This is a genomic window from Paenibacillus sp. Root444D2, assembly GCF_001426375.1.
In the GTDB taxonomy this organism is placed as follows: Bacteria; Bacillota; Bacilli; order Paenibacillales; family NBRC-103111; genus Paenibacillus_E.
Genome location: NZ_LMEO01000034.1, coordinates 378,059 through 435,729, shown reverse-complemented (window position 1 = coordinate 435,729; position 57,671 = coordinate 378,059). Strand labels below are relative to the sequence as shown.

The window sequence follows — 57,671 nt, the reverse complement described above, 5'->3', positions numbered from 1 at the left end:
GCTCTGCTCCTTCATAGCACCGCCAAGTGCCATTGCTTCTAAGCTGGACACACCAATAAGATCCAGACCTAACGACCATGCGAATGTTTTGGCAACAGACACGGCAATACGAACCCCTGTATAGGAACCGGGGCCTTGGCCCACAGCGACCGATTGAAGGTCCTTGGGTTTGAGATGTAAACTCGCAAGCAAATCTTGAATATGGGGAAGAAGCCCGATCGAGTGATTCCGTTCAGCGTGGGAGCTGACCTCGCCCAGCATGGCGCCATTTTCCAAAATAGCAACTGTCATTGCAGATGTTGAGGTATCGATGGCTAAGCATCGTCCTAAATTCATTGTCCGTTCTGTCATTGTAAATGTCCGTTCTCCTTCATTTGTACACACCAGCTCTGATACGTGTCTCCGTACGGAGTCAGGTGAAATACTCTGGTTTGATCATCTTTTTGGACAATCGTGATAGCTAGTCGCTCTGTCGGTAGAAGGTCTTCAATTAAGCTTGACCATTCGATCAGCGTAACGCCCGCTCCATAAAAGTAATCGTCGAGCCCTAATTCATCCGCTTCCTCTTGGGAAATGCGGTACATATCCATATGGTAGAAAGGAAGCTCAGCTCCCTCATATTCTTTGATAATGGTAAATGTAGGCGAGTTGACGGTTTCGGTAATTCCCATCGCTCTGGCAAAGCCTTGCGAAAACCTCGTTTTTCCCGCACCCAGATCGCCATCTAGTGTAAAGACCGTTCCAGGCTGCAAATTAGCGGCCAGCAATCTCCCCAGTTTATCGGTATCTTCCTCATGCCGGGAGTTATACGTAAATGTGGATTGAGGCAAGTAAATCTCATCCCTTTCTTTCCGTTTGCGCGTGCTGCTCTTATTATAGTCCTCGCTAGTAGGCAACATCAACTCTGTAATTGAAAAAGCCCGCCCCGAAATGACTCGGAGCAGGCTTTGCTGTTCTTTCACATCCACTAATGGACCTCTTCTAACTCTTGAACCGCAACGACCCGAGTATCTGCAGGGTTTTCTTCTGCATGAACTTTGGCAACTGCTTTGCCAGAATCCACACTGTCGATCCAGACAGGGAGGCCGTTTAACTCGACGTGAATCTTCTCATCTGCGGCTAAAATTTCTTGAGCGCGATGAATGTTCATGGCTCATCCAATACGGATTCCGGATGATCCATCGTATCCGTTGTCGTGGATTCGATTAATCCATTGTGCATGGTGACGTTACCGCCTCCCAAGCCTTCATTAATCATGCGATCAATGTCCATGAAATGATCATCTTTGCCTTCATTGATCGTATCTTGGAATGCATTTGAATCTTGTGCCATCCGTAATCCCTCCTTAGCTTAGATTAGCTCATGTTGATCAACTTTCGCTTTTAAAGTACCCACTATCGAGGTAATCCATTCTCTTAAATCCCTACCGTATAAAGGAATTAAATCAAGAGAATACTAGTACAATCACGATTATTGGGGAGGAATCATAAGATGCATACGGTTTGGAAAGGCGCGATTAGCTTCGGACTTGTTCATGTGCCTGTGAAAATGTTTTCGGCTACGGAAGATAAAGATATCTCAATGCGTTATATACATAAAACTTGTATTACACCACTCTCCTATGTACGTAAATGCCAGACTTGTGAGAAGGAAGTAGAGTGGGAGGAAATTTCCAAGGGATATGAGTATGAACCTGGACGTTTCGTTATTTTTGAGAAGGATGAATTGGAAAATATCTCAGGCGAAGCGAATAAAGAGATCAAAATTCTGGATTTCGTCAACTTGACAGATATTGATCCGGTTTATTTTCAAAAGACTTACTATCTTGGGCCTGGAGATACAGGGTCTGGCGCCTATCATTTGCTGCTGGATTCCATGCGTCAAACCGGCAAAATCGGCATCGCCAAAGTCTCGATCCGCTCCAAGAGCTCACTAGCCGCCATTCGAGTTATCGAGAACTGCCTCGCTATGGAAACTATCTTTTACCCGGATGAGATTCGTCCGATTTCTCAAGTCCCCAACCTTCCCGAGAAAGTCACCGTGAACGAGCGTGAAATGGAAATGGCGAAGATGCTCATCAGCCAGCTATCGACACCTTTTGAACCTGAGAAGTATAAAGATGAATACCGCGGCCGCTTGCTCGAAGCAATCGAACATAAGGTGGCTGGGGAAGAAGTCCAATCGGCGCCTGCGCTTCAGAAAACGAGCGTTATTGATCTCATGGCCGCGCTGCAAGCTAGCCTTGACGCCACGAAATCGACGGACGAAAAAGTAACTTTAGGTGAGGACGCCAGTGTCACTGAGGTCAAGAAGCCGAAAGCGAAACCGAGAGCCAAAAAAGTCAAAGAACCGGTAACGTGAAGGTGAATAGGACGCAAATAAAGCGCTGATTCTTGAGATTCAAGGATTAGCGCTTTTGCTTTATTCTGTTTTTTATCATCTACATATTCTGTGCAAAGGTGCAATCCGCTTTATCCATTTGAACAAAGGCTTGAATGCTGGGATGCCTCATCGTCCCGTGGGGAGTCCATTCAAGAAATTGGATTTTCGCCGTTAACTTGGGTTCAATCCAAATGGCTTCTTTGCTCCGTTCAGGCTCGTTAATAAATGGCTTTTGTGACCTCGTCATCGGTTCAACGATCTTCGTCAATTGACGCCAATCTTCTCTGCTTAATTTCCCAGTGCCGGCGTGACCTATATAAATAAAATGGCCATCTTTGTCGTATAACCCAAGCATTATCGCATTGACAACACCCGCCCTAACCGTTACCCCGCCAATCACAGCAAATAGGTCTCGGAAAATCTTCTTCTTCACCCAACGGCTGTCTTTTCCCCCAATAGCATAAGTACTGTTGAGGTCCTTACATACAACCCCCTCCATGCCGTGCTCCTTCATAACATCAAAGAGTTTGTTTCCATCCGCAATATTTTGCGTAATTTGAAATTGAGGCAAAGGTGTAATCACTTCGTGAAGTATCTTCTGTCGCTCGGATAATGGCTTATCCACGACCCACTTGCCATTGTACATGAGGATATCAAAAATCATATATGTAATAGGCGTCTGTGTGATGGCTCTATCTATGCTTTGGCTTTTCCGTAAAGATTCCCTCTTCATAATCTCGTGAAAGGCAGGCTTTTTTTGATCAAATGCTATGATTTCCCCGTCTAAGATGACAGAAGAAGCCGAACAATATGTTTTTATTTCTAGCAGCTCGGGGTACTGTTTGGTTCGGTCATTACATCTGCGATTCACTAAACGAACATCATTTCCATCAAAATAGGTTAGCATTCTGACGCCGTCCCACTTGATTTGTGCCACCCAATTATCGGATGTTGGAATCGTTTCCGTGCTGATCGGCTCGAAAGGAAATACGGGCTTAAGTTCCATGTGGTTCTCCCATGTTTGATATGTTCTCTTCATTGTTGCCATTATTAAAAAAGAACAAACCAAGCTAAGACTACGTCCGCCTTTAGATTAAAATCATAAAATGATCAACCTTACGCCCGTTATCTACTAGTTGCTATCAGCTAATAGTGTCTACCCCTAGACATGTTGTACTTTGTACAACAAAAGCAAGCAAATCCGCGCTATTTTCAAAATTGTTGCAGAAAATACACCATTTACTCCAAGAAATAGCTCCATAGCATGAAATATGGCTAAATTGTTGTACAAACTGCAACATCTACAGCATATTGAGAAGAAAGTAGAGAGATTGTTGTACACTGTACAACTTCCGTGCATAAAGCCGATAAAAACTAGCCTCACAAGAAACCAATTCATCCTCCTTCCTTAAAATAGAATAAACACTCACTTCCACTATATAATTAAATAATTATATAAGCATTGACAAATGAAACCGAAATTGAGAAAATGACAAAGAATTTTTTTGTACTTTACACCTTACGAAGGGGGTGCAGCTTTGGTTGAAATAGATAAAGTCGCGGACGTTTGCAAGCTGTTGGGGGATAAAATGCGGCTCACGATTCTTTCGCTTCTTAAGGAACGTGAGCTTTGTGTGTACGAAATCGTGGAAATCATGAATACCAGCCAGCCTAATGTGAGCCAACATATGCGGAAATTGAAGGACGGCGGCTTGGTTAAGGAAGCCAAGAAGGGGCAATGGGTATATTACTCATTAAACATTGACGATAAGCCCTATTTGCATGTATTATTTCAATATTTGCCTTCTCAAAAAGAAAAGGTAGATATCATATCTTGTGAACAATTGGATTGCTGCGACTAGCAGATACTTACAACTTAGGAGGTTTAAGAGTAATACATGGTTTACTTAGCACTTATCATCTTTTTACTTACACTGACCTTCGTTATTTGGCAGCCTAGAGGGCTGAATATTGGATGGTCCGCATCAGCAGGTGCCATTCTGGCACTCCTCTTTCAGGTTGTTTCTCTAAATGACGTCGTTACTGTGACAGGCATTGTATGGAATGCGACTTTGACTTTTGTCGCTATTATTCTAATCTCCCTCATCTTAGACAACATTGGATTCTTTGAATGGTCTGCCCTTCATATGGCACGAATTGCCAAAGGGAACGGGAAGGTCATGTTCGTCTATGTTATCCTGCTCGGGTCAGCTGTTGCTGCACTATTCTCTAATGATGGCGCCGCGCTAATTCTAACGCCAATTGTTCTAGCTATGGTTCGTGCCTTGAAATTCCCGGATAAAATGATTCTGCCGTTCATTATGGCCAGTGGTTTTATAGCGGATACGACATCCCTTCCTTTTGTTGTGAGCAACTTGGTGAACATCGTATCGGCTGACTTTTTCGGTATTGATTTTGTCACTTATGCTAGCCGAATGTTTATTACAAGTCTAATCTCATTAGCTGCCAGTTTGCTTGTGCTGTTCCTGTATTTTAGAAAAGACATTCCTCAAAACTACGATATCACTCAGCTTAAGCGTCCTTCTGAAGCGATTAAGGATATTCAGCTATTTCGATTATCTTGGGTCATTCTTGGGATCCTAGTAGCTGCTTACCTAATCAGTGGTTTTATTAAAATTCCTGTTTCCATTATAGCCGGGGTCGCTGCACTTAACTTCATTCTGATTGCCCGATCGAGCAAGGTGATCCAAACCAAAAAAATCATCAAAGATGCGCCATGGGCTGTCGTGATTTTTTCAATCGGCATGTACGTAGTTGTTTATGGATTAAAGAACGCTGGCTTAACCAATGCTCTTGGAGAACTAATTGAAATCATTTCAGGTCAAGGATTGTTCCTTGCCACCATAGGGATGGGTTTCCTAGCCGCTATACTTTCCTCTGTTATGAATAACATGCCGACGGTAATGATTGATGCGCTAGCAATCAAGGGCACTCAAACAGTGGGAATCATTCGTGAAGCTCTCATCTATGCCAATGTCATAGGCTCCAATTTAGGGCCTAAAATCACTCCAATCGGCTCGCTCGCGACTTTATTATGGCTCCATGTCCTATCCAAAAAAGGTGTGAAAATCACCTGGGGGTACTATTTTAAAATAGGCGTCATCCTTACGATCCCAACATTGTTAATCACGTTAATTGGTCTGTACCTATGGTTAAACGTAGTTTCATAATCGACCTATAAGGAGATGTTCCGTATGGACAAAAAAATCGTATATTTTCTATGCACGGGAAATTCTTGCCGCAGTCAAATCGCAGATGGGTATTTGAAAGCTTTGGGAAGTGACAAATATGAAGTGAAGAGTGCCGGTCTGGAGGCTCACGGATTAAACCCAAGAGCAGTTGCCACGATGAAGGAAGATGGCATTGATATCTCTACTCATACCTCTGATGTGATTGACCCTGAAATTTTGAGTCAAGCGGATTACATCATTACATTGTGTGGTCACGCCAATGACAACTGCCCAGTTGTGCGTAATGATAAAGCAGAAAGATGGCACTGGGGCTTCGATGACCCGGCCAAAGCAACAGGAACTGAAGAAGAAATTACTGCCAAATTCCGCGAGGTTCGCGATGCCATTAAAGCCCGTATTGGGCAGTTCGTAAAAGAAGGTAACTAAGATGATCAAAAGAATGCACGTCGCGGTGAATTGTTCCGATCTTCACAAGGAGGATTCCGAGTTTGAATCCGCGGGAGAGCCTTTGGATGCCTCATTATGCTGTGCGCCACCGTCCGCACCTGTAAAGGCAACTATAGAATTCATGCCATTTAAGAAAAAATAAGGAGGGCATATCCATGCCAAAAAATTACCAAGCCTTAATCGAAGATAAAATCTTCTTTGGCGGTGCCTCTGACGTTGAGGACATGATCAAGAACGAGAACGTTGAAGTGATTGTTGATCTACGCGGAGAAGCCACGGAGTGTGCTTTCCCAGCCGGTAACGTCGAATGGATTCAAGTCCCCCTTGGAGACAACGCCGAAGTACCACAGGATCAGCTCTTTCAGCAAGCAATCGATCACGTTATAGAGGCTTATAACAGTGGTAAAAAGGTTGGCTTTCACTGTGGCGGAGGCAAAGGCCGTACCGGAGCTGTAGCTATCGGGACTTTGATCTCATTGGGCAAAAGCCAGACCATCGAAGAAGCGGAGAAAATAGCTCAAAGCATTCGTCCAGTCGTGAATGTTAGAGCCCCTCAACGTGAGGCTCTTGAGAAACTATTTAATAAATAAACCATAAAAACTAGACCCCTGAGCAAATTTGCTTAGAGGCCTATTTTTTTGCTATTTTTTAACGCTGCTTATCTAAGATCATCGATTTATTCATCCAATCTAGTTCTACATCGAGGGTCTTAAATCGGAAACCAACGTCAAATTTGCTTATTTGAGGTTGCAATGACTCCATATTCTCAGTCGAATGATGTTATAAAAAGTGCAACAATTTCAGCCTAAATCTCGCCTTTTCCCCTTCGTTGTTGCATTATGTACAACAATTTGGTCCAATATAGGCCATTTCGTAACAAATGGGTTCAAAATGTTGTACAAACTGCAACATCGAGTTGCGAATAGACTTTTGGCGTGTGAATTGTTGTAAAAAATACAACATTGTTAACCACTATAGCCCACTTGCCCTCACAAAAGCTGAATGACTCTATAATCGAACTTTAGAGTTTTGAATACCAGTGTGAGGACATAATGAATCAATGGACTGGTCTATCTTTCAATAATTTGCTCACGTTTCGGTCCAATGGAGACCCAACGAATAGGCACACCAATCAATTTCTCAATGTGAAGCACATAATTCTGAGCTTCAATTGGGAGATCGTTAAACAACCGGATATGTGAGATATCACACTTCCATCCCGGCATTTTTTCATAGACCGGCTCTGCTTGCTGTAATTGTGAGGTATGCGGGAAATCCATGCTAATCTCATTTTGAATACGATAAGCGTTACATATTGGAATTTCCTCCAGATAGCCCAGCACATCTAGATTGGTTAGTGCAACCTCGGTTGCGCCCTGCAGCCCACAGCCATACTTGGTCGCAACGGCATCGAACCATCCTACGCGCCTTGGCCTGCCGGTTGTTGCCCCGAATTCTCCCGCATCCCCGCCACGCGTACGTAACTCATGGGCAGCCTCGGCATGAATTTCGGATACAAATGGCCCTTCGCCAACACAGCTTGAATAAGCCTTCGTTACAGCGACAACTTTCTTGATGGCATAGGGAGGAACGCCTGCCCCAACAGCAGCGTATCCAGCCAAAGTGGATGAAGATGTCGTATAAGGATAAATACCATGATCAGGATCTCGTAACGCTCCCAACTGCCCCTCAACTAATACCGATTGTCCTTTTGCTAATGCATCTTGCAGCAATGTTGTCGTATTGCACACAAATGGCTGAATGAATGCCGCTTGCTGCTGCACTTCATCAATAAGCTGATCTACATCCAGAGGAGCCTTTTTATATAAATGAGTGAGAAGTATATTTTTGGACTCCAATGCCCTAGTTAACTTTGACCTTAAATGACTTTCATCAAATAATTCGGATACTTGTATGCCAAGCTTCGCATATTTATCCGCATAGAATGGCGAAATCCCTTGCTTGGTGGACCCAAACTTCCTATCCCCTAAACGTTCCTCCTCCAACTCATCGAAAAGAATGTGATAAGGAAGCACGACTTGCGCGCGTTCAGAAATACATAACTTAGGCTCAGGTACGCCTCGCTTCACTAATTCCTGAAATTCACTTTGGAGCTTACTCATATTTAAGGCAACACCAGGCCCTATAACATTCGTGGTTCCAGGATAAAACACTCCAGAGGGAAGCATATGCAGCGCAAATTTGCCATAGTCGTTAATAATCGTATGCCCTGCATTGCTCCCACCTTGGTACCTAACTACAAACTGGGAATGAACGGCAAGCACATCTGTTAATTTCCCCTTGCCCTCGTCGCCCCAATTCGCTCCCACAATAGCTGTAACAGTCATCTTAAGATCACCCTCCTATTGAAATAACTCCATACAACTAAGTATAATGACAATATTATTATTACAAAAATTAATATTACTAATACTTAATATTAACAGTATTGATATTAGGGAGATGAACGAACGATGATTCACAATATGGAGCTATATCAAGTCTTCTATATCACGGCAAAAGCGGGAAGTCTATCCAAGGCAGCTGATGAATTATTTGTTACACAACCAGCTGTTACGCATTCGATTAAACAATTAGAGGCAAAACTGGGTGGGCAATTATTTTTCCGCACATCCAGAGGAGTAACATTAACAACGGAGGGGCGCGAGCTATTCACCTATATTGAGCAGGCTTACCACTTTATTCTTAACGGTGAAAGAAAAATTACGGAGATGCATCAGCTTACGCACGGAGAGGTGAAAATTGGAGCCGGGGATACGCTCTGTAAACATTTTCTTTTGCCGCATCTTAAGCAATTTCACGAAGCGTTCCCCAAAGTAAAGATACAAGTAACGAACAGAACCACAACGGAGACGATTACTCTGCTAAAAGAGGGGAAAATCGACCTAGGCATCGTCAATCTCCCTATTTCTGATCCTCATATCTCCATTCAAGAAAGCATTATCATTCATGACTGTTTCTTGGCAGGGGAAGCGTACAAGCATCTTACAGTGACCCCCATTTCTCTCGAGAAGTTGCTTGAGCATCCGGTTATCCTGTTAGAGAAAGGGAGCAGCACCCGCGCCTACTTAGATCATTTTGCTGAAGGGCACGGTTTGTCCATGAAGCCAGAGATTGAGCTTGGCAGTGTTGATTTACTTATCGAATTTGCTAGAAATGGCTTCGGTATAGCTTGCGGGATCAGAGAGTTTGTCACTCAAGAACTTTTGGACGGAACGTTGTATGAAATTCGCTTAACAACACCTATCCCAGCCAGAAAAGTTGGTATTATTAAATTAAAGAGCACACCCCTATCTGCTGCTGCCACTCATGTGTATGATACTTTAAGACAAATATAAAAAAGTGCTAACTGACTGCAGTTAGCACTTCTTTTCAGCCATAGCCGTCTTCTAAAGCTCCGACAAATACTTTTTTACAGCCTCTACAGCTTCTTTCCTATTTCCAGCCTTGATAACGACTCTGTCTTGTTCATATTGCTTCATCGCATGCTCATAGCGCGGATCATAGTAATGCATCAGAAGCAGCCTGACGGCATTCTCATAGTGCTGTTCTTGAAGATTTGTCTCGATTTCTTTGGCAATTGGTGTATGGATGCGATTTTTAATATGCTTAAACGCAAATAAAATATCCGGCTGATTTTCGAAAGGTCTGTAATCCTCGATAATATGCTGAACACGTTCTTCGATCGGCATTTCGATAAAAATCTGCTTGGCAGCTTCTTTTTTTTGAACGAGAAACTGGGGAAGAACGACTTTGCCTATTCGTTTGCTTTCTCCCTCTATTAAAACGTAAGGCGCTGATTCAAGCTTCAATAGTTGTCCAACGAGTAAGGATTCGAACGTCTTTTGGTTATGCGATTTCAGGCCAATTTCTCCAAAAATGGAGCCTCTATGACCCGCCATCCCTTCAAAATCCAAGACAGGATAGCCCTCTTCCAGAAGACTGCGCAAAATTGCCGTTTTTCCGGTTCCCGTGTTTCCCAGAATAACGTGGGCAGGGGGCTTAAAATCTCCAAGCTGCTCTAGTGTACTTACAACCCACTTCCGATAGGCCCGAATACCTCCTGTCAACCGGTAAACCCGAATACCCATCAGCGACAATACAGTTGCTGTTGTTTTACTCCTCATTCCGCCGCGCCAGCAGAAAACGACCTTCGGTTCCTTGATTTGCTCGAAAGACTTCACAAAAGCAGGCAGCTTCGCAGAAACGATCTCCAGCCCTCTATCCTTAGCTGCTTGTACGCTCACTTGCTTATACAGGGTACCGATCTCGGCACGCTCTGCATCCTCAAATATGGGTATATTCAGGCTGCCTGGGAAAGTACCATCTTCAAATTCGGAAGAGGAACGAACGTCGATCGGAATGATCTCTTTTTTATTTTGCAGGGTAAGTAATTCTTCGATGGTGATATCTTGAAACAATGGATTTTCGCTCCTTTAACTTACAACAATGCGTCCAGGATGTTCTGCCGTAATTTCGCCAATCAAGCTCGCTTCTACGCCGGCATCCTTCAGTTTGCGATACAATTCATCCGCCTGCTCTCCATCAACAGAGATGAGGAGACCGCCCGAGGTGACCGCGTCGCACAAAATCCATTGGCTAATTTGATCCAACGTTTCAGCAAATGTGATCGATTCCTGTACATGAGCAAAGTTGTTCTTGGTGCCTCCAGGAACGAATCCCTCTTCGGCAAGCTCTCGCACTCGCGGCAATACAGGTACATCTTGCGCAGTTATGCGAATACCCACGCCGCTGCCTTTGGCCATTTCTAGAGAATGTCCCATTAAACCAAAGCCCGTCACATCCGTGCAGGCATGAACGTTATAAGGCTCCATCGTTTCCGCCGCCGTCTTATTCAGCGTTGCCATCACCTGCGTGACTCGCTGAATTTCTTCCTCATTCAATCGATCCTTTTTGATCGAGGTCGTCAGAATACCAACGCCAATCGGCTTCGTTAAGATCAATTTATCTCCGGGCTTAGCTCCTGCATTGGTGCGAATTTTCCCTGGGTGCACCAATCCCGTTACGGCGAGTCCAAACTTCGGCTCGTTATCATCGATGGAATGACCACCTACTAGTGTAATTCCCGCCTCTATCATTTTATCCCCAGCACCGCGTAAAATATCGGCAAGCACTTGCTTGGGAAGCGTTTTAATCGGAAAAGCCACAATGTTTAATGCCGTTAATGGCTTACCGCCCATCGCATAAATATCACTGATAGCATTCGCCGCAGCTACTTGTCCGAATGAATAGGGGTCATCAACGATCGGAGTGAAGAAATCTACGGTTTGAACGAGCGCAAGCTCTTCACTTAGTTTATAAACACCTGCATCATCGCTCGTATCTATCCCAACCAGAAGATTTGGGTTAGCAACTGTAGGCGGCAAAGATTTTATCACTTGAGAAAGATCTCCCGGACCGATCTTGCATCCGCATCCACCTTTTGTGGAGTAGGAGGTTAGTTTGATTTTATCCCCAGTCGTCATTTGGCTTCTATCCCTTCATTTTCACACTATGTATGTATCCATGATAACCGATTGACCACAAAAATAAAAACGAACATCTCTTATCCGTGAGGTGAATCACAGAGCAGAATGTTCGTTTTTGGTCATCAACGTTTGGTATGCAGCGACTTTAAGTTTGCTTCAATGGAAACACGTTGGTTTTCTAAGAATGGCGGGAGGGAAAGCGATTCGCCCAGCGTCTCAAGGGGTTCATCCGTAGCAAAGCCCGGACCATCGGTCGCTAGCTCAAACAGAATGCCATTCGGCTCGCGGAAGTATAAGGATCGGAAATAGAATCGATCTACGAAACCTGAGTTAGGCAAACCAGCTTTGTTAAGGATTTCAGCCCAAGCCAGCAGTTCTTCCTTGTCTTCAATACGGAAAGCCACGTGATGAACGCCGCCGCCGCCTTGACGTGAAACCGGCAGATCGCTGCGCGGCTCGACCTGGACTTCGGCCCCAGACCCACCTTCGCCTACTTGCATGACAATGATATCTTCTTCTCCTTTAGCCAGCGCGGGAATGCGTTCTTTCTCCGCGAAGCCTAGTAAGCGAAGCGCTGCCAGTGTGGATTCCGGCTTCCGTACGGTAAGCTTCACTGGGCCTAGTCCGGTGATGCCGTACGAAACGGGAACCACACTTTTTTCCCACGGCTTCCCGCCCTTAACACCTGTATTATTTTCATCGGAAACGATGGCTAGCTGCTGACCTTCCGGATCTTCGAAAAAAATGACTTTACGTCCCGCAAAATCCTCCACAGGGGAGTACTTCACACCATGTTCCTTGAATCGCTCTATCCAATACGAAAGCGCGTCGTCATTCGCAACACGAAGAGATGTACCTGAGATACTGCTTACCCCTGCAGCATTAGGTCCAACCCCGGGAAAATCAAAAAAAGTAAGCTCTGTTCCCGGATTCCCCTTTTCATCTCCATAAAACAAATGATAAGCCGTTGTATCGTCTTGATTGACTGTTTTTTTGACAAGCCGCATGCCAAGCACCTCGGTGTAGAACTGGAAGTTCGCTGCTGCGTCCCCTGTCATCGCGGTTACATGATGAATACCTTTTACGTTCAAATCTATCCGTCCTCTCTAAACATGCTCAGACCTCTGATCAAACACAACTGGTAGTTTAACCTTAACCTACTCGTAGTATGAGCTATGATGTACCCAGTATCTTCTTTCCGCGCGGCTGCAAACCATTCGGATCTGGCTCTAACGTAACGCCAAAGGAGTCGATTTGGAAATCCTTCACCTTTACAGGGATGCTGTATGTCAGCACACCAGTACCCTTCTCGTCTACACGGAGCGTACCGCAATTGTATCGCTTCCCGCTTCGGTTATACCAAACCTGATAGGCCCAATCCCCTTGCGTCTCCTTAAGGCCTTGCAAATTAATGACCACATTGTGGATATCGCCATTTTGCAGCACATAAGCTGTGCCAGAGGCTGTTGGCATTGTACTTTCAACGGATTTCAATTGGAACGTATGAACGATTTCCGCAGGTTGATTTAAAGAGGGGTTGGCTGAAAAGTTTTTGGGTTGTTGATTGTTCCACCATACACCTACAACGAGGCCTAAGATAATGGCTGCAGCCCCACCATAAACCCATTTGAACGAACGTTTTTTCTTCTTTTTCTGGATCGCCTTCAGTTCAGTCGGGATAATAGACTGCATAACCTGTTGCTTCAAATCCGAGGGGACTTCTACTTCCTCCATCTCAAAAGGAAGTGCCTGCCAGACCTCCTGCAGCTCGCTTAATTCTTCCCGACATGTGACACAAGTTCGCAGATGCCGTTCGAAAGCAGCGCGTTCCCACTCTGTGCAGTCGCCTGTCAAATAATTGACAAGATGACTGCATTCCACAGTCTCCTGTTCTTTCATTACGTCATCCCTCCCTCAGTGATGTCAGGTGCTTCCGAAGTATTTTCAAACCTTGGTGCAAACGGCTTTTTATCGTACCAAGCGGCTCATTCGTTTGAGTCGCAATTTCGCTTAGAGAATAGCCTTGCCAGTACATCATGTCGATCAATTGTATTTGGCTATCCGACAAATGCACATAAGCCTCTTGAATTTGCTCTCCTATCCATTTACGTGACATGACCGATTCTGGATCAGGATCGCTCGAAATAAGCGTATGTTCCCACTCTCTAGGCTCAAATTGGATCACTTGATCGAGTCTCCGCTTCTTGCGCAAGCAATCGATCGTGATATTACGGGTAACCGTGATCACCCAGTTGACGAATGCACCTTTGCTTGCGTCAAAGCCCTTTTCTGTGGTCCAAAGACGTGTGAAAACAAGCTGGACAATCTCTCTGGCCGCTTGCTCTTCCTTCATGGATTTCAGCGCAAATGAATACACTAGCTTCGCATAGCGATCGTAAAGCTCCTCTAAAGCAGGATGGTGCTTAGCCATCACCAGCTTCATGAGCTCACCATCTGTTCGATTTCGCATAATTCGGTACACCCCGAGTCGAAATGAAGTTTATTATCTTTCTACCTTATCGCCAGCTAGACTTCTTGGCAATAGCTTTATAGAAAAATAGCGCCCCAACGCCGCTGAATCTGCCAGCATGTTGGAGCGCAATAAACCTACAGGGTCGACTAGAAGTTATCTAGCTGTGGTTTGAGCCGGGTCGAGGACGAACCAGACTTTTCCTACATTTTGTCCGGTTGTATCACCGGGATTGTGATCCTTGATCCAGTAATAAAGCGGCCAGCCTTTGTACGTGCTTTGTTTTGTGCCATCGTTCCGAGTAAGGGTACCGAAATCGCTGCTAGTTAGGTCCGAGGAAACCGTAAGGTTCGCATCATAGAAGATCGGCCAGTTAACCAAACATTGGCCTACGCAGGAGTTAGGATCCGCTTTATCTTTTGTGAACAAGTACAAAGCCATGCCGTTTGCATCCACCAAATACGTGCCAAGAGCGTCGGATTTACTTGTTTTTACAGATGTATTCGCCGCCTTGGTGCCACTGAATTTCGCAGGATCAATCACGTACCAGACTTTACCAACATCCTGGCCTAACGTGTCTCCCATTTTCTTATCATCTACCCAATAGTACAGAGGGAAATCTTTGTACGTTGTTTGCATTTTGCCATCTGCACGAATGAGCGTGCCGAAATCTGCTGAATTAACTCCTGTTGGAGGCGAGATATTCGGTGCGTAGAATAATGGCCATTTCTCCAAGCATTTGCCGGAGCAATTGCTGACGCCCTTCGTATCTTTATCATAGTAGTAAAGTGCCATGCCGTTTGCATCTGTCAAATAATTGCCTAGATCGGTTTTGGTGCCTAGCGCCACGCCGCCATTCGAGGGTTTAATAACGAACCAGACCTTACCAACGTTGTCTCCTGTGGTATCTCCGGCTTTTTGATCCTTGACGAAGTAATATAAAGGCCAGCCCTTATAGGTCAGTTGTTCTTTGCCGTCAGCACGTACGAATACTTTGAAATCCGCTGCGCTAAACTCCGCAGGAACCGTGAAATTATTGCCGTTAAAGATCGGCCAGTTGGCCAAACATTGACCCACACATGAATTCACATCTGCTGCATCCTTAGTAAAATAATAAAGCGTCATGCCTTTGGAGTCCGTTAGATAACTACCCAACGTATCGCTTTGCTTCAAGCTGAGTTCTGCGTTCCCCAGCACTTCTAACTTTGTCGCACTGATTTTACCTTTATCCGTCAAATCAGCGCCTAGCGTTTTCGTAGTTCCTTTGATTGGCACCTTCAGAGCTTCGATGGTTGCTGTAGCGATATGTAAGTTTTTGAATTGCTTCACGTTAGCAATCTTCGATAAGCCATTTTTCCCGGCAAAGGCAAATACGTTCGCATACTCGAAATCCGTGCCTTGTGTGTAGCCTAGCGATTCCAACAGAACCTTATAATATTGCTGAGCTGTAATTCCTGCGAGCGGTTCGAATTTATCGTCGCCGGTTCCCTGCCAGCCTAAATCAGGATGCGCTTTCAAATAACCTAGAATCGCTTGATTCTCTTTGGAAACGCCGCTGGCATCCTTAAAGCTTGTGGTTCCGGTGAAAGCTAACGCTTCAGCTTCCAATCCTTTTAATCTTAGGGACATCACCGCGGCTTGCAGCCTTGTAGTTGGCTTGTTTAAGTATTCAACCGTCAGCCCATTGCCCTCTCCTTGGAGGATACCAATATCCCCTGCTATATCCGTTTCGGATTTGACCTTCAGAGGCTCAGCCGCGACTGCCGATAAAGCCGTCACTCCCGCCATAAGACCTAATAACACTAGGGAAGATATGAATACTCTTTTAAAATTACCCATGCTCGATTATTCCTCCTTAAATTTTCTATCTAAGGTAACGATGTGGAGCTGCAAGCGGTTTTATCAATTGTGAAAAAGGTAAAGTTTTTTTTAAGCAACGACATGCATTGCGAAGGTTCGAAAATCTACTTTTCACCCTTCAAGCGCCCAACTCGCCTCGGTTCTCACTACATTTAAGCGCGTTTTCGGAGCCTATTTCATTTACTCCTCAGCGAAAGCGCGTTTTCCGCGCTTTCGCGCCTGTGCCGCACTCTCCACCTCTGCTGAAAGCGCAGAAATCGACTTCTCAGCCCCCAAGCGTCCAACTCGCCTCGGTTCTCACTGCATTTAAGCGCGTTTTCGGAGCCTATTTCATTCACTCCTCAGCGAAAGCTCCATTTCCGCGCTTTCGCACCTGCGCCGGACTCTCGACTTCAGCTCAAAGCGCGGAAATCGACTTCTCAGCCCCCAAACGCCCAATTCGCCTCGGTTCTCGCTACATTTAAGCGCGTTTTCGGAGCCTATTTCATTTACTCCTCAGCGAAAGCGCGTTTTCCGCGCTTTCGCGCCTGCGCCGCACTCTCCACTTCAGCTGAAAGCGTGGAAATCGACTTCTCAACCCCCAATCGCCCAACTCGCCTCGGTTCTCACTACATTTAAGCGCGTTTTCGGAGCCTATTTCATTCACTCCTCAGCGAAAACGCGTTTTCCGCGCTTTCGCGCCTGTGCCGCACTTCTTACATCACTAGGCTTGTATTCCAAGTTTAGTGGATACATGATATAACTGTCTGGTTTCGTTCTTCTACGCAAAAAACCACCCCACCGTCATAGGACGAATGGGAAGGCTTTTCTATAAGGGACGAATTGATGACTGGAATTGCATATCTTATTGGAAAAACTTCACGCGATTTTCAAGCGGTTGGAACTCTTTATCACCTGGAGTAAAGGTTGGTTTACCGAATGGCATTTGGGCAAGCAGCTTCCACTCGCTTGGAAGGTTCCACGTTTGTGCAACTTCCTCGTTAATCAAAGGATTGTAGTGCTGCAGCGACGCGCCCAAACCTTCTTGCTCCAGTGCCGTCCATACGACAAATTGAAGCATGCCTGAGGATTGATTGGACCAGATCGGGAAATTGTCAGCGTAAGCAGCAAATTGCTTTTGCAGATTCTCTACTGTCGTCTCATCTTCAAAGAACAAAACAGTTCCATACCCGCTTTTGAAACTATCGATACGTTCCTCTGTTGGCGCGAAGCTGTCAGCAGGTACGATCTTTCTCAGTGTTTCCTTCGTAATGTTCCACAATTTATCGGATTGCTCACCGAATAATACAACAACTCTTGCGCTTTGTGAATTAAAAGAAGACGGTGTATGTTTCACAGCCTCGTTCACAATCTCTTGGATACGTTCATTCGAAACGACCACGTCTTTACTCAGTCCATAGTACGTACGTCTTTCTTTGACAGCAGCTAAAAATGAGTTACTCATATTTATCTCTCCTCTGGTTCTATCTTCTGATAGAATTAAGTTTTAATATACAAATAAGAACTAGCTTCCACTTCATATGTTACTTACTAAATATTATTAACTTTCATAAGTATCATTCGAATCCAGCTTTTTGTCAAGCCTAATTTCATCACATTTCAACAGGTCATCGAAGTTTGAGATCCCTCCCCACGGGGAATAATCGGATGTAAATCAAGAGATCAGGAGGGATGATTCACATGGCGGTCTCAACCAAAGGAACACTGCTCGTGGAAGGGCACGAGTTGACCATTACGAACCCGAACAAGCTTCTATGGCCTGAAATGGGCATTACCAAGGCCGATTATCTCGCTAAATTAACCGAGTTGTCTCCTTTCCTGCTGCGCTATTGCCGTAATCGTCACTTAACAACGATTCGTTTCCCTAACGGTTATAATGAAAAATCCTTTTATCAAAAAAATGCCCCCGATCCGGTACCTAGCTTCGTGAAGCTGGCGCCGCTGGATGGCATTAATTACATCAATCTAGACTCGTTACCCACCCTGATATGGTTGGGAAATTTGGCTTGTTTGGAGTTTCATCCTTCCTTTCACCGAATTGGCGAGACGCTGCCAGCAGAATGGGTGATCGATATCGATCCTTCGCTAGAGGAAGAACCTCGTATTATGGAGGCTGCCCACATCATTGGAGAAGTGTTGGATTCCCTGCATATTCAGTCGGTTCCCAAAACCTCAGGCGCTACTGGTGTTCAGATCTACATCCCTATTCAGCCTGGTTACACATTTGAAGAGCTTCGCCGTATCGGTCATTTTATTGGCGCCTTTGTCGTGAAGAAGTATCCTAATCTTTTTACCATCGAAAGGTTCAAGAAAAATCGCGGCGATAAAATCTATGTAGACTACCTGCAGCACTGGTATGGAAAAACATTATCCGCTCCTTATACACCACGCGCCAAAAAGGACGCCTCTGTCTCCACCCCCCTGTTATGGAAAGAGGTAGAGCTGCGTCCTAGTATCCGAGATTTCAACTTACATACGGTGATGAACCGTTTGAGAACGTATGGCGACCTCATTGAGAAGGTCCCTCCACAGAATTTGAACGCTATTTTAGACCGTCTAAAATAATGTAGTAGCCTTCACAGAACTCCCTCATTAGAATAAAGGGGATAATAATCGGGCAATGACTTCCTTCCCCTTTTCCATCTGGGACCTCATCTCAAATTGGGCTAATTTCAGCTCAACACTATCCTTCAAATCCATTAAAAAGTCAGCCTCTAAGCGCACAATTTCATCCTTATTAAACATCACGGCATTCAATTCAAAGTTGCTAAAAAAGCTGCGCATATCCACGTTCGCCGTACCTACTGTAGCCATCAAGTGGTCGACGATCATGACTTTTGCGTGCATGAAGCCTTTGCGATATAAATAGAACTGTACTCCCGCCTGCATCAGCTCAAGCAGATAGGATCGTGATGCGTACTGAACGATTTTGGAATCGGATTTGTAAGGGAGAATAATACGAACATCGACACCGCTGATTACCGCTGTTTTGAGTGCCATAGTGATACTGGGATCTGGAATAAAATATGGCGTTGTCATGTATATTCGCTTCTTAGCTGCCATAATACCTGCGAAGAACATCTCCTGAATAGCATCCCAGTAGGCATCTGGACCGCTTGAAATAACCTGGACCAACGAGGCTTGCGGTTCATTATGCTCAGGAAATAACGATTCATCAGACAATCGCTCCCCGCTAACGAACATCCAGTCAGTCATAAAGGTCATCTGCAAATAATACACCGAATCGCCGTGCAGCATGAGATGGGTATCCCGCCAGAAACCAAGCTTCGGATCTTTCCCTAAGTATTCATCGGCAATATTAATACCGCCAACGAACCCCACCAAACCATCAACGACAATAATTTTCCGATGATTGCGATAGTTCATCCGTTTATCGAAGAAGGCAATAAGCGGCCGCAAAAAAGGATGCACCTCCACCCCAGCTTGCTTAAATTTATTTATGTAAGCCGTAGAAAGCGTATAGCTGCCTACCCCGTCATAAATAACTCTGACCTTGACACCCTCCCTTGCCTTACGGATCAGAACTTCTTGAAATCTCACACCAGTTTCATCATGTCTTATGGTATAAAATTCAAAATGGATATGACTTTTCGCTTGTTCAATTGCCTTTAACATAGCCTCGTAAGTGACTTCCCCGTTGGTCAACACTTCAACTCGATTCTTTGGAGTAATGGGTGAGCCTGGAATGTTATGGAGCAGTCCACCAAGACGAGGCTCATTGAACAACTGATAACTCGCCGCGTTGTTCGCAATCGCAGCCGATTCTTTATACATCCATTGATGTTTAATTTCATCCATTTTACGACGACCTTTGCGCCGAACCATTTTCCTTTGGGTATATTCCTTAGCTAAGAAATAATACATGATAAATCCGATGATTGGAAAAATAAACAAAACGAGCAGCCAGGCTACCGTTTTAGCAGGTCGTTTATATTCGCCGATCAGAATCGTTGCTGTCTGAAAGATGAATAGCAGCAGTAGTATGATAACCCACAACAAAAGCTCCAGCTCCTCTGCCAATTTCCCCGCAATTTCTTGTCCTGATAGCTTTTGCCAAGGGCTTCCCATCTATACCTATCCTATCATCTGGACTCGACCGAATAAAATTTTCCAACTTTCGTAATAAAATCCTTTCATTCCGAGAAAAATAGGAAACGCATTCCTATAATCTTCATCCAGATTGCGGCAGGAGGGCCCCTCGCATGGTTAAAGCATCCAAACAATTGATGAAAAGTATCCTGCGTAAACGCCCATCGGACAGGCTGGGTGAGAATGATGAGCAATCCGGGCTTAGTGATTCGTTAGACTATCACTTCATCGAAGAGCTTAAGCAAACTAAAATATCACTTCTTCTACATGAAAATCATGAATTTATTAAAGCCATGTTTCAGGACTGCTCTGATGTTGTCGTCCGTGAATTCGAGATCGAGCCGCACATTCCCGCCATGCTTCTCTTCGTGGATGGACTCACCAACACCCAACTGCTCAACGAAACGATGAAATCGTTAATGCTCCTGGGTGGCGGCGAAACAGCGATTGACCGCATCGCAGGCACGATACTGCCCGTGTCCCAGACACAGATCTCCGATAATTACGGAGACCTGCTCGTTTCCGTTCTCGGCGGGGATGCCGCCCTTCTCGTCGAAGGCAACGCGAAAGCCGTCCTGCTCGGCATCCGCGGAACAGAGAAGCGCTCCGTCGGCGAGCCGGAGACGGAAACCGTCGTGCGCGGACCGAGAGAAGGGTTCGTGGAGAGCATTCGCACGAACACCTCTATGATCCGCCGCAAATTGAAGACACCTAGACTCAAAATGAAATCCATGAGTGTAGGCAAAGAGAGCAATACCGCTCTTGTCGTCTGCTATCTCGACGACTTGGCAATGCCCTCCCTTGTCGAGGAAGTGATCAAGCGGATTGAGCAAATCAAGATTGATGCCATTTTGGAATCGGGCATGATTGAAGAGCTGATTCAAGATGATGCGTATTCGCCCTTTCCACAGATCCAATACACAGAACGGCCAGACGTTGTTGCCAGTGCTCTCCTGCAAGGACGAGTGGGCATCCTCGTTGATGGCACACCTTTTGCACTAATCGTCCCGTTCGTGTTCATACAGGTTATGCAAGCGAGTGAGGATTATTATGAACGATTCCAAATCGGTTCACTGTTGCGCTTGCTGCGCTACATCTTCTTGTTTCTGTCGCTCACGGCACCAGCTTTGTATGTTGCAATAACGACGTACCACCATGAACTACTGCCGACAACACTAATGTTAAGTGTTGCCGCCTCCCGCGAAGCTATTCCATTCCCTGCCGTTGTTGAGGCGTTCATCATGGAAATTACATTCGAGGCCTTACGCGAAGCGGGCATTCGATTGCCCAAAGCAGTCGGTTCCGCTGTTTCCATTTTGGGTGCGCTCGTTGTTGGGCAAGCCGCTGTTCAAGCCGGCATCGTATCCGCACCGATTGTCATCGTTGTATCCATTACCGGGATTGCATCGTTCACCATCCCACGCTTTAACGGCGCTATCGCCATTCGGATGCTGCGTTTTCCCTTTCTAATCATTGCCTCAGTTTTCGGTTTCTACGGAATCATCTTCTGCTTGATGATTTTGTTCGGACATATGGCGAATTTACGTTCCTTCGGAGTGCCTTATTTATCCCCATTAGGACCGTTATCCGCCGGAGACTTGCAGGATTCGCTGATTCGCTCTCCTTCGTGGGCGATGGAGAAACGTCCTGCATTTATGGCCATTCAAGACACACAGCACATGGATGACAAGCTGCCTCAGCAAATCAAGGAGGACGGAGGCGTAGACGGAAGCAGAATTCAGCATGAGCATAAAGCGAGTGAGGAGGGCAAATCAAATGACTCATCGTAGGCGTCTTTTTGTGTTTGGGATGATGATCACCCTCGTGCTGACATTCCTGACAGGCTGTTGGGATCGTACCGAAACCAACGATATCGCCTTTGTGCTCACTTCCTCCATTGATCTGGAGGACGACGGCAAGTATCGCGTTACCTATATGTTACCCCTCCCCGGTTCCATGGGCGGCGCCAGCGGGGGTGGAGGCGGTACGAGCGGAGGCAAAAGTTACTATATAGATTCAGAAGTCGGAACAACGATACGCGAAGCAACAAGCAGGCTGCAAATGCGAATGTCGCGCAGACTGTTTCTATCACATCGGCGAACGATCGTCCTAGGCGAAAAGCTTGCCAAGGCAGGAATCGGCATCATGTTTGACGATGCGGCGCGCACACCGGAGAGTCGGCTGACCTGCTTTCTCGTCGTGACGAAAGGCAAAGGCTACGACCTGCTGAATGCGGAGCCCAAGTTTGAACGTTTTCCCTCCGAAGTCATTCGCGAAATAACTAAATCGCGCCGCGCGATGGCGACATCCACGAAGGATATTGGCATTTCGCTTAGCTTTAACAGTGATCCTATTTTGAGTTACCTCGAAGCCAAGGAAACCCAAGGAGCTAAGAAGCCCTCTCAAGAAATTCAGCTAGTTGGCTATGGTCAGTTCAAGGGAGACAGAATGGTTGGTATTTACAAGAACCAGGAGGCGAATGGACTCATGTGGATGAGAAACCGTGTTAGAGAACATCTTCTCACCTTTCCGCTCGAATCAGGCAAAGATATCTCCATTCTCGTTAAGGAAGGACATACCGAAATCAAACCTATACTGCAAGGGGACAAGGTCATCTTTCAACTTACTCTAGAGGCAAAAGGGGTCATTGGTGAAGATTTATCCGAACAAGATCTCAACAAGCCGGCGGCCATCCACAAGGTGGAGCGTAAATTCGCAGAGCAAGTGAAGAAATGCGTCCAAGCCGCCATTAAGCAAATGCAAAAGGAAGGGACCGATTCCGCTCAACTGGGTTTACTCGTTTGGCGGAGTCATCCAAATGTGTGGAACAACGATTTAAAACCTCAATGGCGAGACGTGTTTAAAGAAGCTGAATTCCGCATCAAGGTTGAAGCCTCCATCACCGAAACCGGTCTTATCAATCAGAATGTGATCAAGGATGGGAGATAGCGATGAACAGCATATTTATACTGAGCTTTCTATTCATTATGATTGCCAGTCTTTTGGTAGACCGCAAGGCACTTAAGCATCAGAAAGGCAACGTAAAGGCGACTTATGGGTTAATTACCTTTGTCACACTTGTACTATTCATCAGCAAATATTTACACGTACCCATTCCGATGCCTTCGCGTTTCTTTATCCACACGGTTTCCCCTTGGTTTAGTCATTTAATGGGCATTTGATTGCAAGATAGCCTATCAAAAAATCAATAATTCAGTAATCAGCCCTTGAAGCAATTGAAAAGGCGGTGGCTTTCATCGATAAAAAACAAGTAATCAACCAGAGACAGCTGGCGTGGCTGGCCTCATCCATCATCACAAGCGGAGGCATCTTTACGTTGCAAAATGTATTGATTCGAGTAAGTGAGATGGATGCGTGGTTCAGCTATATCCTATCTGTTTTCTATATATTTGTGATTGCAGCCTTTTTTGGATATTTAGTGAAGATGTTTCCAAAGCTGAATATTTTCGAAATATCCATATATTTGCTAGGGCGCTGGGGCGGTACTGCCGTCAATCTGTTGATTTTGTTCCACTTCTGGCAAATTCTCGTGCAGGATTTGTCTTCCGCATCGAAATATAATTCCACGTTGTTGCTGCACAACACACCCGTGGAAATCTTAGTTTTGGTGCCCTGTTTGTATCTGATTTTTTTTGGGAGAAGCAGCGTTGAAATCGTCGCTCGCGTCAACGATATGTTTTATCCTCTCTTCGTCGCCGTAACTTTGTTGATGCCACTCTTGCTTTCGAACGAATTCAATCTTCGGCTCGCTATGCCCGTTTTCACAATGCCGTTCCAACAATTGGCCTTCAGCAACCTGCTTACCATCGGAAGTGCGGGTGATATTTTCATTCTCGGCGCCTTTCTGCACACGATGTACAACGCAAATCAAATCCGTTCCGCTATCCGACACGGATCCTTGCTCGGTATTTGCCTGTTCACGCTGATCATTTTTTTGGTACTTACCGTTTTGGGACCGAAAATGCCTGCGAATTTCATATATCCCGCTTACAATTTGGTGCAAGTGATTCATGTGACGGATTTCCTCGATCGGCTTGATATCGTTCTCCTGACCATCTGGCTACCCGTTCTAGCTTGCAAAATGATTGCAATATATTTAGCGATTCTCTTAGGCATTAGCTCGATCATCAAGGAGCGCAACTATCCCATCATTAACAAGCAGGTCGCCCTCTTGGTGGCATTGACGACCATTCTATCGTTCAAGAGTATCACGGAGCTGCTCGCCTTCGCGAATTTCAGCATGCCGCTCATCGTACTAGGATATCAGCCTTTCGTCATCGGTATCCTATTCGCTGCCGCGAAGATCAAGCAGCGGAAGCAATCTCATCCAATGGCTTCATCCAGCGACAGTGGGAATTCTAATAAAACTCCTCCCGAGCAGATGACCAAGACCAGTGTACGATTCTCCTACAAGCAATGGTTATGGCTGGGCAATATCCTGATCGTCTTCTCCACTGTCTGCATCGTCATCGGACTTGCCTTCGGCAAGTATAAGCCCATCATGGGCACGGCCTGCGCAATGTGTTTTGCTTGTTGTTTATTCCTTACGGTCCTGACAACTTATATGGAGGTGAACCTTTCGAAGCAATCAAAAGCCGGTAATTGATTTTGTGGCAAAAAAATGCATAAAAAAGCACCCGCATATAAACAGGTGCTTGTGAGGATTAAACAGGAACTGACTGGCTTAACCGACTTTTGGCCACTTTCAAGTAGCCATACATATTTAGATATTCGCTTTCATTCGCGAATCGCAATTTTAATGACCCTGCGGCTTCTTGGATATAAGGTTTCAGGGCTGATGCGCCTCCGCCAATCACATAAAAGCATTGAATATCGGGATATTTGCGCCAGCGCTTTTTGATCATCTCGATCATGCGCAAAGCCGCGCGGCGGAAATGCTGGTCCACGATCGGCCGAATATCGACCTGTCCTTCGCCAAGAAGTTGAATCGTAAACTCACGATTCTTCACTCGCTGAACCAGCTTCGCGCGGCTTGGGAATACGTAGCCGTAAGCATCTTCGACATCGCGAATGACGGCATCCAGGTAGGTAGCGATGCCAATTTGCTCGCCATGGCTGAAGTGATTATCAATGGCCATCCGTTTGATAACAGGGAAGTCCGTTGTCAGCGCGCCGATTTCGCAAACGCCGATGCAGCCGTTGTAAATCTCTTCGTCCTTGACTTGCAAGCTATCGTGCGTAGCCAAATGGAACATAGCTGCCGCCCCTTCAATGGAAACTGCAACCTTGCGAACCGATACTTTAATCTTACGGTTTTGGAATTGTGGAGTGGATAGAAACGTCACTTCATGCTCACCAAGAAGTCTTTGCTCGAATTGCTGATTGAACTTCGCAAACGCACGGACTGGCAAGCCGGTTCCGAGCGTATATTCAACTTCGTCTACATTCCCGTACCCAGCATTAAAGGCTTGGTTGGTGAGACCTTGATAAGCTAGGGCAGTAAGCGCAACAATAAGGGATTGATCCGATATCGCTTTATTATCCGTGTCTTCAAGCTCCAGGTTATCTTCATGTTCCAAAGCAAGTTGTCCGACGAAATAGCGTTGATTTCTTTGTGAAAGGGATGGGCTGTAAATCATCACATCCAGCGCTTTCAATGGTGAGTCCTCTTCCTGCAAAATATGTCTTTCGTATCCCGGCGCAATGATATTCGGGATCACTAACGGTTCTCTAGAACCATCCAGCACCAGTTTAATACTATCGTTCCCTATATCGATACCTGCAAGCTTTATCATTAGTGGCTACACTCCATATCTACAACTTCCTGTATTTGTTAAGTACATTCGATTATATCCGACAAGATTCCTTCCTACTTTAGACTCATTTTATCTAGGACTAGTAGGTATTAGGAAGGTTTTTATCAAAATATGACGAATGAAGTACAGGAATACGAACTTTACCAAATTCAACCACGACAGGAGACAATTAAGCCTTTATGAAGCTCAACTGGAAACCCAAAAAACTGACGCTAGTCATCATTCCAGATGCCAATCAATCGGTCGTCAGGTTTCGTATTCCCCATTTATTCGCCTATATCGCTGCAGCATGCTTCTCCGTGCTACTGCTAATTTCTATAATCACATATCTGATGCATGCAAGCACCTTGAAAAAAGCTAGCGCTCTGCAATCTAAGCTAACTGGAGCTAACCAGCAATGGAGCGCTGCATTAAATTCCAAAGACAAGGCCATCGAACAATTACAGAATGAAGTTATTCAACTGTCTCAACAAGCCGAACAAATGAAAACGCAAGTCGAAGAGATGAAGAAATTCGAAAGTGATCTCAAATCGATTGCCGGAATCGATGCAAACACAGCCGGCACAGCTGTTGCCAGCACTTCATCCAGCACACAGGATAAACCTGCGGATGCAGATGGAAAGCTCCCTACCCTTGACAGCGGTATTGGCGGAAGCCCTAATCCAGCTTCTCAGGAAGACATTATAAAGCTTGGTGAGCAGACGTTAGCTTCCTTCACGGCACTTAACAGCGAAGTGAAAGAGCTGCAAACCAACTTAACCGCAACGAAGCAAAAGGTTGCCGATAAGCAGCAATTGCTTCGCATTACCCCGACCCTGTGGCCGACTACCACCAAGGTCGTCACATCGACGTTTGGTTACCGCACAGACCCTTTTACGCATCGTCCAAGCTTTCATTCCGGCATTGATTTCGGTGCCCGTGAGAATGATCCTGTCTATGCAACCGCAGACGGCAAAGTCGTCAGTACGGGGAGTGATATGTTCCACGGCAACAATATCGTCATCGAGCATTCAAAGGGATTGCGCACTTGGTACATGCATTTAAATAAAATTTTAGTGAATAAGGGAGATTCCGTGGAAAAAGGTAGTTCTATAGGCTTAGTCGGCTCCACGGGACGCAGTACTGGACCTCATCTGCACTATGAAGTACTCAAAAATGGAGAAAGCATCGATCCTAAACCTTATCTCAAAGCGACTCGAAAGGATGAATAACCACCATGTTTAAGAAAAAGAAAGACTTCATGAATCCAAATACAACCGATACTTTGATTGGAGAAGGTACAACCTTTGAAGGCCGTATTAAATCAGAAGCTAGCATTCGCATTGAAGGCGGCATTACAGGTGATATCGAATGCGCAGGGGATGTTATTATTGGGGAAAATGGCGTTGTAAAATCCAATATTTCTGCAAGAGACGTTGTACTGGCAGGAAGTGTCCAGGGTAACATTATCACCAAGGGCAAGCTGACAATTACTTCTACAGGTTCCCTTCAAGGCAATATCAGCGCGGCTTCCTTTATCATTGAAGAAGGCGGACTATTCCAAGGAAACAGTAAAATGGACTCGAAAGCTTCAACAACTGCCCCTATCCAAAACGGCGATCAAGAGAATGGGAATAAACCTGCCTCATCCGCAAATGGGGCATTTAAAGGGAATACGGTAGCTATGTAGGGGTCTCGCCTAGGCTTGGGGCTAGGCGCATGATATAATAGTTGGAAATTCATTTCTAACTGATGCAGGAGACAAGGCCTATGAGAGAACAAACGATACTTTTTGATCTTGACGATACGTTGGTGCATTGTAATAAATATTTTGATTTCGTGATTGACCAGTTTATCGATCTTATGCTCACATGGTATTCTGGGCACGGACTTAGCGCGCAGGACATCAAGCAGAAGCAGCTCCAAATCGATCTCGCTGGCATCCACATTCATGGCTTTATGCCGGATCGTTTTCCCAAATCATTTGTTGAGACATACCAATGGTTCGCCTCACAGTATAACCGTCCAACGAATGTAAAAGAAGAAGCATGGTTAATGCAATTAGGCCATACTGTCTATGAATACACGGCAGAGCCTTATCCACAAATGAACGAAACACTCGATCATCTTCAGCAAGCCGGACACCGATTGTTCCTATATACAGGCGGCGATGCAACTATCCAAATGAAAAAAGTGAAGGATTTGAGCTTAGACACCTACTTTGATGATCGCATCTTTGTTACTGTGCATAAGACGAGAGAATACATGGAAACGATCATGAATGAACAGCGTTTTGATCGTAACCACACATGGATGATCGGCAACTCGATCAAGACGGATGTACTGCCTGCGCTGCATGCCGGTATTCACTCGATTCACATTCCTGTACAGCAGGACTGGGAGTACAACAAAGGAACCATCGACATCACTCCTAAAGGGGCGTTCTATCAGTTGAACTCCTTGCAGGAAGTTCCTGATACCATCCACGCGTATATTCAAAAATGAGAAAAGGACGATTCCAAAGGTTACCTAACCTAGGAGTCGTCCTTTTTTGTATCCGTTATCCGTTACTCTCTAGACCGCCCTAGAATCAGGCAGCTACATCGCGTCTGCGGAATATTTCCCATGAAAGTACATTAAACAATAAGAAGTAGAAGAGGAGCACGGTGATAGAGAAGCCAAGCGTCATCCCTTCTGCCAGCGGCTGCCCCTCAAGGTAGGGAGTGAGATCCGTATTGGCGAACAAGAAATACTTTCCCCAGCTGTATCTCATCAGTAATAGCGTAATAACTTGCCCCGCGAACATGATGAAAATGCTGAGACCAATGGCTAGTGAAGAACTCCGAAATACGGTCGAGATCATAAAGGCCATCGTCACGATCATGACGAGTTCGATCAGCTTCAGTCCATAAGTGGCAAACACAAACACCAGCATACTGCCTTCCTTAACTTGCCCCGCTGCATTTACAGTCAGGTGTGGCAGGTTTAGATTCTGAAATCCGTAGAGGAACCCGTTCACAATCAGAGAAGTAATAAACATCACAATCAGTAGCGTAGCTGCAAACAGCAGCGTTGTTAGATACTTAGACAGGAGAATCTTCGCTCGGCTGGCAGGACGAATGAGCAGCAGCTTAATCGTCCCCCATGTAAACTCACCAGCGACCATATCTCCGGCAATAATCACGGTAAATAACGTAACCATGATGATTAATCCTGCTGCGCTAAGAGTGCCACCCCACAACGTGTTATCTGTCGGAGGGTAATTATGATCCAACATGTACTGCTGAAGCGCTATGTCCTCCCTCATCTGCTGTTGAAATTTGGCCGGTACATCCGGATTTTCCAGCTCTTTCTGATTGTGCTCAATCGATTCCGCCGCTCTTATTTTCCAGTCTTCATTTGCTTTATAACCCGAATGTGAGAATAGTGCTGCTAATACGACAATGGCAATCAATAATCCACCTAGAATCCAAGTTCGCAGCCTACGATAAATTTTCATCTGTTCATTTCGAATGAGATTAAGCAATCGGATCACTTCCCGTCATCTCTAAAAATTGATCTTCCAGCGATTTGGTTGTCGCTCGGATGCCATAGACCGCAATCCCTGCCTCTACAAATCTTTTGTTCCACGTTGCGGTTTCTTGCTTATCGAGATTCATCATAATGTCATTCCCAACTACTTCCACTGCTGCTCCGTGTTCAGCTGCTAATGTCAAAGCTTGATTCATCGACGCCACCTCAAAAGCCACCTGCTGCTTGCCATCCGCCTGAACAAATTCTTTAATCAGTCTGACATCCACCAGCTTCCCGTTCTGAATAATGGCGACTCGGTCGCACATCAACTCCATCTCCGATAGTAAGTGACTGGACACGATGACAGAGATCCCATCCTCGCGAGTAAGCTTCCGCAAATGATCACGCAGCTCCCGAATACCTGCTGGATCCAGCCCATTGGTAGGCTCGTCCAGGATGAGTACTGACGGCTTATGCAGCAAGGCTTGAGCAATTCCAAGCCTTTGGCGCATGCCGAGGGAGTATGTTTTGACCTTGTCATGGATTCTATTTTCCATACCAACAAGATCAATGACCTCTTGAATTCGGTCTTCCTCAATGCCCGGGAACATTCTCGCATAATGGACCAAATTCTGATAACCACTTAGAAATTTGTACATTTCCGGATTTTCTACAATAGCGCCAACATGACGAATCGCTTGCTCAAAATGGGTACGAATCGAATACCCGCCAATCCGTATATCTCCTTCCGTGATCGACATAAGTCCGACCATCATCCGAATGGTTGTCGTTTTTCCCGCTCCGTTCGGACCGAGAAACCCAAACACCTCGCCCCGCGGCACCTCAAAGCTTAATTTATCAATAATCGTCTTAGAACCGATGCGTTTCGTAATTTGATCGATTTTTACAATCGGCGTTATGGCCTCTGTTGTTGCCGTCATCCTTACATTCCTCCTAACTTTAACCAATATAACCCAATGCTACCTTACTTGAACCGCTTTGCCTAGTAAACTTCCTAAGAATAGTCATAGAGAAAGGTCATAAATCATCACCATACCATATGACTGCGCTCACTATGGCTTTTTCCTAATTTTATGTACAATGATCATATAAGATCTTGTGTAAAGGAGTCCTTTTATGATTCAAAGAAGACCTTGGCACGGTGTGGAGTGGTCCCTATTTATCGTCTTGACCGGTTCTTCGCTGCTTGGCCTACTTTATGCGCTGCTGCATATGCATGAGCATGAACTAACGACTACCATCCAAACGATATTGGCCATCCTCCTGTCCTATGGTGTTCCATTTCTATTCTGGAGACCGAACTACATCAACTCAACCTTCTATCCGATTGCCGTGCTGCTGACAGGTATTCCTCTACAAATCTATCTTTCATGGATGCAGCAGGATGCGTACCTTTCTATTAATTGCCCATTAATGGTCATTGGATTCCTCACCGACCGAAAAAATGCTTGGTGGACCGCTCCCATATTTATGGTCGCAGTGCCTGTTGAGTATTTTTTCATCCTACACAGCGGGATGGGGGTTGGTCAATTATTTAGCATTATCTTAAATGCTGTGCTATTCTTTGCCATTGGCCTTAGCTTACAACGGGTTGTGACTTCGAATGAGAAGACCGAAAAGCTTTTAGCCGAGAACCAACGTCAGTACCATTTAATCCATGAGCAAAATAACGCATTAGAGCAGTACGCCAACCAAATCGAACAGCTTACGCTACTCGAGGAACGCAACCGAATGGCTCGTGAATTACACGATACAGTAGGTCATACGTTTACTTCCGTCATCATGGGGATGGACGCTGTGTCCTACCTGATCGAAACAGCGCCAGACAAAGCCAAAGAAAAGCTGGATGTCCTGCGTAGTGTAACCCGCAATGGGCTCGAAGAAGTACGCCGCAGCATTCATCAGATGGTTCCCGAGGGCGATATGCTGCTCTCCCAACAATTGACAAGATTGGCTAACGAATTTGCCCTTCATACCGGGACCCAAATACGGTTCACGACTATCGGTGAGGAATTCGAAATTCCGAAACAAACCAAACTTTCGCTCATTCGCTGTCTGCAAGAATCACTGACCAACGCCAAACGGCATGGCCGGGCTTCCACCGTAGAAGTTACCCTAACTTACTCCGACAGTTTAGTCGACATTCGTATTGAGGACGATGGCATCGGTACGGAGCAGCTGAAAGTTGGCTTTGGTATCAACGCCATGCAGGAACGCATATTTGCTCTGCAGGGTACACTGCAGGTAAGCTCCACATTAGGTCAAGGTACTATCGTCCATTGTTCCATTCCTGCCAAACGCTCGCCGTCATTCTAAATCCTTTCCCGTTGGAAGCACCGGGTGGTACAATGTGGATACAAACTTAAGCAGCGCTAATGATGGCCAGTTTTTCTGGTGAAAAATTCAAGTAACGCTTTCGATGCCAGTTTTTCTGGCGAAAAACTCTGAGGAGGATCAAGCATGAACACAACCCCGCTTAAACTTCTCCTGGTCGATGATCAGGATTTAATAAGAGAAAGCCTACACATCGTACTTGATATGGATCCGGACATTCATGTTGTCGGTTTGGCTGAGAACGGTCATATAGCTTTAAAGCAGTGCGAAGAACAGCAGCCTGACGTCGTTCTCATGGACATTCATATGCCTGTCATGGACGGCGTCGAAGCGACCCGCCAAATCAAGGCCGCATGGCCTCAGATTCGCGTCATCATCCTGACTACCTTCCAGGAAATCAGCTATGTCGTTGATGCCCTAGGAGCGGGTGCCGAAGGCTATCTGCTCAAAGCCATTCATCCGAAGGATCTGGCGGCCGGCATCAAATGGGTGCATCAAGGCGGCACACTCATCCCGCAAGATATCGCCAGAATGCTCGTCCAGGAGGCAAGGGGCGCTGCAGATCATACATCGCAGGGTGCCGGAGTCAAAGCTGTAGAAGAGCAGATTCGGGCCGATGCTTATGGACTCAGCGAGCGCGAAGTGCAAGTACTGCACTGTATCGCCGATGGTCTCAATAACAGGGAAATTGCCGAAAAGCTGTTTTTGTCCGAAGGCACCGTGAAAAACTATATTTCCAGCATATACTCGAAAATGGACGTCCGAGACCGCGTGCAAGCATCCAAGAAGGCGCATGAGGAAGGGATGCTATAGATTTTCAGCTGCACTAAAACAAGGAAAGACCGCTCTTCGACTAGGAAGATGCGGTCTTTTGTCTTTTTCAACTATCCGAAAAGCTTCTCCAGTAACGACTTCTTTCGTTTCCGAATCTTTCTGTAGCTTTTCACCCTGGAATAGGTCGGCTCCTCATCAACCGGTTCAGGCCGTTCAGTTGAATAGAGCGTCAGCTGTTGGGATTCCTTATGCAAAGCTTCGGCATCCATGTCCGTCGGCTGCTGCAGTACGACGATCCCGTTTGCCAACTGCTCATGAAGCTTATGTTCAATCTGATATTTAAACTGCCGAAGCAATTGTTCTTGCTGTTTGTTTTGGAGTTCAAAATGCGCATGAAGCTGCGTTTGAAGATCCGCCACTTGCTGGGAGAGGAGCACAACGGCTTTTTGCAGTGAATGAAGATGCTGTGTACCGATGGGTTCGTCCATTTCAAACTCCTGAAAGTCCTCTCCATTCTCAGCTAGCAGTGCATGCAGTTCCGCAGCCGTTATAAGATCATCTTTCTTCATGTGCTCCCCTCCAATCCGATCATACTAGGCTCCCGCAGCATCGCGCGCTTACCTGCTCCCTCTATTGTACATGATGTGTATGAATTGTTCACCTTTTGATTCTGTGGGTTAGGAGTAAATCAAACATACAAATAGAATCCCATCTTAAAAAGAAACAGCGAAGCCTTCGGTTGAGTGGACAAGAAAAACATCGTTAGAGACAAGATTACACTTCCCTCTCGCATCTGTAACGATGAAAAATATCTTTACAGCCTCACTCAGCGCACAAAGCTGCTTTTTTCTCGTTTGTAAGAATGAAAAACATCGTTACAGATACGATTCCACTTCCCCCTCGCATCTGTAACGATGAAAAATACACTAAGCATGCATCAAACCTAACATCGTAGAATAGTTTAATTGGATCAAAGGTTATCCACAAAAAATAACATATTATTACATCTGGACTTTATCCATTTGAGCAAAAAYAGCAACACCTATTAAGTTGACGTGTTTCTCCAAAAAAAATTGGATATTTGGCTGTTTGTTATTGCCTTAGTTCAGAATGATCCGCTGCGGTTCCATCATCACTTGCCGACTACCTGTTTTCTGTCTACCTTTNAAAAAAAATTGGATATTTGGCTGTTTGTTATTGCCTTAGTTCAGAATGATCCGCTGCGGTTCCATCATCACTTGCCGACTACCTGTTTTCTGTCTACCTTTCGAGGTCCTGGTTGGTTCCCGRTTTAACGCCACCAGAAACTCCTCCCATKGGTGAAAGRCATATGACCTGAGCAGCTTTAGCACCGCCCACTGTGTTTTTTTCGTTTGCARCTTTAACTTTAAAAGCAGGCTAACGGCGAATGCTATYAGTGACAAGAAAAGGTGGTTCCAAACCGCATCTGGATGAYAACCGAACAGTTGAATAAGGTTAAGATGCTGTTTTACCCACTTGAAAAACACTTCGATGAGCCAGCGTTTTTTGTAAATGTGTGCGATTTCGGCTGCTGGTAAGTCCCAATAAGGTTAAGATGCTGTTTTACCCACTTGAAAAACACTTCGATGAGCCAGCGTTTTTTGTAAATGTGTGCGATTTCGGCTGCTGGTAAGTCCCAYCGACTTGTCACAACGCGATAATGACCACCTTTTCCATCTGTGAACTCCACGAGTCGAATCGGAACAGTCGTCTTATTGGTCAACACATCCACATCTCGAATCACGTTCGGGGAATCCGTCGGAATTTCCCGTTCGGTACCTGCTACCGGGTAGAGATGCAGCAAGTCACGTACGCGTACAACAAAACGTTTTCCTTCGATTACCCATCTTTCAAAGTGAAGGCATTTCTCATATCCACGGTCCATGACATAGGTCACGTCATCATCCGTTATCAACTCCATCACGACAACGGATTCTCGGACATTTACCGTCGAGGCGATCACCTTATCAGGGAAAACGGTGTCTGGGTCGGYGACAACCACACGTGTATGGAGGCGGACGCCTGTTTTTCGTTTACCGCAGCGAGCCCAGCTTCCAAGGAGGGTTGGAAGTGAAATGTCCGTCGCATCAATCAGATGCAAGCGACCGATCGATTTGGARATCCCAGAGCYYTTCTTGCTCGTCTCTTGTATCTGCTGAATCAGCTGGCAGAACAAGTGCTGTAAGCTCTCCGTACAAAGTGCCTTTGTCTTTCTCGACATTTGGGATTCGCTGACGGAATAAGATGACCTGTCGGAGCTCAGGATGAGCCCGAAGTTGCTCCGTGATGAGATCATACGATTCTAACTGGAGTAACTGTGCCAAGATATGGAGTTTAACCGCGGCCGGTGAAACAAGCTTATGAGACCGATGATCCTCGATGAGACGGCGTTGACCAAAAAAATTAATCATTTGAAGGCATTTACAAATGGCTGAAATTTGTTTATCGTTATCCATGGGTTTGCTCCTTTTGAGGGAATGATGGATAACACGTCGTCATTCTCTACAATAGGAGCATTTTTTGTATTCGTCCACGAAAATACATCATATTATTCCTWATATAGGAAATTATTCTAACAATATTTTCATGTTAGGTTTGATGCATTTGTAGTGTGAGTATTCGTCCACGAAAATACATCATATTATTCCTTATATAGGAAATTATTCTAACAATATTTTCATGTTAGGTTTGATGCATTTGTAGTGTGAAAAATATCGTTACAGCTTTGTGTACTGGCTGTATGTTGTTGCACGCTTTGCAACAATATGAATATGAATTGGATACATCCATTTCAAAAAAATAAACCGCCCTAAGGAGGTTTCCTTTAGGCGGTTTGTCTTAAAGCTATTTGACTTCACAGTCAATCATAACGTGAATGGTATCCCCTTTGTGTTCATTCCTCAATTGGAATGCCCGAGCGACTTCCGCGAGGGGAACGACGTGAGTAATCATTTCCTCGGTGTTAACTAATCCGTCAAGGACCAGCCGCAGCCCTTCATCGAAGTAGCGCCGGTTGTCGATGTCCCGCTTAGGTTCCGTTGAAAGAATATCCAACCGTTTTTTATGAACCTTGAAGAAATCAACCGGCTTATGACAGGTGCCGATGCAGCCGTACATTACAATACGTCCGTTCTGCGCTGCTGCATTAATTGCGTCTACCATTCCCGCTCCTTCCAGAAGACAAGGAATGACCACGTCAAAGCCATCCGGGAAGTCTGCTCCCACGATATCCATGGTATCCGCATGTTCATGAGGGATTTTATAAGTATGCGTGGCACCATATTTGCGTGCTAGCGCCAGTTTCTCGTCAAACAAATCCGTTACGACCAAATTTCTCGGGCTAAACATATTTATGACTTGGGTCATCACTAGACCGCTGACGCCTTGCCCAGTAATCAGCACGTTCTTATTAGGGGAAATGTCCCCGAGTTCTGCTGCATGGATGATGCCCGGAAGCACTTCAATTAGCGAACCCTCGATTAACGGCAGGTCTTTGGGCAAAACTTTGAGGGAAAAAGGGGTGCAGCATACATATTCGGCAAACGCGCCCCAAACATACCGCAAAGCTACATGATCGCCTTCCTTGACGCCAATCACATTAGGGCCGACCTTATCTATAACCCCTGCAACTTCATGTCCCAGCCTGGTCGGGTACGAAATAAATTCAGGCTCGCGCGCACCACGGAACACCTCAACGTCACTTCCACAAATACCGACCCACTTGACCTTGACGCGTACTTCGCTTTCCTTGGGTTCCGGGATTAAAGCCCGTCTGACACTAATCTCTCCGATGGCATCCATAACCGCACACATCTGCGTTCCAGGACCATTATAATCTACCAATTCCATAGGAGGAACGGACATTTTTCTAACCATCTGCGTATTTCTCCTTCCGATATAAAAGGACTCTGCGACCTGTTAGGCCATAACTTCCCACATTTTCTCGTTTACTTCATACGTCGTCTTCTCTTCCCGCAGGCTTCTGATGATGTCTTCGACCACTTCCTCCATCAACGCAAGGTGGCCTTGTACGGAGGCACCGGCAATATGAGGAGAAAGAAGTACATTCGGCAGAGACCGAATAGGATGATCCGCAACAAGAGGCTCCTTCTCAAACACATCAAGTGCGGCAAAAAATCGTCCGCTTTGAAGCCCTTCCATAAAGGCCTGCTCATCCACCACAGGGCCTCTGGAAGAGTTGATGAAGACCGCACCATCCGGAATAAGTGCCAACAATTCACGGGTTAGCATTCTTTCCGTAGCGGGAAGCTTTGGCGCATGCACCGAAATGATGGGGCAGCTCATAACTTCCTCCAGTGTTGCCCTCTTAGCATTCAGCCGGGCTGCCGCTTCTTCCGTCAAATAGGGATCGTAAATGAACACATTGACTTGAAACGGCGCAAGCAATTTGATAAAAGCGCGAGCCGTAGAGCTAGCTGAAATGATACCGACCGTGCTGCCGGTAAGCTCTCTTCCCTTCAAACCGGGAATCTTCCATTTCCCTTCCCGCATCGTGGAATCGAAAGCAGGCAAATACCGCAGAGATGTTAGCAGCGCAGCCAAGCAATATTCTCCTACACTTAACGCAATTCTCGGAGCTGCAGAAAATACTTTGACTCCGCGAGAGAAAATCTGCTTAGGAACAAGGTTCTTCACAGTTCCAGCCGCATGGCCAATGGCGCGAAGCTTGACGGCCTTCTCAAGCATTTCGTCTGTCAAGCTGGGGGAGCCCCAGCTGGAAATAATCACTTCCGCATCCGCAACCAGCGCTGATAACTCATCCTGTGTATAGTCGCGTCCTGTCTCATTCCACACCGGCTCGAAATGTTCATTTATTCTCACACGGCACGCCTCCGAACATACTTCGTCCAAACGAGATTGCGGTGAAAGCATCAAGGTTTTTAACTTCATTGCAAAAGTCCTCCTTCGTTTTCCCTCAAGGATTAGAGCTGCACAACCTGACCAGTCCGCATCGATTCAAAGCAACCGTCGATGACCTTCATCACCTGGATGATTTCCCGGCCTGAAGCCAGCGGCTGACGTCCTTCTCGTATAGCGCCCACAAATTCCTCAAGCTGCCATGTGAAATTAGCGAAATTGGTTTCACACGTTTCCAGTTTCTCTCCATTCAAACTAAGCTCGTATTCATCTTTCAGATGCAGCAAACCATTCGATCCGATTAAATATCGATCGTAAATGCTGTTCTGCGTAGACCATATACGCTTTCCTGTAAGACCAACTTCATCCGTCGGGCGGCAGCCTGCATTGAACGACATCCATACATTCGCCATCCGGCCTTCGCCAAAATTCATGGAAATGGCAACTTCATCCTCCCCGGTCCAATTCGGGTTGTTGGAATGTCCCTGAGCATAGACCGACAGAGGGGCTCTACCGTAAGCCCATAGCATATAGTCAAGAATGTGGCTTCCCCAAAGTGGAATAATAAATCCACCGATTTTCGATTCGTCCTTCCACCATTCTGCTGCCGGCTTATCCATATGCGCCAGAAGCAACGCGTTGATATTAATTAAATCGCCGATAGCTTTCTCTCTCACCTGACGGATCGATTCCATCACTGGTTTATAAAAACGGCGGCTTTGCCCGATCATTAAAGTGACGTTATTGGCTTCCGCAGTTTCTAGCATCTCCTCTGCTTCCTGCACATTCATCGCCATTGGCTTTTCAACCAGCACATGCTTGCCGGCACGAAGCGCCTTAATCGAATATTCCGCGTGAATATCATGCGGTAGAAGCAGAAGGAAAGCGTCGATATCCGGATCATTGACTGCGTCATCATAGGAAGTATAGGTTTTCACCCCTTCCCACTTTTCAGCTTCCGACCGCAATTTACCTTCATCGCGAGATATAAGGGCAACCAATTCAATTTGTTCAGCCAGCTCCCGTACTGCCGGAAGATGGGACTTCGATACGCGTCCCAATCCAACAACAGCCAATCGCAATTTTTGCAGCATGGACTCTCGCTCCTTTTCTCTACTTATTTACCGTTTTTTCTGTCTTGAAATGCCTGGTTGAACTCGTCGATCATCTTCATGTAATTGGCGTCCGCTTTGAACGACTTAACCATAGCATCCCATGATTCGATCGGTTCTTTACCCATGATTACTTTTACTTTCATATCGTCCATCTTCTTCTTATAATCCGGTCCCATTTTCAGATCGACGTCAGACAACAGACCGATCGATACATCGGATACGCCGTAATTTGAACGATCGTCAACGATTTTCTTGTTACGCTCGAAGATTGCTTTCGGCATACCTACGCGGTAGGCCCACAGGTACGGATCAAATCTTTCGAAGATTTTACCGAATGAGCTTTGCGATACACTGTCTTTGACTGCTTGCTCTGTAGCCATTTTGAAGCCGTCTACCACCTTGAAGTGGATATCCTTAAGGCCGTAGCAGGCCAATTCAAAGCCTTCCTCGGACGCGCCGTAATCCATCAAAGCCAGGATTTTCTTCATTTTGGCTTCAGGAACTTTTTTCGGGATCACGTATAGCCCGGCAAATCCGGAGCCCGTATGAACCATTTTACCAGTTGGGCTTTCAAGATAAGTCATAGCAACAAAATCGGCTTTCGGATCAAGCTTTTGTGCACCTTCCGTAGAACGGAAAACACCTTCTGTGGTATCCATTTGGACACCGACTTTGCCTGCTTTCGCCATGTTTTCAAAATCGGTGGTTTTCATAGCAATGAAGTCTTCAGGCAATATTTTATCCTTGTACATTTTGTTTAGATAAATAAGTCCGTCTCTTGTTCCCTGTTCCAGATCGGTGTCAACCAGCTTGCCGCCTGCTTCTTTCCATTTACCGTTACTTTTGTTGAAAATATCGATAACTTTTTCCCAGTTTTTACCGTTATACCCATATGTGTCAGCTTTGCCGTTCTTGTCGGGGTCTTTATCAACGAATGCTTTTAATGCTGTATAGAACTCATCCATTGTATGCGGCATCTTCAGCCCTACGTTATCCAGCCAATCTTGGCGGATATTAAAGAAACTGCTTCCATGAAGCGGACGTACCGACGGCAGGATATATTGTTTGCCATTCACTTTGACACTGTCCATAATTTCTTTCGGATAAGCCGATAGATTTTTATAATCCTTCAGATAAGGCGTCAAATCCCAAAACGCGCCTTGCTTAATCATGTTGATCGCCTGCGTTTGTTTCATGTCCTTGATCTTCATCAGATCAGGCAGTTCACCTGAAGCCAGCATAACGTTTTGCTTCTCTTCCCATGCGTTTGGAGATGCCCAGGTAATATTTAGCTTGGTATTCGTACGCTTCTCGAATTCCTTCGTAACTGGGTTATCAGCTGCCGGTGGCTCCGGTGTGCTAAACTCCGTGAAAATGCTGATTTCCGTTGGTTTACCACCGTCTGCAGTACCGGTTGTTCCTGTTGTTGAAACTGGCGCTGCGCCGCCGGAACAAGCCGATAAGACTGATGCTACCATGATGAATGCTAGAGATGCAGGCGCCGCTTTAGATGTTATGACCCTTCCTATTTCTTTCATACTAACCCTCCTCATTCATTTTAAAAAGATTATCCTTTCACCGAACCCAGCATGACGCCTTTAGCAAAATGCTTTTGTAGGAACGGATAAACACACAGGATTGGAAGCGTCGCTATAACGACTGCAGCCATTTTTAAAGTTTCGGTAGGGATATTTTGTTCTGCCATCATTTCAGCTGCAGCTGATCCCCCCGCTTGAGTCGACGAGTCAATCAACATATTGCGCAGCACGAGCTGAAGCGGCCATTTGGCATGATCATTGATGTATAATACCGCACTAAAGAATGTGTTCCAGTAAGCCACTGCGTAAAATAATCCGAATGCGGCAAGTGCGGGAAGTGACAGCGGAAGGACAATCCGGAAGAAAACGCCGATATCAGTTGATCCGTCGATGATAGCGGATTCCTCCAACTCAACCGGAATGCTGTCGAAGAAGCTTTTCATCAGGATGACGTACCACCCGCTGGTTAGGACCGGTAAAATCAATGACCAGACGCTGTTAATCAAGCCCAAATCGCGAACCAGCAAGTAAGGCGGGATCAATCCCGGACTGAACAAAAGCGTAATAAGAATCAATAACATGATTAGTCTTCTACCCTGCAACCGCTTACGGGATAAACCATATGCGAGCGCAGCTGTTATCACCAGGCTGAGCGCGGTTCCAACAGTAGCTAGAAAACCACTGATCATCGTTGCGCTTTGAAAAGCCGACGTAGACAACAAATATTTGTAAGAATCCAATGTCCATTTTTCTGGAAATAAGATATAGCCTTGCTTCTGGATGTACTCCGCCGGATCCGTAAAAGAAACGACAAATACATAATAAAGCGGAAAAAGCGTAATGATCGCTATAATGCCAAGCACAATGATATTCGCTGTATCAAAAATGCGGTCGCCTATGCTTCGTTTCATTATTCTCACCCCGTTTCCGATAGTAAGCGGTGATTAATACACGCCTTCTTCGCCAAAACGTTTTGCCAGCTTATTAGCTGCAATAACCAGAATCAATCCAACCACCGATTTGAACAAACCGACGGCGGTACTGAAACTGAATTGTCCCTGCTGAATACCCAGACGATAAACGTAAGTTTCGAATACATCCGCGACATTAGACACTGCGCCGTTCATCATCAAAAATACTTGCTCAAATCCAACGTCCATAATATGGCCGAGCTTCAAAATGAACAAAACAACAATGACACTGCGGATCGCGGGCAGCGTTACGTGCCAGGCTTGCCGAATACGGTTGGCTCCATCCATTTTAGCCGCTTCATACTGCTGAGGATCCACGCCCGCAATAGCGGCTAGGAAAATGATCGTTCCCCATCCGGCCTCTTTCCAGACGTTTTGTACGGTAAGCAGTACCCAGAAATTATTTTCATTCGTTAAAAAGTCATATTTGGCAGCCCCTAAACTGACTAGCATCTTATTGACAATGCCCGAGGACTGCGATAACAACAAGAAGGTAATCCCTGCGATAATAACCCACGAAAGAAAGTGCGGCATATACACGATCGATTGGATCCACTTTTTGTAGATTGCATTGCGCAGTTCGTTCAATAAAAGGGAAAGTAAGATCGGCAGCGGGAAAAAGAACACCAGGCTCAGCAAGCTGATTGCCATCGTATTTCGAAATAGAAGATAGAAGTCTTGGTTTGAAAAAAAACGGATAAAGTGTTCAAAGCCAACCCACTGACTTCCCGTTACACCTAAGTATGGCGAGTAATCTTGGAAAGCGATGACGACTCCCCACATAGGAACATATTTGAATATCAGAAAAAACAATACGCCAGGAGCAATCAACAAATAAAGAAATTTGTCTCGTCTAAGTCCGTGCATCACGTGCTTCCATCTGCTTTTCGGTGCGGTTTTTGCGAGACTGCCCACATACAATTCACTCTGAGCTGCCATGGTACTGCGCCTCCTTTTACTTAAAAAGCGATTTCGCGTAAGCAAGATCTTCGGCGATGTACCGGTCTTTATTGGCCAGATCCGTGTACTCCGCAGTCAAACATACAACACCGGCATAGTTTCGTTCTTTTACATAGTTAGCAATCCGTGGCCAGTGGGCCATACCGTGCCGTCCGGTCGTAAAATGACGCTTCCACTCGGCTGTTTCGGCTTCGGGTCCGTTGCTTCGAATAAAAAAACCGTTTTTCATGTTCACCATAGCAAGGTGCGACCAAACGATGTCCAGTCCATATTCGGGCTGCTGTCCCGCGAATGCGTCGTGCGCCGCATCCCAGACTACGCCGACATGGCCTGGGCTGAGGTTATCCATCAACCGCATAATGCCATTGGAATCGATGATAAATTTCCCGTAATGCTGCTGGACGCCAACCTTCACGCTGTACTTCTCGCAAAGCGGTACCAGCTCTTCCAACTTCCGCTTGGTCCGTTCTTCCGTCGCCTTGTAGCCGTCCTGATCTATGTTGACCATGATCCGGATGAGCGGCACTCCAGCCTCCGCACATGCGGCGAAAACCGATTCATCGGTTGAAGCGGCAACGCTGTATATGTTGACCCCTTGTTCACCGAGCTGCTTAGCGAATTTCGTCAGCGTTTTCTGGGCGGTTTCAGGCTCAACCTGAAACCCGGCGCGCACGGGAAGCTCAATGCCGTCAAAACCGATACTGCTTACAAAGCGGGCCAGCTCTGGTGCCGGCTTATCTTTCCAATGCTTGACAAAGAGTGAAAAAGAAAATGGCTTTTCTGAATTTTCCACAGCAGTGCAACACTCCCTCAGTCGAACTTTTTATACGTTGACATTAGATTTTGTGATACTTAGCAACTGCTGCACATCTTTGTAACATTGCTGCGCCAACTCGGTATGTACGGGAAGATCGGAGCCAGGCTTGCTTACACTTTCAACGGTGAGGTAGCCGTTGTACCCGACTTGCTCCAGCCCCCGGAACACTTCGTACCAGTCGATACCGCCCTGATTAATAAGCCGGTGACAATAATATTGTTCTTCCTGTTTGCCCTGTTTTGGCATGACCCGGTGGTATCGGCCGATATGCGGCACATAATCACTATATTCGAAAGCCCAAGGATACTGGTTTCCTTTCAATTCCACGATATCTTTGATATGAACATTGAAGAGGTATGGCTTTAATCGTTTAATGGTTTCTATCCCATAATCAGTCGGTACCTGATACAAGTTGACCGGATCTATTATTAGCCCTACATTACTTCGTCCTACCGCTTCAACAAAGGCGATTGACGAATCTGCCGTATCACATAGTGTTCCATGGTGCATTTCAATAACCGCTCGGATATTGCGTTCGCTAGCAGCATCGGCACATAGTTGAAACCACTTCACTGCTTTCGTAAAGTCATCCTTGGAAACTTCATCGGAATGCTGAAATCCTGGATTCAATCTCATCATGCGGCATCCGATTGTTGATGCAAAATTGAGATAACGCCCCCATTTCAGAAACTCGGCATTATTTTCCTCCTCTGAATTGCAGGCGAAATTCCCTACAAACAGAGACAGATTGATAGGTGTTAGACGATAGCCTTCAAGCAAATCTTTAATTTGCTCCGCCCGTTCTTGCGAGATATGACCGTCTTTCAACTCACCAACACCACGAATCTCGACACCCTCATAACCAATCGCAGCCGCATCTTTCAAAAAATGCTCGATTGTAGAATCATCATACATATTACCGCCTAAGACGATCATCGCTTTCATCCTATCCCCTCCGTAATAGCGCTTTCATTAATATGAGGATATCATAATTCAAACGCCATACTTACGTCAAGATTTAAATTAAGTATTAATTTAAAATGAAATTTGTAGTGAAATTTGTTTCTATTAAGTAAAAATATATTGAACTTTGTTCTATTTTTTATTAAAGTGAGTACACTACCCTTATAACTATAGGTTCAGGTATAATCGATTTAATGACATAATGATATAGCGACGGTGAAGTTCATGATAATTCCTAATAAAAGTGATCAAAAGGGCAGCAAAACCAGTATCATTCAAGCCTTGCGCATGCACGGATCCATGCCTCGGATTAAATTGACCAAAGTTACGGAACTGAGCAGGGCTACCATCTCTTCAACAATTTCTGAGCTAATGGATTGGAATCTTGTCAAAGAAACGGAAAAAGCCCCATCCACGGGTGGGCGTCCAGCTATTTCTCTAGAGCTTGTGCCAGGATCCCATGGCATTATGGGTGCCGATTTAGACAATCAAGTATGGACGCTAGGCGTGTTTGACTTACTTGGCAATGTCCTACATATGACAAAAATACCCGTCAGCTCATCCCAGCCCGAGACAGCCATCCAGGAATTGACTGATCAAACCTCAAAGTTTGTGAAGGAATTGGACATAGAGGTCATCAAAATGTTCGGTCTGGGAGTGCCAGGTCTTGTCGATACGAGACGAGGTATTATTAGGAGCGCATCCGATTTGGGCTGGTCTAACGTGAACATCGAGGAAATAGTAAGTAAAAAGCTTGGTTGGCCCACCGTGGCCATAAACAGGCACCGCGCCCGCGGGCTTGCCGAATGCCGATTCGGTTCAGGAAGCAGCTACAAGCATATGATTTATGTCGGGGTCGGCTCCGGCATAGCTGCCGGAATCTTTAATGATCGGCAGTTGGTGTCCGGTTCATTCGGCGGGGCAGGTGAGCTCGGGCATATTACAGTTGAACCAGACGGACCTGTATGTCCTTGTGGAAATAACGGATGTTTGCACCTATACGCTACGGCTTCAGCTATCGAACAGGAAGCCCGCAGACAGCTTCGCTCCGGTCAAGAGGAAAGTTTGCTTAACGGTGTAGTACAAGGAAACGACCTCCAACTTCTCCAGGCAAGGGACGTTTGTTTGGCCGCAGATCAGGGCGATGAATTGGCGATACGCGTCGTTAATCATGCCGCCACTTATCTCGGCATTGCTCTGGCTAATCTGGTCAATTTACTGAATCCCGAGGCAATCATTCTTGGAGGATCCATCCCCAGTATGTGCAGCACCTATGTACAAACCGCCACCAAAGTTATGAAGCAGCGGTCCATGATGGCTCTATCTGCCGGAATAGCGGTAGATACCGCCGTATTGCCTGAAATCGGCGGAGCACTCGGTGCAATCAACTTTGCGCTTGATCAACATTTTTCTTTTACAATGATTCAGTAAAAATAAATCTCCACATTAGATTGCATAGTCCGTTTTTCTCCATAAATAAGAAGGAGCACCGACCTATTAGTCAGTGCTCTTACTTATTTATACGACACAAGAGCTTTCACATACGCCTCTTCTAGCCGTGCAAACCTCCTACCAATCGCGGGCAATGACGATATGGTCCAACCGGGATTTGGATCAGGCTGGTAATTCCTCGCGAAGCCATCTTGTAGATCTCATCACACAAGCTCGCATCAAATCCTAGAAGCGGATGTCCCCCTATCCCGATAGCGGATGCCGCCAACAGTAAACGCTGAACGAGCATCCCTGCTTCCATCTGTTGGATGCGGTACCCCCTATACCCCAGGGCAGTTAAGAGATGCTCCTTGTCCCCTGCCACATGAAAGCATAACGGAACTTGAAACAAGTTCACGTTGTCGGAAGGCATTCCCTGCTGCAGCCTGAGCCGATGATCTCCATGACGTACCCGGCATAACGTATGAGCAGCACTGTCATAATAGTAAGCGCCGTTCGGGATGCCCTCAATGTTATACAAACAGACGTATAGTGAGACGCGTGAAACAGGGTTCTCATGTGCTCCATCCAAATCATTCCGATACCTGAAGGAAGATGTTGCCTCCTGCAGCAGCAAGGCCAACTGTTCTTGGCTTATCTTGCCCATTACAAAATCACCGTCCGGTGAAAACCGTTGACGACTTACTGACGCCAGATCATACAAGAGCCGCTTCACACGGGGCAGAGCAACCGCTTGATCCTCGCAGTGAACGATCTTACCTTCCCCAATTCGCCCTAACGGCCTAAGCGATTCCAATCGGGATGCTTCATTCATCTTGATAAGCATCGGAAACTCCTTAACCCTCCGGGACCGGACGTAGTGATCATGCTCAACCGACCTCAACTCCCGGCACAATTCGGTGACAGAGACCCCCTCCTCTCCCTCATCCCTATTGGCAAACCATGGGATCGCAGGCTCCACCGACAGTGGAATCACCGCATACACGCTTTCCTCTTGTTCGGACACTCCGAGAAGATCATTCACGGCTCGGTCAAGAAACTGGAAATACACCCCTGACGCAAAGCCAAACCGTTTGGCCACTTCCAAGAGCTGCCCGATCAGCGCACCTGCATCCAGTCCTTGCAGGCGGTAGGAAAAGTTATTGTATTTAAAGAAGTTTTTCCAAAACAGGGTCGACACAAAAACAGCGCCAAAGCAGCCTGACATGTCACATCGTTTGCCAAGAGCCCGGGATAAATATGAATCGAAATTGCCTTCGCGCAGCAACACCAAACGGTGGTGCGCCACATCATAATGATATACCCCTGCCCGCAAATCCTCTAGCTTCAGATACACGTATAATTCATTCGGATATAAGGCTCCACCTGAGGGAGCAAACCGCCGGTACAACTGCAGCAGACCCATGTTTTGTACCATGGAATTCGAGGCAGGGACTGACTGGGACAATTGCGTGAGCCCGAATATGTACCAGAGAAAATGGCCCATTCGACGGAGGTCGGGTTTCACTGGCGCTTCGCTGCCTTCAAGCGTCAGCGGTACTTCCGGAGATAACGGAACCACAGGCAAACCGCGGTAGAGCTTATACGCAAGCGGTCGATCCTCCCAATCCACCACCAAGTCCGGCGGTTTGGTCTTGTCAATGTCATAATGCAGATTGTGCAGAAAAGCCTTCAGACTCATCCTTCTCCCTCCTGATATGAACAAGGTTGTCAACCACGCCACGTTTCTATATTTGATACCACAGCTTAAAATAGTTGGTACGAAGGCATCATTCGTCGACGGTTGGCGGTCTGATATTCGTGGGTTAAAACCCTATGGAAACGGATGCGGATACGGATTGAGATGTTCTAGCCTCAGCGGCTGCTTCGCATATCCGAGTTCCATCGGTACCCTCAACACCCGCTCCAACCCTGCCACGCGAGTAAAGTGATGGCCAAATGTCATTGGCAGCATCCCCGGGATCAGTACTTTCACGCAATGCAGTCCATTTCGAATGATTTCCGGCGCTGTCAGATCCACCACGATGACATCGAGATTCAATCGGCGGAACGCCTTAAGAATGTCCTTCAGATCGTCCGTTAAATCAGCATGCCTTGCCTCCCGCTTGAATTCCTCTTCAAAGGTTCGCAACGGGCGATTTTCATCCAGCAGAAATTGAAGGCGCTCCTGCGCTTGCGGCAAACCGTACAGCAGTGAATGATCCTCCATCTGCTGCACCAAGGAGGAATCGTGAAACATCCGAACATACTCCTCCCGGTTCGCCTCAAATTTCTTATCCAGATTCAGTACCATGCTGGCCAACTCGTGAACCGCGCCTTTCACCGCCCGTACAGGATCAGGATGAGCTCCGGCCGCACAGATGAGATTCACTCCTGTTTGTTTCCTGTTTTTCGCTACCCCCCAAACGCTTGGAATCCCGTGCTCCATCGTAGAGTTAAAGAAATACACATCAAACCCCGCCACGGCTCGTAAACGATCGATCATCAACCGCAATTCTTGGTCGTTAGCCGAATAAGGGTCAAGGCGCGGGAGAGACAGCTGCGCATACCAAGTCATCAGAAAAGAATCTCGCTCCACCACTTCCAATATGCCGTAAAAAATCGCTTCCTCCAAACTTCCTCCTAACGCGCAGCCGTTGGAAGACTCGGACACGAAACCATGCCTGCAGCCCATGCTGTAATAAGAGAGCTGCTCTGGAACCAGAATCGGTCGCTCTTGCAAAAACGAATAGCCCCATACCCAATGGATTGGCTGGTTAGGATCGAACGTTGTGAACGGAAACCCCGGCTGAGCATACTGTTCCTTCGTGTGCATCCCTACCTTGACGGGGTCGAGCGCTTGATCTTCCAACTGGCGGAAGCTGCCATGGACTACCGTCCGTTTACCTCGTGGTGCCAGACCGCAGTACCGTTCTAACCCCTCCAAAATAGCGGTGGGCTCGCTCACTGCATAGGAATGAGTCCTCCCTGCCGTCCCCACGTCCTCTGTGAACAACGGCAGATTCACACTCACATCGGCAAATGGCGACGCAAGGTCCATCATTTTCCCATTCAAAAAGCCAGTCCGGTAATCCAGATAGTCTTTGGTTAGAACTTTATTCAGATCATCCATCGAGCGGGAGCGGTAACTTTCTGAGCTAATCTTCGGACTTGGTTGCAACGAAATTTGGGCTGCTGTTGATGAGTCATCAGGCAAACGACTACAAACAGGACACAGCGGGTCTGGGAGAAAGAAGTGAAGGGTGCTCTCCAGCGTTTTTAGGTTGATCAAAAACACCTTCCCTGCCGTGTAAACCGGATTGCCTTGTAACCTCCTCCGTGCCTCCACCACCAGCAGGTGAGCCATCTGCAAAAGTCCTGTACGCGACGCCCATGCGTCACTCGATATGCCCTCGTGCGCTACCAGCCTCATCTGTAGATCCCGCATCTCCCTTCGCTCGCGTCCCGCCATGAGACGCCGCGTGTCTGCACACTGGGAACACCCGCTTGTACCCGGACTTACCAGAGGCCCGATCACGCCCTCGCCAAATGAAACGAAGCCGCGCAACCAAGGGATGCCGGCTGGCTGCAGCAGCTCTTCCGCCTTTTGATGAACATGAGGATGCCAAGCATCGTGCAGTACCAGAGCCAAATCGACCGCTTCCGGTACGCCTGCCTCGAAATCGATTTGACGTACGACCTCGAAATGGGCTGACAGTTCTTCGTACACGCAGTCTGCCAACACCCCATTTCCAACAATCATAACGATATCGCTCACCGGGAACCCTCCTCTCGCAGCAACACGCCTAACACTCCAGCCATTTCCTCTTTCATAAACGATTCTGATGCCAGATCGATGACCAAGATCCGCTTACGGTTCCGTTCCAAGACCTGCAAGGCAGACTGAAGAACCTCCGATTTTGCATTCGCTCCACATGAGGAGATCACAAGGCTTAGTGGCAACTGTTCTGCCAGACGCACGGACGAAACCTCCAATACTTGCGATGTGAGGCGAGCCGGTTGGTTTTGTGCCTCCAACAGAGCCTGTTGCAAAGCATCCCGCAACGCCAGGGTTACATTCAAGCCTACACCGCCATACCAGTGATCACTCGTACCGACCCATACCACAGGGAATCCGGACACTTCCTCTCCCAAGCCAATTATCGGAACCCCCTTCATCGTGGTCAAAGCTTGCAAATAAAACTGGCAGTGCTTATCTTCTATATCAGACAACTTTACTCGAAAGACAGAAGGCAACTGACACGACAATTGCTTGCTCAGTATCTCGGCCAAACACATTTGCAACCCTCGGCCAATGCATTCCGCAACCGTTTCTCCCGCTCCGACGCCGATAAATTCCTGCGGTTCAAACCTGCTGCCTTCTGATTCCTGTTGGGATGGAAGTGTAGAAACGAGCAGGCCGACCATTCGCGACACATACGCTTCAATCCCGGCTAGCCCCGCTTCCCGCCTAGCTCCTTCATGCGTCAGATCGGCACAAACAATGTCGGGCAGTAGCCCAGCCGCCCCTTCCGATAGCGGATCGACTGCCTGTACGCGACACTGAGAGAGCGGCAGCTGCTTTAAATCCCCCTCTTCCCAAATATGGAATATCCCTGACTCCGCCGATGTCAACCTGCTGAAGTAAGGAAGCAATCCATTTTCACTTTTGCTTGATCTCCGTTCGAGCTGCAGTTCGAAATCGTGAATCCATTCAGCTGCAATGCGTCCGGTCACAAGCGGATGGGGCATGAACGAATGCCATCTTCCTTCCAAAGTCTCCAGATTAAGCAGGAAGAACTGATTACTAAGCTCCAAATCGTTCGCTCCCGTAATCTTTTTTAACAATTCAAACACGATCACATTCGCTAACATCGCTCCCGCTGTGGAAGAAAAGGTGTGCAGCTGAGGGTCTTTACGAATCGCGGATTCGTGTATTCTGCGATACGCTGACTCCCAGCATCCCTCAAAGTCCGGATGCACTAGCGGACCCGCCAGTCCCACCTGCTGTAGACACACTGCGGGAAGAAACGTCTTCTTCTCCTCTCTGCAAACCGTATGAAGAACCCGTAGTTCCTCGATACCACCCTCCTGTGACACAAACAAAATCGAATCAAACGACCTCACAGCCTCCCGCCAACTACTAACCCCTTCCTTCTTCAGGGTAACCTCCTCTATTGCCACTTCCGGGTCCGTTTTACGGGCATGTGCCGCCAGTTCTAGCAACCGCTCCCGATCAGTCGGCTCTGAGCCCGAAATTAGTACGTGAAACTTGGGCAATCCGGATGCAAGCAGCGCAGAAATGACTGAGAGCAAAAATGGGCCAGAGCCCACCGTCAAAACTTTGGACTGACGATAGGACTGAAACCGATATGCACCCGAATTACCGAAATTGTCCAAAAATTCAATTTGAGAAGCATACTTTTTGAGAACCTCTTGCGGCAATTGATGTGGAGCGTCTTGGCTCACATCCCGAACAAAGCCATTACGATACAACATTTCTGCAATTCTATAAACCTGATTCCGGTGTTGGTCCGGCAATCCGTCTGTCAAATCCTCCAACCTATGTTCTCCGTTGAATATCGGTAGCAGTTTTTCAATCCACTGATCGATTAATTCTCCTTCCATACGGAACGAACTTACATTGTTTCGAAAATACACACTACCATTTGGATTAGGGAGAAAAAACGTATCCCTTTTCACCTTCAGTCGCATCGAAGGGTTCAAATTTATCATTCTATTCCTCCTCTGTAAGTTGTTCCCGATATGCCTCAACTCTTCACAAATAATTCTATGTACAGCTATTTGTCCCTCATGTCTTATTCTTTCAAGAAAGCCCATGCAGCCAATGTAGTGAAGCGTTCCTTAAGTAGACATGAAAAAAAACCCCTAGGTTGCCGCTGGCCGCAGGGGCTTAACTCTACTCATTAGGTATCCACTGTTTCCGTCTGGAGGCTAGAAACAACGGGCAAAACCGCCTCAATGTCCTCAACGATGACAGTTATGACAGTTATGACAGTTGTGGCAATTATGGCAGTTATGACAGTTATGACAGTTGTGGCATTGATGACAATTGAAACAGTTGAAGCAATTGAAACAATTGGTGCAAGTGGCGCAATTGGTGCAAACGAAACAAACGAAGCATAATCGAGCATCTTGCTGGTTTTGAGCGTTCCAAGCTGTCGCCTCACTCGCCTTGAACTCGGAAACATTCAAATTCTTTAGATCATTTTGAAAATCATTCATTTTTCCAACCTCCGTTTAATAGATAGTTGTGCCGGCAGCGGATAATCAGGAAACAACTTCCCTTTGAGATCCGCCAATTTATTCGAGTACTCCCATGACAACATATGAACTTAGTTCCGCTCTTGTTACTGATCTAAATGCCTATATTTTAATGCACTTCCTAAAACCATTCATCATATGATACGCATTATCAGGCAACCTCCATGGTTGTCTGATATGCAAAAAAAAGCTTAGCCAAGTTCAACTGGCTGAGCTCCTTTTGCTTTTCGTTTTTGCTTATTTTTCCAATTCAACTTCATTCTTTCCAAGTGAAGCCTCGTTCTCTTTAGGCTGCCTTGGCTGTATGACCGTTCAAGCCATACCTCTTAGCCAGACGCTGCCCGTATAAAGCCGCTAGGATTTGTTGAAAAAGCATACCTGCGACAACCGGAAGCGCAACAGGCGGCGGAAAAAAGCTGATAGCGAGCACTGCACCCGCACTCAGGTTTCGCATCCCCGAATTGAAGGTGAGGGCAATTGTGACTTCGCGGTCCCACCTCATCATCCGGGACACAAGCCATCCTGCCAAATAACCGATGGTTGCACATGCGAAAGAAACAGCAATGATTTTTACCAACTGACCATTCATGTCTTTCAGATAAGGAGCAATGACCGAAGAATTAATCGCAACAACCACAAAAAGTCCTATTTTTGAAAAGGGCGCCAACCGCGGCCCCCAGGTTGTTTTAATTCTGCCTTTCGTCCATTGATTAAGCAGCATGCCAAGCAATGAAGGGATCACAACCATTAAGAATAACCCACTCATTATATCCCATGGGTCCATATGCACCTTAGCTCCAACAATGAGAGAGAGACTAAGCGGCACAATCAATGGGGAAAGCAGCGTATCCAGTAAGATGAGCGCCAAAGTGAGCGCTATATTCCCCCCGTATATGGTAACCCACACCAGGCTGACAACCCCGGTAGGAATAACGAACAGGAGCACAAATCCAGTCTGTGTCAAATCATCACCCGGGAAAAAGATCGAGCCGGCCCCCCATCCCAGTAATGGCATCGTAAGATGCAAAATGATAAAGTTGGCTATAATCGGAAACGGATGCATCATCACTCTATGTAAATCCTTAAAATTAGATCCAATACTTCCGGCAAACGTCATTGCAGCAAATATCCACGGTACTAGAAAGCTAAGATGATGCAGCCAAGCTGAGCAAATTAACCCAACAATAACAGCAGATGGCGTTACAAAAGGCATCGCTTTTTCGAGTACTTTATTCAATCGGATTAGCATAACACAACCTTCTTTTGTCTTTGATAGTGAGACTTTTCCATAGCTCCGTATACTTCGGTTCCCACTAATGCAAATCCTGCAAAGAGCAAGGCTAGAACTATCTTCCTCCGTCAATAAGATCTGGTCGAAAACTTCAACCCCCAAGAATTTGATCAATAAGATCCAATTCTTCTTGAGTGAAAGTAGGCTGCTTCAGAGCTGCCACATTATCGTAAAGCTGACTCACTTTACTTGCCCCAATTAATGCTGAAGTAACATATCCCTTGCGAAGAACCCAAGCTAAAGCCATCTGGGCAAGGCTTTGTCCACGTTCCTGAGCTAATACATTCAAAAGACGAGACTTAGCAATCTTTTCCTCAGTAATATCCTCAGGTCTTAGGAACACACTGCCACCTGCCGCACGGGAATCCGCCGGAATGTTTTCCAAGTAACGATCCGTCAGTAACCCCCTGGCTAGAGGGCTATAAGCGATTGACCCCACGCCTTCTCTTGCCAATATGTCTTGCAAGCCCTGCTCCAACCTTCTTTCGAACATCGAATAGTGCACTTGATGGATGACGAACGGAGTACCGAGACCTTTCAAAATAGCTGCTGCTTGCTCCGTTTGCTCCGCATTATAATTGGACACACCTACATATAGCGCTTTTCCTTGCCGCACAGCCTGATCCAAGGCGCTCATTGTTTCTTCCAGAGGTGTTTCTGCGTCAAAACGGTGCGAATAATAAATATCGACATAGTCCATCCCAAGTCGCTTCAAGCTCTGGTCAAGGCTAGCTAACATGCTTTTACGGGAGCCCCGCTCCCCGTACGGACCGTCCCACATGCGATAGCCTGCTTTGGTGGCAATAATCAGCTCATCACGGTATGGGTGAAGATCCTTCTTCACAATTTGTCCGAACGTTTCCTCCGCAGAGCCTGCCGATGGACCATAGTTATTCGCAAGATCAAAATGCGTAATCCCCAAGTCAAACGCATGGCGCGCTAAGGCCCTGCTATTCTCGAATACATCAACGCTTCCAAAATTATGCCATAATCCAAATGAGATCGGAGGCAGCTTAAGGCCGCTCTTTCCGCTTCGATTGTATGGCATTTCTGCATATCTACCTTCATTTGCTAAATAGTTCATCGATGATCCTCCTTGTGTGCTTGCCATAAGTTCTATTGGATAGAGATGGTTGCGAGACCCGAGGCCGGAACCGCAAGCTTATGAATGCCTGTAGTCAGTATGGTAGACAACTCCTCTACAATGTCACCACAGCAATTTTTAATAATCACTTTCGCTGCTCCAACCTCACCAGTAACCTCTAGATAAAGTCCATCCTCTCTTCTACCGTTCACCACAGTCCACTCGGACACCAGTTCTGACGCATCCATAGGCACAATTCTGTCATGGTAGGCAACAATAAACCCTCTATTGTCTTTAAAAGCACGGACTAGCGGATACAACAGCTCTGGGTTCATAGGCTCAATACGACCTTCTAACAGCAGATCACGGTTCTTCTTCCAGAAGGAAAGCCAGTATTCAAGCATTTTCAAGTGATTGGAAGGAAGCTTATCCAAGAGGACGGATACTTGAGGCACCGAGAAGAGGCAATTAATTAGCTGCAAGGCGGCGCTTTCAACAGGTTCCTCAGGATGCCACATGATCATATCCGCATGAGCAGCCGTATCTCCACAAATCAGCCTAATGTCCAACGTACGCACTCGGTTCTGGATGCTGTCATTCGGACAGTCCGCTGCCCGGAACATATTGCCGTATTTGCGCATGGCAGGACCGATATACATCTGGCGGAATTCGATCATGATATCGGGATTCAATTCTCTCAATCTGCCGATAGAATCCGTCAATAAACGATCAACGGCTGCTGGTATAGACTCATAGTCCTTGCCGGGGGCTGTTGAGGGAAGATGCAGTTCAGGTGAATAAAACGTATCAATGAAATCAAGCTTGAAGCCGTCCAAGCCCCATTCTTTCACTGCTTCTTCATATTTATTGATGATATACTCTCGGACATCAGGGTATCTCGGATCGAGCACGGCTGCCCCATGATTTTCGTTAAATCGCAGAATCTTATCTTTGAATCGATCCCACACCTTACTGTATTTGCCGATAAAAGGAACCGAGTACCATAGAATAAACTTCATGCCTAGCTCATGAACCGCATCAACATGCCGCTTCATATCGGGAAATTTGCCATCATAAGTCTCCCAATCGCCGCAGTACGCATACCCCCTGCGGTTATCTTCCGTCTGCCAGCCATCGTCCACGATGACGGCTTCCATCCCCAACTTCTTGGCGATTCGGCACTGCTCTTCGATATGTGTATCTGTTACATTCTGATGCATACTGTACCAGGTCGAATACATCGGCTCCTTAGCAGCCGCAGGAACGTAGGCCGGGCGATATTCCGGCATGGAGCTCCACCACTCTTGAATGCCCTGAAGGCTTTCATAATAAGGAATATCTCTCGTATCTACGAGCAGCTTCGCCTCATATGATGTGAAAGGCGCCGTCGTTTCTGTAAACAATCGAATGCGGCAATGGAAATCGGCCGTTTCCTCGCTGATGCCTCCCGAATAGTGCACCGTGTTAAGTGCATCCGAATAAGCAAATGTCAGCCTATTGCGGCCCTCACTATTAAATAAGGCGTAAACAGGAGCCGACGCAGCCGCGTTGGAACGTAATGTGCGCATCCAGTCGGCTTTAAAGCTCTTATTCCGGTCCTGGGCCGGATGCCAACTGCCCTGAATGTCACAGGCGGGATGCGACCATTGAAGTGTAAAAACGGGAGGCGTCAGCGCCTCCACTGCTTCCAATTGCAGCGTGATGAGATCGATTCCCTCCTGCAGCTTTTTCGTAAACAGCTTGACAGTAAACCCATGATCCTCACCCGATAAAGTAAAGGTATGGCTATCCGTGTTTATGATTTTGTTCATACTGCGTCCTCCTGCTGTTGATTCTTATGACGATTCGGGCCTGCATGGCACCACACGGTGACAATCGGGTCGTCCTCACTCGAATTGAGGTGATGATCCTCACCTGGTTCAACAATCACGATATCCCCGGTTGTTACCGGAATATGCTCCCCGTTTATTTCCATCGTTCCGCTTCCCTGCAAAATAAGGAAAGCTTCACAATCGCCATGGACATGGTAGTCCCTTCCATCCGGTCCATCGTTCGTGTGACTGCGCTCTCCACGTTTCGCGAATGAAAGACCGCCTGAAGATAAATAAGCACCTGGTAAAACATCCTGCAAAATGTGGCCGTTCCGCTTATCCTGCAAATCGCTCAAACGCAGCTTTTTCATCTTGTCATTCCTCCATTTTCAAGCGGTAAAGGCGGCTTCGGAAATCGCCTTTCCAGATCGGTAAATTTAGACCCACATGCATAAGCTCATCCCCGCCAAATATTTCCACACCATTGCCTTGATCTTCCGCATCGTAAAGTAAGTAATTGCTCTCTGCCGCTAAACCCTTCAATCGCAGCTTCCTGAGGGGTGCATTCGGCTCCGACAGTACTTGAAAAAAAGCGACCAACGCTTCCTTCTTGTCCTCGGAAACAAACATCCAAGCAGCGCTAATGTGTTCAAAAGGGCTGATCAAACGGTAAAATTCGCCGAATTGGATCAGCGGCCGCAATTGTTTATAAAGCGCAACTTGCTTCTTCACGGTTTCCTTTTCCGCTTCCGTAAATGCGGTCAAATCCAGCTCGTAGCCAAAATTACCCGACATCGCCACATTCCCCCGCATATCGAGCGGCGTCGTACGATGCACTTGATGGTTAGGAACTGCGGAAACATGAGCTCCCATCGTGCTGATTGGGTAAACGATACTCGTTCCATATTGAATTTTCAGCCGTTCTACCGCATCCGTATTATCGCTCGTCCACGTCTGCGGCATATAGTAGAGCATCCCAGGATCGAACCTTCCGCCCCCACCGGAACAGCTTTCGAACAACACGCTCGGGAATGCGGAGGTTATCCGTTCCATCACTTCATACAGTCCGAGCATATAACGGTGAGCCGTTTCACGCTGCCGCTCAGGCGGGAGCTGGGCAGAACCGATTTCCGTCATATTACGGTTCATATCCCACTTCACATAGGTGATTGGACTGCTCGCAAGAATATCGGTGATGACCGTTACGATGTAGTCTCTTACATCTTGACGCGAATAATCTAGAATCAACTGCTGTCTCGCTTCTGTCCTCCGCCGACCAGGTATGTGGAGGCACCAGTCAGGATGGGCCCGATACAAGTCGCTGTCCGGGGATACCATTTCAGGCTCAAACCATAGACCGAACTCTAGATCTTGCTGCTTCACACGACTTACCAAATCCGGCATGCCTTGCGGGAGCTTACCTCGATCAACGAACCAATCTCCGAGTGAGCTTTTATCATTGTCACGCTTGCCAAACCAACCGTCGTCCAGCACTAGAAGCTCTAAACCGAGCTCCTTGCCGACTCGTGCAAGCTCTTCAATTTTATCCGCGTTGAAATTAAAATAGGTGGCTTCCCAGTTGTTGATCAGAATCGGCCGGTGACGATCGCGGAATTGTCCACGGCATAATCGTGTGCGATACAGCCTGTGATACGTGCGCGACATCCCGCCGATACCTTCCGCGGAATAGACGAGAACTGCCTCAGGCGTTTGGAAGGTTTGCCCAGGCTCCAAGAGCCAAGAAAAATCAAATGAGTTGATGCCCATCACTACACGGGTCGTTCCGTAAGGATCCACTTCGGCTTGAGCAACAAAGCTGCCGCTGTAGACAAGACTGAATCCATAGGCTTCTCCATGGTCTTCATCCGCTTGCTTGGAAAGCAGGGCCATAAAGGGGTTGAGCGAATGGCTGCTAGACCCCCGGCGGCTCTCAATGACAGACCCACCTGTTAGAATGGGACGTCTTTCGATATGACGCTCACGCGCCCATGTGCCTGATAAATGAAGCATATCGAAATCGCAGTGGGATATATCAATACCGAAGCTCAATGCTCGAAGCAGCTTGATTGACTGATTTCCCACATTCATGAACCGAA

At 46.5% G+C, this 57,671-nt stretch carries 54 protein-coding genes (2 of these 54 running past the window's edge); 17 read left to right on the top strand and 37 right to left on the bottom strand.

Translation table 11 applies throughout. The features are described 5' to 3' along the window. From tsaB to ASD40_RS20230, 4 genes are all read right to left on the bottom strand, one after another. Window positions 1-351 carry the 5' portion of a tRNA (adenosine(37)-N6)-threonylcarbamoyltransferase complex dimerization subunit type 1 TsaB gene (gene tsaB / locus ASD40_RS20245; protein ID WP_057304948.1) on the bottom strand. Its footprint begins 474 nt before the window's first position, so only the first 351 of its 825 coding nucleotides appear in the window; it begins with the start codon at window positions 349-351; its stop codon lies beyond the left edge, outside the window. Beyond that, a complete protein-coding gene (gene tsaE, locus ASD40_RS20240) occupies window positions 348-830 on the bottom strand; it encodes a tRNA (adenosine(37)-N6)-threonylcarbamoyltransferase complex ATPase subunit type 1 TsaE (protein ID WP_057305116.1) in 483 nt (160 codons plus the stop codon). The genes tsaB and tsaE overlap by 4 nt, the downstream gene beginning before the upstream one ends. A 137-nt stretch (window positions 831-967) precedes the next feature. Then, a complete protein-coding gene (locus tag ASD40_RS20235) occupies window positions 968-1,150 on the bottom strand; it encodes an H-type small acid-soluble spore protein (protein WP_057304947.1) in 183 nt (60 codons plus the stop codon). Next, the gene (locus ASD40_RS20230) at window positions 1,147-1,332 is read right to left on the bottom strand and encodes a hypothetical protein (RefSeq protein ID WP_057304946.1); all 186 of its coding nucleotides are present in this window, start codon (window positions 1,330-1,332) and stop codon (window positions 1,147-1,149) included. The genes ASD40_RS20235 and ASD40_RS20230 overlap by 4 nt, the downstream gene beginning before the upstream one ends. A gap of 159 nt (window positions 1,333-1,491) precedes the next feature. On the opposite strand from ASD40_RS20230, the gene ku reads away from it, so the two are divergent. Next, window positions 1,492-2,361 carry a non-homologous end joining protein Ku gene (gene ku, locus ASD40_RS20225; protein WP_057304945.1) on the top strand — a complete coding sequence of 290 codons (870 nt, stop codon included), beginning with the start codon at window positions 1,492-1,494 and terminating at the stop codon, window positions 2,359-2,361. 79 nt (window positions 2,362-2,440) lie between these two features. Here ku and ASD40_RS20220 read toward each other — a convergent pair whose 3' ends face one another. Then, the gene (locus tag ASD40_RS20220; RefSeq protein WP_057304944.1) at window positions 2,441-3,388 is read right to left on the bottom strand and encodes an ATP-dependent DNA ligase; all 948 of its coding nucleotides are present in this window, start codon (window positions 3,386-3,388) and stop codon (window positions 2,441-2,443) included. Window positions 3,389-3,971: 583 nt separating this feature from the next. Between ASD40_RS20220 and ASD40_RS20215 the strand changes: the two genes are divergently transcribed. The 4 genes from ASD40_RS20215 to ASD40_RS20200 all read left to right on the top strand — a co-directional run bounded on the left by ASD40_RS20215 (window position 3,972) and on the right by ASD40_RS20200 (window position 6,631). Then, window positions 3,972-4,244 carry an ArsR/SmtB family transcription factor gene (locus ASD40_RS20215; RefSeq protein ID WP_057305115.1) on the top strand — a complete coding sequence of 91 codons (273 nt, stop codon included), beginning with the start codon at window positions 3,972-3,974 and terminating at the stop codon, window positions 4,242-4,244. 36 nt (window positions 4,245-4,280) lie between these two features. Next, complete coding sequence (locus ASD40_RS20210) at window positions 4,281-5,573, top strand: arsenic transporter (protein ID WP_057304943.1); 1,293 nt, start codon at window positions 4,281-4,283, stop codon at window positions 5,571-5,573. Between the two features lie 24 nt (window positions 5,574-5,597). Next, window positions 5,598-6,020, top strand: a complete 423-nt coding sequence (gene arsC / locus ASD40_RS20205; protein WP_057304942.1) for an arsenate reductase (thioredoxin) — start codon at window positions 5,598-5,600, stop codon at window positions 6,018-6,020. 176 nt (window positions 6,021-6,196) lie between these two features. Beyond that, window positions 6,197-6,631, top strand: coding sequence for a protein-tyrosine phosphatase family protein (locus ASD40_RS20200; protein ID WP_057304941.1), 435 nt, complete (start codon window positions 6,197-6,199; stop codon window positions 6,629-6,631). A gap of 480 nt (window positions 6,632-7,111) precedes the next feature. Here the strand turns inward: ASD40_RS20200 and ASD40_RS20195 are convergent, their stop codons facing one another. Further along, window positions 7,112-8,389 carry an adenylosuccinate synthase gene (locus ASD40_RS20195; RefSeq protein WP_057304940.1) on the bottom strand — a complete coding sequence of 426 codons (1,278 nt, stop codon included), beginning with the start codon at window positions 8,387-8,389 and terminating at the stop codon, window positions 7,112-7,114. A 126-nt stretch (window positions 8,390-8,515) separates the two neighbouring features. Between ASD40_RS20195 and ASD40_RS20190 the strand changes: the two genes are divergently transcribed. Next, window positions 8,516-9,400 (top strand): LysR family transcriptional regulator, encoded by an 885-nt coding sequence (locus ASD40_RS20190; RefSeq protein ID WP_057304939.1) that lies wholly within the window; start codon window positions 8,516-8,518, stop codon window positions 9,398-9,400. Between the two features lie 51 nt (window positions 9,401-9,451). On the opposite strand, the gene mnmH is transcribed toward ASD40_RS20190, so the two are convergent. The 7 genes from mnmH to ASD40_RS20155 form a co-directional block, all read right to left on the bottom strand. Then, the gene (mnmH, locus tag ASD40_RS20185) at window positions 9,452-10,483 is read right to left on the bottom strand and encodes a tRNA 2-selenouridine(34) synthase MnmH (RefSeq protein ID WP_057304938.1); all 1,032 of its coding nucleotides are present in this window, start codon (window positions 10,481-10,483) and stop codon (window positions 9,452-9,454) included. 15 nt (window positions 10,484-10,498) lie between these two features. Beyond that, window positions 10,499-11,548 carry a selenide, water dikinase SelD gene (selD, locus tag ASD40_RS20180; RefSeq protein WP_057304937.1) on the bottom strand — a complete coding sequence of 350 codons (1,050 nt, stop codon included), beginning with the start codon at window positions 11,546-11,548 and terminating at the stop codon, window positions 10,499-10,501. A gap of 125 nt (window positions 11,549-11,673) precedes the next feature. After that, a complete protein-coding gene (locus tag ASD40_RS20175) occupies window positions 11,674-12,642 on the bottom strand; it encodes a ring-cleaving dioxygenase (RefSeq protein ID WP_057304936.1) in 969 nt (322 codons plus the stop codon). Window positions 12,643-12,724: 82 nt separating this feature from the next. Beyond that, the gene (locus ASD40_RS20170; protein WP_057304935.1) at window positions 12,725-13,450 is read right to left on the bottom strand and encodes an anti-sigma factor; all 726 of its coding nucleotides are present in this window, start codon (window positions 13,448-13,450) and stop codon (window positions 12,725-12,727) included. A gap of 4 nt (window positions 13,451-13,454) precedes the next feature. Beyond that, the gene (locus ASD40_RS20165) at window positions 13,455-14,021 is read right to left on the bottom strand and encodes a sigma-70 family RNA polymerase sigma factor (RefSeq protein ID WP_057304934.1); all 567 of its coding nucleotides are present in this window, start codon (window positions 14,019-14,021) and stop codon (window positions 13,455-13,457) included. A 156-nt stretch (window positions 14,022-14,177) separates the two neighbouring features. After that, window positions 14,178-15,860, bottom strand: a complete 1,683-nt coding sequence (locus ASD40_RS20160; protein WP_057304933.1) for a hypothetical protein — start codon at window positions 15,858-15,860, stop codon at window positions 14,178-14,180. 865 nt (window positions 15,861-16,725) lie between these two features. Beyond that, complete coding sequence (locus ASD40_RS20155) at window positions 16,726-17,325, bottom strand: nitroreductase family protein (protein ID WP_057304932.1); 600 nt, start codon at window positions 17,323-17,325, stop codon at window positions 16,726-16,728. Between the two features lie 236 nt (window positions 17,326-17,561). On the opposite strand from ASD40_RS20155, the gene ligD reads away from it, so the two are divergent. After that, window positions 17,562-18,446: a non-homologous end-joining DNA ligase gene (ligD, locus tag ASD40_RS20150; RefSeq protein ID WP_057304931.1), complete on the top strand. Its 885-nt coding sequence runs from the start codon at window positions 17,562-17,564 to the stop codon at window positions 18,444-18,446. Between the two features lie 27 nt (window positions 18,447-18,473). On the opposite strand, the gene cls is transcribed toward ligD, so the two are convergent. Then, window positions 18,474-19,901, bottom strand: a complete 1,428-nt coding sequence (cls, locus tag ASD40_RS20145; RefSeq protein WP_057305114.1) for a cardiolipin synthase — start codon at window positions 19,899-19,901, stop codon at window positions 18,474-18,476. 203 nt (window positions 19,902-20,104) lie between these two features. Between cls and ASD40_RS20140 the strand changes: the two genes are divergently transcribed. The 4 genes from ASD40_RS20140 to ASD40_RS20125 all read left to right on the top strand — a co-directional run bounded on the left by ASD40_RS20140 (window position 20,105) and on the right by ASD40_RS20125 (window position 24,618). Beyond that, window positions 20,105-21,781 carry a spore germination protein gene (locus ASD40_RS20140; RefSeq protein WP_235549318.1) on the top strand — a complete coding sequence of 559 codons (1,677 nt, stop codon included), beginning with the start codon at window positions 20,105-20,107 and terminating at the stop codon, window positions 21,779-21,781. Further along, window positions 21,768-22,940 (top strand): Ger(x)C family spore germination protein, encoded by a 1,173-nt coding sequence (locus ASD40_RS20135; protein WP_162251280.1) that lies wholly within the window; start codon window positions 21,768-21,770, stop codon window positions 22,938-22,940. The genes ASD40_RS20140 and ASD40_RS20135 overlap by 14 nt, the downstream gene beginning before the upstream one ends. A 2-nt stretch (window positions 22,941-22,942) precedes the next feature. Next, window positions 22,943-23,173, top strand: coding sequence for a hypothetical protein (locus ASD40_RS20130; protein WP_057304930.1), 231 nt, complete (start codon window positions 22,943-22,945; stop codon window positions 23,171-23,173). Window positions 23,174-23,238: 65 nt separating this feature from the next. Continuing rightward, the gene (locus ASD40_RS20125) at window positions 23,239-24,618 is read left to right on the top strand and encodes a GerAB/ArcD/ProY family transporter (RefSeq protein ID WP_057304929.1); all 1,380 of its coding nucleotides are present in this window, start codon (window positions 23,239-23,241) and stop codon (window positions 24,616-24,618) included. Window positions 24,619-24,676: 58 nt separating this feature from the next. Here ASD40_RS20125 and ASD40_RS20120 read toward each other — a convergent pair whose 3' ends face one another. Then, window positions 24,677-25,768 (bottom strand): ParM/StbA family protein, encoded by a 1,092-nt coding sequence (locus ASD40_RS20120; protein ID WP_047687212.1) that lies wholly within the window; start codon window positions 25,766-25,768, stop codon window positions 24,677-24,679. Between the two features lie 200 nt (window positions 25,769-25,968). Between ASD40_RS20120 and ASD40_RS20115 the strand changes: the two genes are divergently transcribed. The 3 genes from ASD40_RS20115 to ASD40_RS20105 all read left to right on the top strand — a co-directional run bounded on the left by ASD40_RS20115 (window position 25,969) and on the right by ASD40_RS20105 (window position 28,273). Continuing rightward, on the top strand, window positions 25,969-27,000 hold the full coding sequence (locus ASD40_RS20115; RefSeq protein ID WP_057304928.1) for a M23 family metallopeptidase: 1,032 nt from the start codon (window positions 25,969-25,971) through the stop codon (window positions 26,998-27,000). Window positions 27,001-27,005: 5 nt separating this feature from the next. Next, on the top strand, window positions 27,006-27,458 hold the full coding sequence (locus ASD40_RS20110) for a bactofilin family protein (protein ID WP_063860170.1): 453 nt from the start codon (window positions 27,006-27,008) through the stop codon (window positions 27,456-27,458). Window positions 27,459-27,538: 80 nt separating this feature from the next. Further along, entirely contained in the window at window positions 27,539-28,273 is a 735-nt protein-coding gene (locus ASD40_RS20105) for an HAD family hydrolase (RefSeq protein ID WP_057304927.1), read from the top strand. 85 nt (window positions 28,274-28,358) lie between these two features. Here the strand turns inward: ASD40_RS20105 and ASD40_RS20100 are convergent, their stop codons facing one another. Then, window positions 28,359-29,303, bottom strand: coding sequence for an ABC transporter permease (locus tag ASD40_RS20100; protein WP_200957440.1), 945 nt, complete (start codon window positions 29,301-29,303; stop codon window positions 28,359-28,361). After that, window positions 29,287-30,222: an ABC transporter ATP-binding protein gene (locus ASD40_RS20095; RefSeq protein ID WP_057304925.1), complete on the bottom strand. Its 936-nt coding sequence runs from the start codon at window positions 30,220-30,222 to the stop codon at window positions 29,287-29,289. The genes ASD40_RS20100 and ASD40_RS20095 overlap by 17 nt, the downstream gene beginning before the upstream one ends. Window positions 30,223-30,418: 196 nt before the next feature. Between ASD40_RS20095 and ASD40_RS20090 the strand changes: the two genes are divergently transcribed. Both ASD40_RS20090 and ASD40_RS20085 read left to right on the top strand, forming a co-directional pair. Beyond that, window positions 30,419-31,618, top strand: coding sequence for a sensor histidine kinase (locus ASD40_RS20090; protein WP_057304924.1), 1,200 nt, complete (start codon window positions 30,419-30,421; stop codon window positions 31,616-31,618). A 144-nt stretch (window positions 31,619-31,762) separates the two neighbouring features. Continuing rightward, window positions 31,763-32,449 (top strand): response regulator, encoded by a 687-nt coding sequence (locus ASD40_RS20085; RefSeq protein WP_057304923.1) that lies wholly within the window; start codon window positions 31,763-31,765, stop codon window positions 32,447-32,449. Window positions 32,450-32,520: 71 nt separating this feature from the next. On the opposite strand, the gene ASD40_RS20080 is transcribed toward ASD40_RS20085, so the two are convergent. From ASD40_RS20080 to ASD40_RS20030, 11 genes are all read right to left on the bottom strand, one after another. Further along, a complete protein-coding gene (locus ASD40_RS20080) occupies window positions 32,521-32,979 on the bottom strand; it encodes a hypothetical protein (protein WP_057304922.1) in 459 nt (152 codons plus the stop codon). Window positions 32,980-33,612: 633 nt separating this feature from the next. Further along, window positions 33,613-33,918, bottom strand: coding sequence for a hypothetical protein (locus ASD40_RS39435; protein ID WP_442952681.1), 306 nt, complete (start codon window positions 33,916-33,918; stop codon window positions 33,613-33,615). Beyond that, window positions 33,900-34,652, bottom strand: coding sequence for an IS4 family transposase (locus tag ASD40_RS20075; RefSeq protein WP_162251279.1), 753 nt, complete (start codon window positions 34,650-34,652; stop codon window positions 33,900-33,902). Before ASD40_RS20075 ends, ASD40_RS39435 begins: the two co-directional genes overlap by 19 nt. A gap of 623 nt (window positions 34,653-35,275) precedes the next feature. Then, complete coding sequence (locus ASD40_RS20065) at window positions 35,276-36,307, bottom strand: zinc-dependent alcohol dehydrogenase (protein WP_057304919.1); 1,032 nt, start codon at window positions 36,305-36,307, stop codon at window positions 35,276-35,278. A gap of 42 nt (window positions 36,308-36,349) precedes the next feature. Further along, window positions 36,350-37,342, bottom strand: coding sequence for a hydroxyacid dehydrogenase (locus ASD40_RS20060; protein WP_057304918.1), 993 nt, complete (start codon window positions 37,340-37,342; stop codon window positions 36,350-36,352). A gap of 32 nt (window positions 37,343-37,374) precedes the next feature. Next, on the bottom strand, window positions 37,375-38,403 hold the full coding sequence (locus ASD40_RS20055; protein ID WP_057304917.1) for a Gfo/Idh/MocA family protein: 1,029 nt from the start codon (window positions 38,401-38,403) through the stop codon (window positions 37,375-37,377). Between the two features lie 23 nt (window positions 38,404-38,426). Then, the gene (locus tag ASD40_RS20050; protein WP_057304916.1) at window positions 38,427-39,962 is read right to left on the bottom strand and encodes an extracellular solute-binding protein; all 1,536 of its coding nucleotides are present in this window, start codon (window positions 39,960-39,962) and stop codon (window positions 38,427-38,429) included. A gap of 29 nt (window positions 39,963-39,991) precedes the next feature. Then, a complete protein-coding gene (locus ASD40_RS20045; RefSeq protein WP_057304915.1) occupies window positions 39,992-40,873 on the bottom strand; it encodes a carbohydrate ABC transporter permease in 882 nt (293 codons plus the stop codon). 33 nt (window positions 40,874-40,906) lie between these two features. Then, on the bottom strand, window positions 40,907-41,872 hold the full coding sequence (locus ASD40_RS20040) for an ABC transporter permease (protein WP_057304914.1): 966 nt from the start codon (window positions 41,870-41,872) through the stop codon (window positions 40,907-40,909). Window positions 41,873-41,888: 16 nt separating this feature from the next. Further along, entirely contained in the window at window positions 41,889-42,686 is a 798-nt protein-coding gene (locus ASD40_RS20035) for a sugar phosphate isomerase/epimerase family protein (protein ID WP_057304913.1), read from the bottom strand. A 30-nt stretch (window positions 42,687-42,716) separates the two neighbouring features. Further along, on the bottom strand, window positions 42,717-43,655 hold the full coding sequence (locus ASD40_RS20030; RefSeq protein ID WP_057304912.1) for a sugar phosphate isomerase/epimerase family protein: 939 nt from the start codon (window positions 43,653-43,655) through the stop codon (window positions 42,717-42,719). A 243-nt stretch (window positions 43,656-43,898) separates the two neighbouring features. On the opposite strand from ASD40_RS20030, the gene ASD40_RS20025 reads away from it, so the two are divergent. Then, complete coding sequence (locus ASD40_RS20025) at window positions 43,899-45,104, top strand: ROK family protein (RefSeq protein ID WP_156390118.1); 1,206 nt, start codon at window positions 43,899-43,901, stop codon at window positions 45,102-45,104. Window positions 45,105-45,225: 121 nt separating this feature from the next. Here ASD40_RS20025 and ASD40_RS20020 read toward each other — a convergent pair whose 3' ends face one another. The 9 genes from ASD40_RS20020 to ASD40_RS19985 form a co-directional block, all read right to left on the bottom strand. Further along, complete coding sequence (locus tag ASD40_RS20020; RefSeq protein WP_057304910.1) at window positions 45,226-46,806, bottom strand: SagB family peptide dehydrogenase; 1,581 nt, start codon at window positions 46,804-46,806, stop codon at window positions 45,226-45,228. Window positions 46,807-46,938: 132 nt separating this feature from the next. Next, the gene (locus tag ASD40_RS20015; RefSeq protein WP_442952685.1) at window positions 46,939-48,867 is read right to left on the bottom strand and encodes a TOMM precursor leader peptide-binding protein; all 1,929 of its coding nucleotides are present in this window, start codon (window positions 48,865-48,867) and stop codon (window positions 46,939-46,941) included. A gap of 11 nt (window positions 48,868-48,878) precedes the next feature. Continuing rightward, complete coding sequence (locus ASD40_RS20010) at window positions 48,879-50,840, bottom strand: putative thiazole-containing bacteriocin maturation protein (protein WP_057304908.1); 1,962 nt, start codon at window positions 50,838-50,840, stop codon at window positions 48,879-48,881. A gap of 252 nt (window positions 50,841-51,092) precedes the next feature. After that, entirely contained in the window at window positions 51,093-51,350 is a 258-nt protein-coding gene (locus ASD40_RS39430; protein WP_082562306.1) for a heterocycloanthracin/sonorensin family bacteriocin, read from the bottom strand. A gap of 325 nt (window positions 51,351-51,675) precedes the next feature. Next, a complete protein-coding gene (locus tag ASD40_RS20005) occupies window positions 51,676-52,638 on the bottom strand; it encodes a bile acid:sodium symporter family protein (protein ID WP_057304907.1) in 963 nt (320 codons plus the stop codon). Window positions 52,639-52,771: 133 nt separating this feature from the next. Next, window positions 52,772-53,764, bottom strand: coding sequence for an aldo/keto reductase (locus tag ASD40_RS20000; RefSeq protein ID WP_057304906.1), 993 nt, complete (start codon window positions 53,762-53,764; stop codon window positions 52,772-52,774). Window positions 53,765-53,796: 32 nt separating this feature from the next. Then, on the bottom strand, window positions 53,797-55,575 hold the full coding sequence (locus ASD40_RS19995; RefSeq protein ID WP_057304905.1) for a glycoside hydrolase family 36 protein: 1,779 nt from the start codon (window positions 55,573-55,575) through the stop codon (window positions 53,797-53,799). After that, window positions 55,572-55,946 carry a cupin domain-containing protein gene (locus ASD40_RS19990; protein ID WP_057304904.1) on the bottom strand — a complete coding sequence of 125 codons (375 nt, stop codon included), beginning with the start codon at window positions 55,944-55,946 and terminating at the stop codon, window positions 55,572-55,574. The genes ASD40_RS19995 and ASD40_RS19990 overlap by 4 nt, the downstream gene beginning before the upstream one ends. A gap of 4 nt (window positions 55,947-55,950) precedes the next feature. Next, window positions 55,951-57,671, bottom strand: the 3' portion of a protein-coding gene (locus ASD40_RS19985) for an alpha-galactosidase (RefSeq protein WP_057304903.1). The gene runs 490 nt beyond the window's last position; only the last 1,721 of its 2,211 coding nucleotides appear in the window; the start codon falls outside the window, past its right edge; the stop codon is at window positions 55,951-55,953.

What these genes read in the sequence shown, in the direction of transcription:
- ASD40_RS20235 (WP_057304947.1), bottom strand. Translation starts at nt 1,150, where the DNA reads ATGAACATTCATCGCGCTCAAGAAATTTTAGCCGCAGATGAGAAGATT.
- ASD40_RS20230 (WP_057304946.1), bottom strand. Translation starts at nt 1,332, where the DNA reads ATGGCACAAGATTCAAATGCATTCCAAGATACGATCAATGAAGGCAAA.
- ku (WP_057304945.1), top strand. Translation starts at nt 1,492, where the DNA reads ATGCATACGGTTTGGAAAGGCGCGATTAGCTTCGGACTTGTTCATGTG.
- ASD40_RS20220 (WP_057304944.1), bottom strand. Translation starts at nt 3,388, where the DNA reads ATGGAACTTAAGCCCGTATTTCCTTTCGAGCCGATCAGCACGGAAACG.
- ASD40_RS20215 (WP_057305115.1), top strand. Translation starts at nt 3,972, where the DNA reads ATGCGGCTCACGATTCTTTCGCTTCTTAAGGAACGTGAGCTTTGTGTG.
- ASD40_RS20210 (WP_057304943.1), top strand. Translation starts at nt 4,281, where the DNA reads ATGGTTTACTTAGCACTTATCATCTTTTTACTTACACTGACCTTCGTT.
- arsC (WP_057304942.1), top strand. Translation starts at nt 5,598, where the DNA reads ATGGACAAAAAAATCGTATATTTTCTATGCACGGGAAATTCTTGCCGC.
- ASD40_RS20200 (WP_057304941.1), top strand. Translation starts at nt 6,197, where the DNA reads ATGCCAAAAAATTACCAAGCCTTAATCGAAGATAAAATCTTCTTTGGC.
- ASD40_RS20195 (WP_057304940.1), bottom strand. Translation starts at nt 8,389, where the DNA reads ATGACTGTTACAGCTATTGTGGGAGCGAATTGGGGCGACGAGGGCAAG.
- ASD40_RS20190 (WP_057304939.1), top strand. Translation starts at nt 8,516, where the DNA reads ATGATTCACAATATGGAGCTATATCAAGTCTTCTATATCACGGCAAAA.
- selD (WP_057304937.1), bottom strand. Translation starts at nt 11,548, where the DNA reads ATGACGACTGGGGATAAAATCAAACTAACCTCCTACTCCACAAAAGGT.
- ASD40_RS20170 (WP_057304935.1), bottom strand. Translation starts at nt 13,450, where the DNA reads ATGAAAGAACAGGAGACTGTGGAATGCAGTCATCTTGTCAATTATTTG.
- ASD40_RS20165 (WP_057304934.1), bottom strand. Translation starts at nt 14,021, where the DNA reads ATGCGAAATCGAACAGATGGTGAGCTCATGAAGCTGGTGATGGCTAAG.
- ASD40_RS20160 (WP_057304933.1), bottom strand. Translation starts at nt 15,860, where the DNA reads ATGGGTAATTTTAAAAGAGTATTCATATCTTCCCTAGTGTTATTAGGT.
- ASD40_RS20155 (WP_057304932.1), bottom strand. Translation starts at nt 17,325, where the DNA reads ATGAGTAACTCATTTTTAGCTGCTGTCAAAGAAAGACGTACGTACTAT.
- ligD (WP_057304931.1), top strand. Translation starts at nt 17,562, where the DNA reads ATGGCGGTCTCAACCAAAGGAACACTGCTCGTGGAAGGGCACGAGTTG.
- ASD40_RS20140 (WP_235549318.1), top strand. Translation starts at nt 20,105, where the DNA reads ATGGTTAAAGCATCCAAACAATTGATGAAAAGTATCCTGCGTAAACGC.
- ASD40_RS20135 (WP_162251280.1), top strand. Translation starts at nt 21,768, where the DNA reads ATGACTCATCGTAGGCGTCTTTTTGTGTTTGGGATGATGATCACCCTC.
- ASD40_RS20130 (WP_057304930.1), top strand. Translation starts at nt 22,943, where the DNA reads ATGAACAGCATATTTATACTGAGCTTTCTATTCATTATGATTGCCAGT.
- ASD40_RS20120 (WP_047687212.1), bottom strand. Translation starts at nt 25,768, where the DNA reads ATGATAAAGCTTGCAGGTATCGATATAGGGAACGATAGTATTAAACTG.
- ASD40_RS20115 (WP_057304928.1), top strand. Translation starts at nt 25,969, where the DNA reads ATGAAGCTCAACTGGAAACCCAAAAAACTGACGCTAGTCATCATTCCA.
- ASD40_RS20110 (WP_063860170.1), top strand. Translation starts at nt 27,006, where the DNA reads ATGTTTAAGAAAAAGAAAGACTTCATGAATCCAAATACAACCGATACT.
- ASD40_RS20105 (WP_057304927.1), top strand. Translation starts at nt 27,539, where the DNA reads ATGAGAGAACAAACGATACTTTTTGATCTTGACGATACGTTGGTGCAT.
- ASD40_RS20095 (WP_057304925.1), bottom strand. Translation starts at nt 30,222, where the DNA reads ATGACGGCAACAACAGAGGCCATAACGCCGATTGTAAAAATCGATCAA.
- ASD40_RS20090 (WP_057304924.1), top strand. Translation starts at nt 30,419, where the DNA reads ATGATTCAAAGAAGACCTTGGCACGGTGTGGAGTGGTCCCTATTTATC.
- ASD40_RS20085 (WP_057304923.1), top strand. Translation starts at nt 31,763, where the DNA reads ATGAACACAACCCCGCTTAAACTTCTCCTGGTCGATGATCAGGATTTA.
- ASD40_RS20080 (WP_057304922.1), bottom strand. Translation starts at nt 32,979, where the DNA reads ATGAAGAAAGATGATCTTATAACGGCTGCGGAACTGCATGCACTGCTA.
- ASD40_RS20065 (WP_057304919.1), bottom strand. Translation starts at nt 36,307, where the DNA reads ATGGTTAGAAAAATGTCCGTTCCTCCTATGGAATTGGTAGATTATAAT.
- ASD40_RS20060 (WP_057304918.1), bottom strand. Translation starts at nt 37,342, where the DNA reads ATGAAGTTAAAAACCTTGATGCTTTCACCGCAATCTCGTTTGGACGAA.
- ASD40_RS20055 (WP_057304917.1), bottom strand. Translation starts at nt 38,403, where the DNA reads ATGCTGCAAAAATTGCGATTGGCTGTTGTTGGATTGGGACGCGTATCG.
- ASD40_RS20050 (WP_057304916.1), bottom strand. Translation starts at nt 39,962, where the DNA reads ATGAAAGAAATAGGAAGGGTCATAACATCTAAAGCGGCGCCTGCATCT.
- ASD40_RS20045 (WP_057304915.1), bottom strand. Translation starts at nt 40,873, where the DNA reads ATGAAACGAAGCATAGGCGACCGCATTTTTGATACAGCGAATATCATT.
- ASD40_RS20040 (WP_057304914.1), bottom strand. Translation starts at nt 41,872, where the DNA reads ATGGCAGCTCAGAGTGAATTGTATGTGGGCAGTCTCGCAAAAACCGCA.
- ASD40_RS20030 (WP_057304912.1), bottom strand. Translation starts at nt 43,655, where the DNA reads ATGAAAGCGATGATCGTCTTAGGCGGTAATATGTATGATGATTCTACA.
- ASD40_RS20025 (WP_156390118.1), top strand. Translation starts at nt 43,899, where the DNA reads ATGATAATTCCTAATAAAAGTGATCAAAAGGGCAGCAAAACCAGTATC.
- ASD40_RS20020 (WP_057304910.1), bottom strand. Translation starts at nt 46,806, where the DNA reads ATGAGTCTGAAGGCTTTTCTGCACAATCTGCATTATGACATTGACAAG.
- ASD40_RS20015 (WP_442952685.1), bottom strand. Translation starts at nt 48,867, where the DNA reads ATGATTGTTGGAAATGGGGTGTTGGCAGACTGCGTGTACGAAGAACTG.
- ASD40_RS20010 (WP_057304908.1), bottom strand. Translation starts at nt 50,840, where the DNA reads ATGATAAATTTGAACCCTTCGATGCGACTGAAGGTGAAAAGGGATACG.
- ASD40_RS39430 (WP_082562306.1), bottom strand. Translation starts at nt 51,350, where the DNA reads ATGAATGATTTTCAAAATGATCTAAAGAATTTGAATGTTTCCGAGTTC.
- ASD40_RS20005 (WP_057304907.1), bottom strand. Translation starts at nt 52,638, where the DNA reads ATGCTAATCCGATTGAATAAAGTACTCGAAAAAGCGATGCCTTTTGTA.
- ASD40_RS20000 (WP_057304906.1), bottom strand. Translation starts at nt 53,764, where the DNA reads ATGAACTATTTAGCAAATGAAGGTAGATATGCAGAAATGCCATACAAT.
- ASD40_RS19995 (WP_057304905.1), bottom strand. Translation starts at nt 55,575, where the DNA reads ATGAACAAAATCATAAACACGGATAGCCATACCTTTACTTTATCGGGT.
- ASD40_RS19990 (WP_057304904.1), bottom strand. Translation starts at nt 55,946, where the DNA reads ATGAAAAAGCTGCGTTTGAGCGATTTGCAGGATAAGCGGAACGGCCAC.